This is a genomic window from Vreelandella malpeensis, assembly GCF_020622355.1.
Taxonomy (GTDB): Bacteria; Pseudomonadota; Gammaproteobacteria; order Pseudomonadales; family Halomonadaceae; genus Vreelandella; species Vreelandella malpeensis.
This window is the reverse complement of record NZ_WHVL01000003.1, coordinates 338,344-393,256: the sequence shown is the minus strand read 5'-3', so window position 1 is coordinate 393,256 and position 54,913 is coordinate 338,344. Positions and strand designations below refer to the sequence as shown.

56 protein-coding genes (2 of these 56 running past the window's edge) are annotated in these 54,913 nt (G+C 63.6%); 29 read left to right on the top strand and 27 right to left on the bottom strand.

What is annotated here, in order from left to right; genetic code table 11:
* The 4 genes from gmk to GEV37_RS10075 all read left to right on the top strand — a co-directional run.
* Positions 1-162, top strand: partial view of a guanylate kinase gene (gene gmk, locus GEV37_RS10090; protein ID WP_227390108.1) — the final stretch only. The gene continues 471 nt to the left of window position 1, outside the view; only the last 162 of its 633 coding nucleotides appear in the window; its start codon lies off the left edge, out of view; the stop codon is at positions 160-162.
* 88 nt (positions 163-250) lie between these two features.
* Complete coding sequence (rpoZ, locus tag GEV37_RS10085; protein ID WP_227390107.1) at positions 251-508, top strand: DNA-directed RNA polymerase subunit omega; 258 nt, start codon at positions 251-253, stop codon at positions 506-508.
* A gap of 30 nt (positions 509-538) precedes the next feature.
* Positions 539-2,671, top strand: a complete 2,133-nt coding sequence (spoT, locus tag GEV37_RS10080) for a bifunctional GTP diphosphokinase/guanosine-3',5'-bis pyrophosphate 3'-pyrophosphohydrolase (protein ID WP_227390106.1) — start codon at positions 539-541, stop codon at positions 2,669-2,671.
* 129 nt (positions 2,672-2,800) lie between these two features.
* A complete protein-coding gene (locus GEV37_RS10075; protein WP_227390105.1) occupies positions 2,801-3,190 on the top strand; it encodes a RidA family protein in 390 nt (129 codons plus the stop codon).
* Positions 3,191-3,288: 98 nt separating this feature from the next.
* Here the strand turns inward: GEV37_RS10075 and GEV37_RS10070 are convergent, their stop codons facing one another.
* Entirely contained in the window at positions 3,289-4,170 is an 882-nt protein-coding gene (locus tag GEV37_RS10070) for an SDR family oxidoreductase (protein ID WP_227390104.1), read from the bottom strand.
* A gap of 149 nt (positions 4,171-4,319) precedes the next feature.
* Between GEV37_RS10070 and GEV37_RS10065 the strand changes: the two genes are divergently transcribed.
* Both GEV37_RS10065 and recG read left to right on the top strand, forming a co-directional pair.
* A complete protein-coding gene (locus GEV37_RS10065) occupies positions 4,320-5,231 on the top strand; it encodes a hydrogen peroxide-inducible genes activator (protein WP_227390103.1) in 912 nt (303 codons plus the stop codon).
* On the top strand, positions 5,228-7,306 hold the full coding sequence (recG, locus tag GEV37_RS10060) for an ATP-dependent DNA helicase RecG (protein ID WP_264477741.1): 2,079 nt from the start codon (positions 5,228-5,230) through the stop codon (positions 7,304-7,306). The genes GEV37_RS10065 and recG overlap by 4 nt, the downstream gene beginning before the upstream one ends.
* A gap of 2 nt (positions 7,307-7,308) precedes the next feature.
* On the opposite strand, the gene yccS is transcribed toward recG, so the two are convergent.
* Positions 7,309-9,498: a YccS family putative transporter gene (yccS, locus tag GEV37_RS10055; RefSeq protein WP_227390101.1), complete on the bottom strand. Its 2,190-nt coding sequence runs from the start codon at positions 9,496-9,498 to the stop codon at positions 7,309-7,311.
* Between the two features lie 327 nt (positions 9,499-9,825).
* Here yccS and GEV37_RS10050 point away from each other — a divergent pair, with 327 nt between their 5' ends.
* From GEV37_RS10050 to GEV37_RS10030, 5 genes are all read left to right on the top strand, one after another.
* On the top strand, positions 9,826-10,644 hold the full coding sequence (locus GEV37_RS10050; protein WP_227390100.1) for a DUF3100 domain-containing protein: 819 nt from the start codon (positions 9,826-9,828) through the stop codon (positions 10,642-10,644).
* On the top strand, positions 10,634-11,128 hold the full coding sequence (locus GEV37_RS10045; RefSeq protein WP_227390099.1) for a hypothetical protein: 495 nt from the start codon (positions 10,634-10,636) through the stop codon (positions 11,126-11,128). Before GEV37_RS10050 ends, GEV37_RS10045 begins: the two co-directional genes overlap by 11 nt.
* 10 nt (positions 11,129-11,138) lie before the next feature.
* Entirely contained in the window at positions 11,139-12,293 is a 1,155-nt protein-coding gene (locus GEV37_RS10040) for a M20 aminoacylase family protein (protein WP_227390098.1), read from the top strand.
* A gap of 62 nt (positions 12,294-12,355) precedes the next feature.
* On the top strand, positions 12,356-13,261 hold the full coding sequence (locus GEV37_RS10035; protein ID WP_338035124.1) for an NAD(P)-dependent oxidoreductase: 906 nt from the start codon (positions 12,356-12,358) through the stop codon (positions 13,259-13,261).
* 13 nt (positions 13,262-13,274) lie between these two features.
* Complete coding sequence (locus tag GEV37_RS10030) at positions 13,275-14,828, top strand: aldehyde dehydrogenase family protein (RefSeq protein WP_227390096.1); 1,554 nt, start codon at positions 13,275-13,277, stop codon at positions 14,826-14,828.
* Here GEV37_RS10030 and GEV37_RS10025 read toward each other — a convergent pair.
* Genes GEV37_RS10025 through GEV37_RS10010 form a run of 4 tightly spaced genes read right to left on the bottom strand, consistent with a single transcriptional unit; the run spans position 14,807 to position 17,706 of the window.
* Positions 14,807-15,745, bottom strand: coding sequence for a LysR family transcriptional regulator (locus GEV37_RS10025; protein WP_227390095.1), 939 nt, complete (start codon positions 15,743-15,745; stop codon positions 14,807-14,809). The genes GEV37_RS10030 and GEV37_RS10025 overlap by 22 nt on opposite strands.
* A 48-nt stretch (positions 15,746-15,793) precedes the next feature.
* Positions 15,794-16,150 carry a hypothetical protein gene (locus GEV37_RS10020; protein ID WP_227390094.1) on the bottom strand — a complete coding sequence of 119 codons (357 nt, stop codon included), beginning with the start codon at positions 16,148-16,150 and terminating at the stop codon, positions 15,794-15,796.
* Positions 16,150-16,509, bottom strand: coding sequence for an HU family DNA-binding protein (locus tag GEV37_RS10015; protein ID WP_338035123.1), 360 nt, complete (start codon positions 16,507-16,509; stop codon positions 16,150-16,152). The genes GEV37_RS10020 and GEV37_RS10015 overlap by 1 nt, the downstream gene beginning before the upstream one ends.
* A gap of 6 nt (positions 16,510-16,515) precedes the next feature.
* The gene (locus tag GEV37_RS10010) at positions 16,516-17,706 is read right to left on the bottom strand and encodes an FAD-dependent oxidoreductase (protein WP_227390092.1); all 1,191 of its coding nucleotides are present in this window, start codon (positions 17,704-17,706) and stop codon (positions 16,516-16,518) included.
* Between the two features lie 93 nt (positions 17,707-17,799).
* On the opposite strand from GEV37_RS10010, the gene GEV37_RS10005 reads away from it, so the two are divergent.
* From GEV37_RS10005 to GEV37_RS09985, 5 genes are all read left to right on the top strand, one after another.
* The gene (locus GEV37_RS10005; protein ID WP_227390091.1) at positions 17,800-18,363 is read left to right on the top strand and encodes a chorismate--pyruvate lyase family protein; all 564 of its coding nucleotides are present in this window, start codon (positions 17,800-17,802) and stop codon (positions 18,361-18,363) included.
* Between the two features lie 33 nt (positions 18,364-18,396).
* Positions 18,397-19,287, top strand: coding sequence for a 4-hydroxybenzoate octaprenyltransferase (gene ubiA, locus GEV37_RS10000; RefSeq protein ID WP_227390090.1), 891 nt, complete (start codon positions 18,397-18,399; stop codon positions 19,285-19,287).
* A gap of 92 nt (positions 19,288-19,379) precedes the next feature.
* Positions 19,380-20,069 carry a phosphate regulon transcriptional regulator PhoB gene (gene phoB, locus GEV37_RS09995; RefSeq protein ID WP_227390089.1) on the top strand — a complete coding sequence of 230 codons (690 nt, stop codon included), beginning with the start codon at positions 19,380-19,382 and terminating at the stop codon, positions 20,067-20,069.
* A 3-nt stretch (positions 20,070-20,072) separates the two neighbouring features.
* The gene (gene phoR / locus GEV37_RS09990; protein ID WP_227390088.1) at positions 20,073-21,377 is read left to right on the top strand and encodes a phosphate regulon sensor histidine kinase PhoR; all 1,305 of its coding nucleotides are present in this window, start codon (positions 20,073-20,075) and stop codon (positions 21,375-21,377) included.
* 289 nt (positions 21,378-21,666) lie between these two features.
* A complete protein-coding gene (locus GEV37_RS09985; protein WP_227390141.1) occupies positions 21,667-21,996 on the top strand; it encodes a hypothetical protein in 330 nt (109 codons plus the stop codon).
* Positions 21,997-22,240: 244 nt separating this feature from the next.
* Here the strand turns inward: GEV37_RS09985 and cysZ are convergent, their stop codons facing one another.
* From cysZ to GEV37_RS09955, 6 genes are all read right to left on the bottom strand, one after another.
* Entirely contained in the window at positions 22,241-22,990 is a 750-nt protein-coding gene (gene cysZ / locus GEV37_RS09980; RefSeq protein ID WP_227390087.1) for a sulfate transporter CysZ, read from the bottom strand.
* 67 nt (positions 22,991-23,057) lie between these two features.
* Positions 23,058-23,783 carry a phosphate signaling complex protein PhoU gene (gene phoU / locus GEV37_RS09975; RefSeq protein ID WP_227390086.1) on the bottom strand — a complete coding sequence of 242 codons (726 nt, stop codon included), beginning with the start codon at positions 23,781-23,783 and terminating at the stop codon, positions 23,058-23,060.
* 31 nt (positions 23,784-23,814) lie between these two features.
* Positions 23,815-24,621, bottom strand: a complete 807-nt coding sequence (gene pstB / locus GEV37_RS09970; RefSeq protein WP_227390085.1) for a phosphate ABC transporter ATP-binding protein PstB — start codon at positions 24,619-24,621, stop codon at positions 23,815-23,817.
* Positions 24,606-26,018 (bottom strand): phosphate ABC transporter permease PstA, encoded by a 1,413-nt coding sequence (pstA, locus tag GEV37_RS09965; RefSeq protein WP_227390084.1) that lies wholly within the window; start codon positions 26,016-26,018, stop codon positions 24,606-24,608. Before pstA ends, pstB begins: the two co-directional genes overlap by 16 nt.
* Complete coding sequence (locus tag GEV37_RS09960; RefSeq protein ID WP_227390083.1) at positions 26,015-27,127, bottom strand: ABC transporter permease subunit; 1,113 nt, start codon at positions 27,125-27,127, stop codon at positions 26,015-26,017. The genes pstA and GEV37_RS09960 overlap by 4 nt, the downstream gene beginning before the upstream one ends.
* Positions 27,128-27,207: 80 nt before the next feature.
* The gene (locus tag GEV37_RS09955; protein ID WP_386111301.1) at positions 27,208-28,140 is read right to left on the bottom strand and encodes a PstS family phosphate ABC transporter substrate-binding protein; all 933 of its coding nucleotides are present in this window, start codon (positions 28,138-28,140) and stop codon (positions 27,208-27,210) included.
* Positions 28,141-28,241: 101 nt separating this feature from the next.
* Here GEV37_RS09955 and GEV37_RS09950 point away from each other — a divergent pair, with 101 nt between their 5' ends.
* A complete protein-coding gene (locus GEV37_RS09950) occupies positions 28,242-28,658 on the top strand; it encodes an acyl-CoA thioesterase (RefSeq protein ID WP_227390082.1) in 417 nt (138 codons plus the stop codon).
* A gap of 66 nt (positions 28,659-28,724) precedes the next feature.
* Here GEV37_RS09950 and GEV37_RS09945 read toward each other — a convergent pair whose 3' ends face one another.
* The 3 genes from GEV37_RS09945 to hexR all read right to left on the bottom strand — a co-directional run bounded on the left by GEV37_RS09945 (position 28,725) and on the right by hexR (position 33,041).
* Entirely contained in the window at positions 28,725-29,813 is a 1,089-nt protein-coding gene (locus tag GEV37_RS09945; RefSeq protein WP_227390081.1) for a TRAP transporter substrate-binding protein, read from the bottom strand.
* A gap of 99 nt (positions 29,814-29,912) precedes the next feature.
* Positions 29,913-32,111 (bottom strand): DNA helicase II, encoded by a 2,199-nt coding sequence (gene uvrD / locus GEV37_RS09940; protein ID WP_227390080.1) that lies wholly within the window; start codon positions 32,109-32,111, stop codon positions 29,913-29,915.
* Between the two features lie 75 nt (positions 32,112-32,186).
* Positions 32,187-33,041: a transcriptional regulator HexR gene (hexR, locus tag GEV37_RS09935; RefSeq protein WP_227390079.1), complete on the bottom strand. Its 855-nt coding sequence runs from the start codon at positions 33,039-33,041 to the stop codon at positions 32,187-32,189.
* Positions 33,042-33,303: 262 nt separating this feature from the next.
* Here hexR and GEV37_RS09930 point away from each other — a divergent pair, with 262 nt between their 5' ends.
* A complete protein-coding gene (locus GEV37_RS09930; RefSeq protein WP_227390078.1) occupies positions 33,304-33,522 on the top strand; it encodes a PA3496 family putative envelope integrity protein in 219 nt (72 codons plus the stop codon).
* Positions 33,523-33,578: 56 nt separating this feature from the next.
* Here the strand turns inward: GEV37_RS09930 and GEV37_RS09925 are convergent, their stop codons facing one another.
* A complete protein-coding gene (locus GEV37_RS09925; protein WP_227390077.1) occupies positions 33,579-34,922 on the bottom strand; it encodes a sodium-dependent transporter in 1,344 nt (447 codons plus the stop codon).
* A 163-nt stretch (positions 34,923-35,085) separates the two neighbouring features.
* Complete coding sequence (locus tag GEV37_RS09920; RefSeq protein ID WP_227390076.1) at positions 35,086-35,940, bottom strand: DUF72 domain-containing protein; 855 nt, start codon at positions 35,938-35,940, stop codon at positions 35,086-35,088.
* Positions 35,941-36,030: 90 nt separating this feature from the next.
* On the opposite strand from GEV37_RS09920, the gene aroQ reads away from it, so the two are divergent.
* Positions 36,031-36,477, top strand: a complete 447-nt coding sequence (gene aroQ, locus GEV37_RS09915; protein ID WP_227390075.1) for a type II 3-dehydroquinate dehydratase — start codon at positions 36,031-36,033, stop codon at positions 36,475-36,477.
* On the opposite strand, the gene GEV37_RS09910 is transcribed toward aroQ, so the two are convergent.
* Entirely contained in the window at positions 36,474-37,259 is a 786-nt protein-coding gene (locus GEV37_RS09910) for an IclR family transcriptional regulator domain-containing protein (protein ID WP_227390074.1), read from the bottom strand. The two genes, aroQ and GEV37_RS09910, sit on opposite strands and share 4 nt — an antisense overlap.
* Before the next feature lie 222 nt (positions 37,260-37,481).
* Between GEV37_RS09910 and GEV37_RS09905 the strand changes: the two genes are divergently transcribed.
* From GEV37_RS09905 to GEV37_RS09890, 4 genes are all read left to right on the top strand, one after another.
* Positions 37,482-38,465, top strand: a complete 984-nt coding sequence (locus tag GEV37_RS09905) for a Bug family tripartite tricarboxylate transporter substrate binding protein (protein WP_227390073.1) — start codon at positions 37,482-37,484, stop codon at positions 38,463-38,465.
* A gap of 85 nt (positions 38,466-38,550) precedes the next feature.
* Entirely contained in the window at positions 38,551-39,051 is a 501-nt protein-coding gene (locus tag GEV37_RS09900) for a tripartite tricarboxylate transporter TctB family protein (protein WP_227390072.1), read from the top strand.
* 26 nt (positions 39,052-39,077) lie between these two features.
* Positions 39,078-40,583 (top strand): tripartite tricarboxylate transporter permease, encoded by a 1,506-nt coding sequence (locus GEV37_RS09895; RefSeq protein WP_227390071.1) that lies wholly within the window; start codon positions 39,078-39,080, stop codon positions 40,581-40,583.
* Positions 40,584-40,640: 57 nt separating this feature from the next.
* Complete coding sequence (locus GEV37_RS09890; protein ID WP_227390070.1) at positions 40,641-41,861, top strand: CaiB/BaiF CoA transferase family protein; 1,221 nt, start codon at positions 40,641-40,643, stop codon at positions 41,859-41,861.
* 4 nt (positions 41,862-41,865) lie between these two features.
* Here GEV37_RS09890 and GEV37_RS09885 read toward each other — a convergent pair whose 3' ends face one another.
* The 4 genes from GEV37_RS09885 to GEV37_RS09870 are packed head-to-tail and all read right to left on the bottom strand — an operon-like array spanning position 41,866 to position 44,614.
* Positions 41,866-42,579, bottom strand: coding sequence for an SDR family NAD(P)-dependent oxidoreductase (locus tag GEV37_RS09885; protein ID WP_227390069.1), 714 nt, complete (start codon positions 42,577-42,579; stop codon positions 41,866-41,868).
* A 38-nt stretch (positions 42,580-42,617) separates the two neighbouring features.
* Positions 42,618-42,908 (bottom strand): muconolactone Delta-isomerase, encoded by a 291-nt coding sequence (catC, locus tag GEV37_RS09880; RefSeq protein WP_227390068.1) that lies wholly within the window; start codon positions 42,906-42,908, stop codon positions 42,618-42,620.
* A gap of 35 nt (positions 42,909-42,943) precedes the next feature.
* Complete coding sequence (locus GEV37_RS09875) at positions 42,944-43,240, bottom strand: YciI family protein (RefSeq protein WP_227390067.1); 297 nt, start codon at positions 43,238-43,240, stop codon at positions 42,944-42,946.
* 39 nt (positions 43,241-43,279) lie between these two features.
* Entirely contained in the window at positions 43,280-44,614 is a 1,335-nt protein-coding gene (locus tag GEV37_RS09870; RefSeq protein ID WP_227390066.1) for a short-chain fatty acid transporter, read from the bottom strand.
* A 150-nt stretch (positions 44,615-44,764) separates the two neighbouring features.
* Here GEV37_RS09870 and GEV37_RS09865 point away from each other — a divergent pair, with 150 nt between their 5' ends.
* From GEV37_RS09865 to GEV37_RS09840, 6 genes are all read left to right on the top strand, one after another.
* A complete protein-coding gene (locus GEV37_RS09865) occupies positions 44,765-45,718 on the top strand; it encodes a 3-hydroxyacyl-CoA dehydrogenase NAD-binding domain-containing protein (RefSeq protein WP_227390065.1) in 954 nt (317 codons plus the stop codon).
* Positions 45,702-46,742, top strand: coding sequence for a cyclase family protein (locus tag GEV37_RS09860; protein WP_227390064.1), 1,041 nt, complete (start codon positions 45,702-45,704; stop codon positions 46,740-46,742). The genes GEV37_RS09865 and GEV37_RS09860 overlap by 17 nt, the downstream gene beginning before the upstream one ends.
* Before the next feature lie 245 nt (positions 46,743-46,987).
* Positions 46,988-47,806 carry a CoA transferase subunit A gene (locus GEV37_RS09855; protein ID WP_227390063.1) on the top strand — a complete coding sequence of 273 codons (819 nt, stop codon included), beginning with the start codon at positions 46,988-46,990 and terminating at the stop codon, positions 47,804-47,806.
* Complete coding sequence (locus tag GEV37_RS09850) at positions 47,806-48,579, top strand: CoA-transferase subunit beta (RefSeq protein WP_227390062.1); 774 nt, start codon at positions 47,806-47,808, stop codon at positions 48,577-48,579. The genes GEV37_RS09855 and GEV37_RS09850 overlap by 1 nt, the downstream gene beginning before the upstream one ends.
* Positions 48,580-48,589: 10 nt before the next feature.
* Positions 48,590-49,792: a 3-oxoadipyl-CoA thiolase gene (pcaF, locus tag GEV37_RS09845; RefSeq protein WP_227390061.1), complete on the top strand. Its 1,203-nt coding sequence runs from the start codon at positions 48,590-48,592 to the stop codon at positions 49,790-49,792.
* 10 nt (positions 49,793-49,802) lie between these two features.
* Entirely contained in the window at positions 49,803-50,588 is a 786-nt protein-coding gene (locus tag GEV37_RS09840; protein WP_227390060.1) for an alpha/beta fold hydrolase, read from the top strand.
* A gap of 34 nt (positions 50,589-50,622) precedes the next feature.
* Here the strand turns inward: GEV37_RS09840 and GEV37_RS09835 are convergent, their stop codons facing one another.
* From GEV37_RS09835 to GEV37_RS09815, 5 genes are all read right to left on the bottom strand, one after another.
* Entirely contained in the window at positions 50,623-51,324 is a 702-nt protein-coding gene (locus tag GEV37_RS09835; RefSeq protein ID WP_227390059.1) for a protein kinase family protein, read from the bottom strand.
* Between the two features lie 231 nt (positions 51,325-51,555).
* On the bottom strand, positions 51,556-52,938 hold the full coding sequence (locus GEV37_RS09830) for an L-serine ammonia-lyase (RefSeq protein ID WP_227390058.1): 1,383 nt from the start codon (positions 52,936-52,938) through the stop codon (positions 51,556-51,558).
* 122 nt (positions 52,939-53,060) lie between these two features.
* A complete protein-coding gene (gene purU / locus GEV37_RS09825) occupies positions 53,061-53,927 on the bottom strand; it encodes a formyltetrahydrofolate deformylase (protein WP_227390057.1) in 867 nt (288 codons plus the stop codon).
* A gap of 83 nt (positions 53,928-54,010) precedes the next feature.
* Positions 54,011-54,646, bottom strand: coding sequence for a sarcosine oxidase subunit gamma (locus tag GEV37_RS09820; RefSeq protein WP_227390056.1), 636 nt, complete (start codon positions 54,644-54,646; stop codon positions 54,011-54,013).
* Positions 54,639-54,913 carry the end of a sarcosine oxidase subunit alpha family protein gene (locus GEV37_RS09815; RefSeq protein ID WP_227390055.1) on the bottom strand. 2,779 nt of this gene lie beyond the right edge of the window, so only the last 275 of its 3,054 coding nucleotides appear in the window; its start codon lies off the right edge, out of view; it ends in the stop codon at positions 54,639-54,641. The genes GEV37_RS09820 and GEV37_RS09815 overlap by 8 nt, the downstream gene beginning before the upstream one ends.

The following is a 54,913-nucleotide window of genomic DNA, read 5'->3' as shown; positions in this document are numbered from 1 at the left end:
TTCGACGAGTACGACTACCTGGTGGTGAACGACGATTTCACCACGGCACTGTCCGAGCTGCAGGCGCTGGTGATCAGCCGTCGCCTCACCCTCGAGGCGATGCAAAAGCGCCACGCGCCGCTGCTCGAGGCGCTCTTGTCACAGGCGCCCGGCGTCGAGTAATCTATCCGGTCCTATTACCCATTTTTCGCTCGGTCGGTAGCGGTCTTGCACACTACCGGCCCGGCGCCGTTCTCAAAGGAAAGCCCCCATGGCGCGCGTTACCGTCGAAGACTGTCTCGAAAACGTTGAAAACCGCTTCAAGCTGGTGATGATCTCCACCCAGCGTGCCCGCCAGCTCGCTCGCGGCTCTCGCGATGCTCAACTGCCCTGGGAGAACGACAAGCCCACGGTGATGGCGCTGCGCGAGATCGCCGCCGGCCTGGTCGACCATTCGGTGCTGGACGAGCCCGTCGAAGCGCCGGTGCGCGCGCGGCCCGTCGCGCCCAGCGCCCACCTCGACGACTGAGTCCAGGACTGCTGACGAGGGGCGCGGTACATGTTCACCATCGATGACCTGGCCGATCGGCTCGGCGGCTATCTACCCGCGGACGAGATCCAGCAGGTCAAACGCGCCTTCTACTACGCCGAGCAGGCCCACGACGGCCAGCGGCGCCGCTCCGGCGAGCCCTACGTCACCCATCCGCTGGCGGTAGCCAACATCCTGGCCAACATGCACATGGACCATCAGAGCCTGATGGCGGCCATGCTGCACGACGTCATCGAGGATACCGGCGTCTCCAAGCAGGCGTTGTCCGAGCAGTTCGGAAGCTCCGTGGCGGAACTGGTCGACGGCGTCTCGAAGCTGACCCAGATCACCTTCGAGGACAAGGCCGTCGCCCAGGCGGAGAACTTCCAGAAGATGGTGCTGGCGATGTCGCGCGACATCCGCGTGATCATCGTCAAGCTCGCCGACCGGCTGCACAACATGCGCACCCTCGGGGCGCTCAGACCGGACAAGAAGCGCCGCATCGCCCGGGAAACGCTCGAGATCTACGCTCGCGTAGCCGCGCGTCTGGGCATCAACACCATCCGTATCGAGCTCGAGGATCTGTCGTTCCAGGCGATCCACCCGATGCGCGCCGAGCGCATCAAGCGCGCGGTGGCCAGCGCCCGGGGCAACCGACGAAGCGCGATGCGCCAGATCCAGTCCTCGCTTCAGCAGAGCCTCGACGACGAGCAGCTCACGGGCACGGTGATCGGCCGCCAGAAGCATCTTCTGTCGATCTACAAGAAGATGCGCGACCAGCAAAAGCCGTTTGCCGAGATCATGGACGTGTTCGGGTTTCGCATCATCACCGAGGACGTGGCGAGCTGCTACCGGATTCTCGGCGTGGTGCACAACCTCTACAAGCCGGTGCCCGGGCGCTTCAAGGACTACATCGCGATTCCCAAGGCGAACGGCTACCAAAGCCTGCACACCACGCTCTTCGGCCAGCGCGGCATGCCCATCGAGGTGCAGATCCGCACCCGCGAGATGGAAGCGATGGCCAATAACGGCATCGCCGCCCACTGGCTCTACAAGGCGGGCCAGACCGCCCATCCGATCGCCGAGGGCAGCCACGCCCGGGCGCGGGCCTGGGTCAAGGGGCTTCTGGAGATGCAGCGCCACGCCGGTGATTCGCTGGAGTTCATCGAGCACGTCAAGAACGACCTGTTCCCGGACGACATCTACGTCTTCACGCCCAAGGGCGACATCATGGAGCTGCCCCAGGGCGCCACGGTGATCGACTTCGCCTACAGCGTGCATACCGACATCGGCAACAACTGCATCGCCTGCCGGATCGACCGCCACCTGGCGCCGCTCTCCACGCGCCTCGAAAGCGGCCAGACGCTGGAGATCATCACCGCCCCCGGCGCGCGTCCGAACCTCGCCTGGCTCAACTTCGTCTCCACCGCCAAGGCGCGCTCGGCGATCCGCCACGCGCTCAAGCACCAGCAGCAGTCCGAGGCGATCATGCTCGGCCGACGACTGCTCAACAAGGCGCTGGCGTCCTTCGAGACCAGCCTCGAGGAGCTCGACGAAAGCGTGTTCGAGCAAGCCTTCAAGGAGCTCGACGTGGCCTCCCTCGATGCGCTGCTGGAGTCGCTGGGCCTTGGCAATCGCATGGCCCATGTGGCCGCACGCCGCCTGGCGGACGTGGCCCAGGGCGCCCATCTCGACCAGGGCCGCCTGCAGAGCAGCGACAAGGCCGTGGTCATCAGCGGCAGCGAAGGCATGGTGCTGAGCTTCGCGCGCTGCTGCCACCCCTTGCCCGGCGACCCGGTGATGGGGCATCTCTCCGTCGGCAAGGGCCTGGTGGTGCATCGTAGCGAGTGCAGGAATCTGGCGGAGCTCAGAAACGATCCGGACAAGCTGTTCGCCCTGGAGTGGTCCGAGGAGATCGACGAGGACTTCCCGGTGGCGCTGCGCATCGAAATCGAGAGCCGTCGCGGGCTGGTAGCGGAGCTTGCGGGCCTCGTGACCGACGCCGACGCCAACATCGAGCGCATCGGCATCGAGGAGCGCGACGCCAGACTCTCCACCGTGAACCTGACCCTGTCGGTGAAAGGGCGCGTGCACCTGGCGCGCATCATGAAGCGCATTCGCAACCTGCCAAGCGTCAGCAAGATCACCCGAATAGCCAACTGATTCTTTTCGCCCGCGCACATCGAGCGCCGTTTCGACGCCGATGTGGGGCGGCATTTTTTTTTAAAATCGTTTCGACAAGATCGTTCAAAGCAAAAAGCGAAAGATACGCTTTAGTACAGGAGCAGCACCATGAGCAACAAAGCCGTCATCAATACCGACAAGGCGCCGGCCGCCATCGGTCCCTACTCCCAGGCCATCAAGGCGGGCAATACGGTGTATCTCTCCGGCCAGATCCCGCTGGACCCGGCGACCATGGCGCTGGTCGAAGGCGACATCGAAGCGCAGACCCGCCAGGTGTTCACCAACCTGCAGGCGGTGTGCGAGGAGGCGGCCGGCTCGCTTGCCGACATCGTCAAGCTCAACCTCTATCTGGTGGATCTGGACAACTTCGCCATCGTCAATCGCGTGATGGAGGAGTTCTTCAAGGCGCCTTTCCCGGCCCGCGCCGCCGTGGGCGTGCGTGCGCTGCCCAAGGGTAGTCAGGTGGAAGCCGAAGCCGTCATGGTGATCGGCGACTGAAGCGTATGACGCCGCGCTCAATGCAAAGAGCGAGCCTCGGGCTCGCTCTTTGCGTTTATGGCGCTTGAAGGATCAGGCGCGTGGTTCAGGTGCGTAGTTCAGGCGTTCTGAAGCTCGAGAAAGCCGCCCTCCTTGAGCATCTGGCGGTAGCCTTCGCGAAAGCTCGGGTAGCGGAACGCGTAGCCGGTCTCGCAGATACGGCTGTTGTCGCAGCGCTTGTTGGCACGGCGACGCAGCGGCGACTGCATGGTGCCGGTGGTTTCCGCCTTCAGCTCCTGGGCGAGCCAGCTCATGACGTTGTGCATGGTGGCGGGCTCACAGTCGCTGCCCAGGTAGAGATCGGCCAGGGATTTGCCGCTCTCCTGGCAGCGGATCAGGTGGGCGAGGATGCCGGTGCAGTCGTCGCGATGGATACGGTTGGAGTAGATCACCGGCGTCACTGCGGCCATGCGGCCCTCCTTGACCTGGTGGATCAGCCGGTCACGACCGGGGCCGTAAATACCTGAGAAACGCACCACGGTGCCGGGCAGCGGATGCTCGAGCAGCGCCTGCTCGGCTTCGCTCATCAGGGTGCCGGAGAAGCTGGTCGACTCCGTCGGGCTCAGTTCGTTGACCTCTTCGCCTTCCTGCTGGCCGTAGACGCTGGTCGAGGAGACGAAGAAGGTGCGCCGCGGCGGGGTTTCCTGCTGCTCGAGCACGCCGAGCACGCGCTTCAGGCCGTCCGGGTAGGCGCTCTTGTAGGCGCTCTCCTCGAAGCGGTCGGCGCTGACGGTATAGACAACGTAATCCGCCTGGGGCAGCGCGTCGGCGCCGGCACCTTCCAGGTCGTCGAGATCGAGCGCCAGGGGTTCGATGCCGGTGCCCTGTAGCCGATCGGCCTGGCGGCGCACGCCGATCACCCGGTGGCCCTCGTCGATGAGCTCGCGCCCCAGGGTGATGCCGATATCGCCACAGCCGATGATCAGTACAGTGAGTTTCACCTGCGCACTCCTCTTGATAAATATTCCCTATTAGATACAAAGTCCCGTTGAGATATGCCATCGTCATGGGGATTTGCTTGTCCTTGCCATCCCGTCCATCGTTTTGATGATGCGTCACGAGCCTACGAGAGGATGCCTGCCGGCACGGTATGACTTTAACAGAACTTCGCTACATCGTAACCCTTGCACAAGAGCGACACTTCGGTCGCGCCGCCGAACGCTGCCACGTTTCCCAGCCTACGCTATCGGTGGCGGTGAAAAAACTCGAGGACGAACTCGACACCCCCCTGTTCGAGCGCTCCAAGTCCACGGTACAGGTTACGCCGCTTGGCGAGAAGATCGTCATCCAGGCCCAGCGCGTGCTCGAGCAATCGAGCTTGATCTACGAGCTCGCCAGCGCCGGACGCGATCAGCTCGCCAATCCGCTGCGCATAGGCGCCATCTACACCATCGGCCCCTACCTCTTTCCGCACCTGATCCCGGCGCTGGCCAAGGTCGCCCCGCAAATGCCGCTCTACATCGAGGAGGGGCTGACCGGCACGCTCAGAAGCAAGCTTCGCAGCGGCGAGCTTGACGTGATCATCGTCGCGCTGCCGTTCACCGAGACCGACGTGGTGACCAAGGCGATCTACGACGAGGATTTCGAGGTACTGATTCCCAAGGGTCACGCCTGGGAAGCCAAGGCGGCGATCGACAAGGAGGACCTGCTCGAGGAGCGGCTCTTGCTGCTCGGCGAAGGCCACTGCTTTCGCGACCAGATCCTCGAGGCCTGCCCGGCGATCACCCAGAAGCTCAACAGCCCGAGCAATACCCTGATTGCCGAGGGCGGCTCGCTCGAGACCATCCGCCACATGGTCGCCTCCAAACTCGGCATCACGGTGCTGCCGCAGTCGGCGCTCGGCGCCGAGACCCACGAGCAGTCCCTGCTGGCGAGTCGCCCCTTCGCCGACCCCGCGCCCTCACGCACCGTGGCCATCGCCTGGCGAGCGAGCTTTCCCCGGCCCAAGGCGATCGACGCGCTGGTCGAGGCGATCGAGATGTGCAGGCGACCCGCCCCATGAACGAGCTCGACGCCCCGATCACCGAGCTCAAGGGCGTGGGCGAGGCGCTGGCGGGCAAGCTGGCCCGCCTGCAGATCGAGCGGGTGAGCGATCTGCTCTTTCATTTGCCGCTGCGCTACCAGGACCGCACCCGGCTGACGCCGATCGGCCTGTTGCGCGCCGGCAGCGAAGCGGTAGTCGAGGGCGAGGTGACCGCCTGCGATATCGTCAAGGGAAAACGGCGCAGCCTTCTGGTGCGCCTGCGCGATCAAAGCGGCATCCTGAGCCTGCGCTTTTTCCACTTCTCGCCGGCCCAGAGCCAGCAGCTGCGCCCGGGAGTCGTGCTGCGTGCCTTCGGCGAGGCGCGCGCCGGCGCCACAGGGCTCGAGATCTATCACCCGGAGTACCGCCCGGTGGGCGGGGCCGAAACCCCGGTCGAGGAGCACTACACGCCAATCTACCCGACCACCGAGGGTCTTCACCAGACCCGACTGCGGGCGCTGGCCCAGCAGGCGCTGGCGCGCCTCGAGGCTGCCCCGGAGGCACTGCCGGACATGATTCCGCCGGCGCTGGCCGAGCGTTTCCACCTGCCCGGGCTGCACGAGAGCCTGGCGCTTTTACACCAGCCGCCGCCGGAGGTGGATCTCGAACTGCTCGCCCAGGGCCGTCACCCGGCCACCCGGCGCTTGGCGCTCGAGGAGCTTCTGGCCCACCAACTGAGCCTGCGCGAGGTGCGCCTGCGCATCCAGGCCGACGGCGCCCCGCGCCTGCCCTCTGGGCGCGGCCTGCAGACCCGCTTTCTCGCCCAGCTGCCCTTCGCGCTGACCGGCGCCCAGCGCCGGGTACTCGAGGAGATCGAGCTGGATCTCGCCGAGTCCGCCCCGATGCTGCGCCTGGTGCAGGGCGACGTCGGCTCCGGCAAGACCGTGGTCGCCGCCATGGCGGCCCTCGCGGCACTGGCCGGCGGCTGTCAGGCGGCGATCATGGCGCCCACCGAGATTCTCGCCGAGCAGCACTACCGCTCCTTCAAGGCATGGTTCGAGCCGCTGGGCATCGAGGTCGCCTGGCTCGCCGGCAAGCTCAAGGGCAAGAGCCGCCTCGATGCCAAGGCGGCGATCAGCGACGGCCGGGCGCGCATGGTGGTCGGCACCCACGCGCTGTTTCAGGACGACGTTCATTTCCAGTGCCTGGGGCTTGCGATCATCGACGAGCAGCATCGCTTCGGCGTTCACCAGCGTCTGGCACTGCGCGAGAAGGGCGAGGCGGGCGGGCTGACCCCGCACCAGCTGATCATGACCGCCACACCCATTCCCCGGACGCTGGCCATGAGCGCCTACGCCGATCTCGACGTCTCGGTCATCGATGAGCTGCCGCCAGGGCGCACGCCGGTGAAGACCGTGGTGGTGTCTGACGAGCGCCGACCGGAAGTGGTCGAGCGCATCCGCCGCGCCTGCAGCGATGGTCGCCAGGCCTATTGGGTGTGTACGCTGATCGAGGAGTCCGAGGTGCTGCAGTGCCAGGCCGCCGAGGTCACTCGGGAAGAGCTGACCGAGGCACTGCCGGAGCTCGCCATCGGCCTCGTTCACGGCCGCATGAAGGCGGCGGAAAAGGCCGAGGTGATGGCGGCGTTCAAGGCGGGCGAGCTCGACCTGCTGGTCGCCACCACGGTGATCGAGGTCGGCGTGGACGTCCCCAACGCGAGTCTCATGATCATCGAAAACCCGGAGCGCCTCGGGCTTTCACAGCTGCACCAGCTGCGCGGGCGCGTGGGGCGGGGAAGCACCGAGAGCTTCTGCGTGCTGCTCTACCACCCGCCGCTCTCCAAAAGCTCGAAGGAGCGCCTGGGCGTGATGCGCGAAACCACCGACGGCTTTCGCATCGCCGAGAAGGACCTGGAAATCCGCGGCCCCGGCGAAGTCCTCGGCACCCGCCAGACCGGCCTTGCCCAGATGAAGATCGCCGATCTCGAGCGCGACAGCGACCTGCTGGAGCGCGTCACCGCACTCGCCCAGTCGCTGCAGACGGACAAGGCCGCCACCGCCGTGCTGGTACGCCGCTGGCTGGGCGAAGCCGCCGGGCGCTACGGGCAGGTGTAGGCTCAGGCGTCGGCGGGTTTTTTCTCGATCAGGCGCTGGGCACTCTCGGAAAGCGGCACCAGCTGCTCGGCGATCAGCTTGAGCTGGCTCTGGATCGGGCGGTAGAGCGTCACGGCGTTCTGCTCCTCGTCGGGGTTGGCCGGCTCGTCCAGCGCGGCCAGAAGCTCGTTCACCGGCTCGACGACAGGGGTGATCGAGCGGCGCCCGTGAAGCTCTCCAGCCATCGTCCCGAGCAGGTCGCTGATATGCCGGGCCTGGGGCATCAGAGTGGCGTCGTCCTCGCCTTCCACCAGGTGATGGCGGTGGGCGCCCAGCGCCGAAAGGTGGCTCAGCAGCGTGTTGGAGAGCACCAGAAAGCGCAGGCCGCTGTCGGCATCCTGCTTACGGTAGTGGCCCGGTTCGTGGAGGATGTTGGTCAAGAGCGTCGAGAGCGCCGCATCGGCGTTGTGGGCGTTGCGCCGCGCCAGGCGGTAGGCCAGATCATCCTGCTTGCCCTGCTCGTACTGGTGAACGATCTCGTCCAGGTAGCCGCGATGGCTCGCCAGCACCTTGGCCGCCTCACGGTATAGCCTGCGCCCCTGCCAGTCCGGCAGGATGAAGAACACCGCAAGCCCGGCGATCAGCGCGCCGATCAAGGTATCGAACAGCCGAGGCCAGATCAGATCGAAGCCGTCGCCTACCTGGTTGAAACTGCACAGCACCAGCAGCGTGATCGACGCGGTGGCGATCACGTAGTGGCGTTCACGGTTGGCGAAGAAGCACACCCCGGCGGCCACCGCGATCAGGCTCTGGATGCCGGGCTGGGGAAACAGGCTGATCGACGCCCAGCCCGCCGTGAGCCCCAGCACCGTGCCGAGGATGCGCTGGGAGAGAAAGCGTCGGGTGGTGGCGAAGTTGGGGCGGCACACGAACAGCGTGGTCAAGAGAATCCAGAACCCCTGCTCCGGGTCCAGCCACTGCAACAGCGCATAGCCTGCCATCAGCGCGGTGGAAAGGCGCACCGCGTGACGGAACGTGGGTGAGCTCAGAGTCAGGTTCAGGCGCACCCGGTTCCAGGCTTCCTTGAGGCTGCCCGGCGAACGATCGAACAGGGCGTTGTCGCGGCGATCGTCGCTGACGTCCGGGTTGTGGGCGCTGGCGATCTGACCTTCGAGCGTGGCGAGGTTGTCCGCCAGCGCGTTGAGCGGGCGAATCAGCGCGCGCCACTCCGGGCGGCCGCGATCACGCAGGTTGTCGATCGAAGCGCGCAGGTCGACCAGCGCCTGCTCGCTGAGTTCGTGATCGAAGGGTCGGTTGAGCAGAAGCGATTTCGCCAGCTGGCGGCACGCTCGGCCCTGCTGGTCCAGAAGCCGCTGGCAGCGAAACAGCACGTCGTGATGGAAGAACGCCTCGGTCAGCGCGCTGTAGGGGTAGTGGGTGGAGCTTGCCCGCTCGTGGATGTCCTGGGCGATGAAGTAGATGCGCAGGTAGCGGTTGAGCTTTGCGCTTCCGCGCTGGCCCTCCAGGCGGCGAAAGATCATCTCCTTGGCCTGGTTGAGCGCGGCCACCACCTGGCCGTTCTGGCGCGCCAGTGCCACCCGGCGCGCCTCCACGTCCACCCCGCGCACCGGCTCGAACAGCGCGGATTTCAGGATCAGGAACTCGCCCAGCGTCTTGTAGACCCGCGCCATGCTCTGCTTGACCGGCTGACGGGAGAACAGCGCGCACCAGATCACCGAGATCAGCCCGTACCAGGCCGCACCGCCCAGCAGCAGAAGCTGGCGCGAGGCGACGTCCGCGTCCACGCCGCCGTGCTGCTCGATATTGATCATCGAGTAGATTGAGAGAATCAGCGTACCCGAGGCGATGGTGGCGTAGCGCTGGCCGATGGCGCCGAGCATGATCAGCGTGAAGGCGGAAACCCCGAGGCCGAGTGCGAACAGCCACGGCCAGGGAAACAGCCACTGCACGATGAAGGAGGCCGAGGCAAAGCACGCAAGCGTCACGGCGAGCGCCTGAAGACGGCCCTGCCAGCTGTCGTCGGTTTCCGACAGCGCGCAGGCGATGATGCCCAGAAAGAGTGGAATGACCAGCCCTACGTCGCCTTCAAACGCGCTCAGCGCCAGCGCCCCGCTGAAGGCGATGAACACGCGCAGGCTGTAGGCGAATTTATCCAGGGTCCACAGGCGACGCAGCGGCAGGGCGATGGGCATAGTGTCTCTTCGTTGGAATTTTAGACTTTAGTATAACAACGTTGGCGCGCAGCTGACCACGGCGGTCGGCGTCGCGATCGCATGATCGATGCCTGGCGCGCATGCAGGCGCCAGTCTAGCCGATTCTTCATCATTGACGCGGCTAGGTGGGTCGGGCGAAGCGCTCGCACTGTTCCTGCCATTGACGCATTTTGACGCTATTGGTGATTTTGTTATTAATAATCAGTTGCTTGTTTTGTGTTCTAAAATTCAGGCCACTAAATCTCTATGATTGAAACGAGCAACTTTTGATACTCGACGAGATTCCAAAAAAAACAGGAACACCCGATGAACTTACAACTATTGCTCAACTGGCGTCTTCACCTGGCGGTGATCCTTACGTCAATGTTGTCGGAATATATCGGCATCATACGCATCCCGATGGGGCCGGGAACCCTTCTGCTGCTGCCGCTTCTCTATGCCTTCGTGATCGGCGTGCTGTTCAACCCACATCTTTTCAAGGTCATGGGCAAGGTCATTCCCCAGCCGGTCAGCCAGGCGGCAGGTCCGCTGATTCTTATTGCCATTCTTCCTTTCATTGCCAAGTTCGGTTCCACCATCGGCCCGGCCATCGAACAGATCGTGGCTGCCGGGCCCGCGCTGATTCTCCAGGAGCTGGGCAATCTCGGCACGATGATCATCGCACTTCCCTTCGCGGTACTGGTACTCAAGATGGGCCGCGAGGCGATCGGAGCGACCTACTCCATCGCCCGGGAGCCCAACATCGCGATCATCTCCGACCGTTATGGCCTGCGAAGCCCGGAAGGCATCGGCATCATGGGCGTCTATGTCGTGGGGACCATGTTCGGCACCCTCTATTTCGCGCTCATGGCGGGCTACATCGCCTCGCTGGACATTCTGGACGTGCGAGCGCTCGCCATGGCCTGCGGCGTGGGAAGCGGCAGCATGGTGGCCGCCTGCTCCGCAGCGCTGGCGGAAGCGGTCCCCAGCGCGCGTGACGAGCTGCTCGCCTTCGCCGGGGCGAGCAATCTGCTGACCTATGCGACCGGACTCTATATCTCGCTGTTCGTTGCATTGCCGGTCACCGAATGGATGTACAAGCGGCTGGCCCGCCGTTCTTCACCGGAGGTGCGTCATGAAGGCTAACGAAACGACGGTAGATCATTTCGATACCGACTCCCTCAAGGAGCTGCGCCCCGAGAATCAACTGCCCAAGACGGTGTTGATCCTGGCGGTGGTGTGCGTGGCGGCCTGGTTCAGCAACACGGTCAACGGCGCGCCGCTGCTGGAGGCGCTGCCGGGCATGCTGATTCTCTACGTGATGGTAGTGATCGGTCTGGTGGTCGGGCGCCTGTGCCCCTTCTATCTGCCCAGCGTGGCCTGGGTATCGCTGATCAGCATCATCGCGACGCTGCCCTCCTTTCCTGGCAGTGAGTGGATCGTCGCCCAGCTTGCCGAGGTAAACTTTCTCGCGGTGGTCACGCCGGTACTGGCCTATGCAGGTCTGGCGCTGACCGGGCGAGAGTTCACCATGTTCCGCCAGACCGGCTGGAAGCTGGTGCTGGTGGCGCTGCTGGTCTTCACCGGCACCTTCGTTGGCTCGGCCATCGTCGCTCACCTGCTGCTGTGAGGAAACACACATGAATTCACCCTTCAAACTCCCCGAAGACTCGTGGCTCAAGGCGTGGCGTCAGGATTTTCATCAGCATCCCGAAACGGCCTTCGAGGAGCACCGAACCTCCGCGCGCATCGTCTCGCTGCTGGAGGAGTGGGGGTACGAGACCACGCGCATGGCAGGCACCGGCGTGGTCGCGTATCTCGACGGAGCGCTCGGCGAGGGTAAAACGATCGGCCTGCGGGCGGATATCGACGCCTTGGACGTAAGCGAGCAGACCCGGCTCGACTATGCCTCGTCTACGCCGGGCAAGATGCACGCTTGCGGCCACGATGGCCATACCACCATGCTGCTGGGTGCCGCCTGGACCCTCAAGCAGCAGCCGGACTTCACGGGGCGGGTGGTGTTCATCTTCCAACCTGCGGAAGAAAACGAAGGCGGCGGCCGTGTCATGGTGGAGGAGGGCCTGTTCGAGCGCTTCCCCATGGACGCGGTGTACGGCCTGCACAACTGGCCGGGGCTCCCGGTCGGCGAGGCGGCGGTGCACGACACCGCCGTGATGGCGGCATTCGACATCTTCACCCTGACCCTGACCGGCAAGGGGTGCCATGCAGCGATGCCGCACCTGGGAACCGATGCGGTGCTGGCGAGCTGCCAGCTTGTGAGCCAGCTTCAGGGGCTCGTCAGTCGGGAAACGCCGCCGGACAAGTCGGCGGTGCTGAGCGTGACCAGCATCCACGGCGGGGATACCTTCAACGTGATTCCGGAGCAAGTGGAGCTGCGCGGTACCCTGCGCTGCTTCGACATGGCGCTTAAGGCGCATCTCGAGGCGCGCTTCAAGCAGGCGATCGACGCGCTGGCGGAGTTTCATGGTTTGACCGTGGCGCTGGATTACCGGCGCTGCTATCCCGCCACGATCAACACGCCGGCGCACGCCCAGCGCTGCGCCGCCACGCTCGAGGATCTTCTGGGCGCGGAGCGTGTGCATCGCGATCTGGCCCCGAGCATGGCCTCGGAAGATTTCTCGTTTCTGCTTGAGCAGCGCCCCGGTGCCTACATCTGGATGGGGAACGGCATGCAATCCGCCGCGCTGCACAGCCCGCATTACGATTTTAACGACGACCTGCTGCCGTTGGGCGTTCGTTATTGGGTCACGCTCGTTCGCGGACTGCTCGACTAAACCACGTCAATCCATGCGTTCGTTTTCACGATGCCCCCTGGGTAGGGGGGCATCTACGCCGAATATCACGTATCACGCTTGAAGGAGTATCGATTATGTCACTGACCATTACCGTCATCGGCTTGGGACAGATGGGGGGCAACATGGCGCTGACGCTGAAGGCCGCAGGCTTTGCCGTGACCGGAAGCGACGTGTTCGAGCAGGCCCGGGACCGGCTCGCCTCCCAAGGGCTCGAGGTCGCCGCCCCTGAAGCGCTTCCCGAGACCGACGTGTACCTGCTGTCGCTGCCGACCTCTGCCCACGTTCGCGAGGTGCTGGAAAGCTCCCCGGGGCTGCTGGCGATCGCCCCTAAAGGCAGCGTGATCATCGATACCTCCACCAGTGACCCGAGCGTGAGTCGAATGTTGGCCCAAAAAGTCGCCGAGGCGGGACTGGCATGGCTCGACGCACCGGTCAGTGGTGGCCCCAAGGGCGCAGCGAGCGGCAAGTTGGGCATGCTTCTCGGCGGCGATGAAGTGGTCATCGAGCGGGTCCGGCCGATACTCGAGGCGATGTCCGCCAAGCGCACCCACGTAGGCGGGCCGGGCAGCGGTCACGTGGTGAAGCTGGCCAACAACTATCTGTGCGCCGCGCATCTTGTGACCACCGCCGAGGCCGTGGCCATGGCCGCCAAGGCGGGCGTCGCCCCCGAGGCTTGCCTGGCGGGGCTCAACAGCGGCTCCGGTCGCAGCGCCGTGAGCGAAGTGAACTTTCCCGAGTGGATCGTCAGCGGCCGCTTCGATTCCGGGTTCACTACGGGGTTGATGCGCAAGGACTTGCGCCTGGCGCGCGATGCGGCCCAGGCACTCGACCTGCCCTTGCCACTTCTTCAGATGGTGGTCGATCTTTGGCACGAAAACGCCGACCGCCCTCACGACCGCGACGACTTCAACCATATCGCCTCCCCCATTCTGGACAACGCCCACTAAGGAATTGCCGCGCATGAACGCACTCACTCAACGCGCCCGAGCGCAACTCGACGACCTGCTCGCCCACTTCGGGCTGGCGGGGGACGAGGTCCCTGCGAGCAACTGGGTCGACGGCCGACTGCTCGCCGGCGACGCCGAGGTCATCGAACTCATCGACCCCGTCACGGGCGAGGCGCTGCTACGTTACCGCGACGCCGGCGCTGAAATGGTCGAGCGCGCCGCCGAGGCGGCAGCCAAGGCCCAGCCGCAGTGGATGGCCCTGACCGCTAGCGAGCGTGGGCGCCGCATGAACCAGGCCATCAGCGGGCTGGCGGGCCAGGAAGAGCCGCTGGCGCGCCTCGAGAGCATCGTGGCCGGCAAGCCGATTCGCGACTGCCGCGCCGAGGTAGGCAAGGTGCGCGAGATGTTCGAATACTACGCCGGCTGGTGCGACAAGCAGCACGGCGAAGTGATCCCAGTGGCCACCTCGCACTTGAACTACGTCCGCTACGTGCCTTATGGCGTCGTCGGCCAGATCACGCCCTGGAACGCGCCCATGTTCACCTGCGCCTGGCAGCTCGCCCCCGCTCTGGCAGCGGGCAACGGGGTCGTGCTCAAGCCCTCGGAGCTCACGCCGTTCACCTCCATCGTCATCGCCAGGCTGCTGGAGCAGGCGGGGCTGCCGCGCGGTCTGATCAACATCGTCAACGGTCTCGGAACGAGCACCGGGGCCGCGCTGACCGATCATCCCCGCATTGGCAAGCTGGTGTTCGTCGGCTCGCCCCAGAGCGGGCGGCTGATCGCCGAGGCGGGGGCTCGTCGCCTGGTGCCCAGCGTGCTGGAGCTTGGGGGCAAGTCCGCCAACATCGTCTTCGCCGACGCCCGGCTCGATGACGCCGTGGCCGGAGCACAAGCGGCGATCTACGCCGCTGCCGGTCAGAGCTGCGTGGCTGGCTCACGGCTGCTGGTAGAGCGGTCGGTCTTCGAGGAGGTGACCACGCGGCTGGCGCGGGCGGCGGAGCAGATCCCGGTGGGGCTTCCGGAGGACGAGGCCACGCGCATGGGCCCGCTGCAGAACCGTCGTCAGTTCGAGCACGTGATGCGCATGATCGACGATGCGGTGGCGGCAGGCGCCCGGCTGCTGACCGGTGGCGGGCGTCCTGACGATCTTCCAGAGGAGGCGGCCGGGTATTTCATCGCGCCGACGGTACTGGTCGATGTCACCTCCGACATGGCGATCGCCCAGCAGGAGGTGTTCGGACCGGTACTGATCGCCATGGCCTTCGACGACGAGGCCGATGCCGTGCGGCTGGCCAACGAGACCCGTTTCGGCCTCGCCGGCGCGGTATGGTGCCAGGACGTGGCGCGCGCCCACCGGGTGGCGGGCCAGCTGCGCGCCGGTACCGTCTGGATCAACAGCTACAAGGCGATCAGCGTCATGTCGCCCTTCGGCGGCTTCGGCGAGAGCGGCTTCGGGCGCTCGAGCGGGCTGGATGGGCTGCGTGAGTACAGCGTGCCCCAGAGCGTCTGGGTCGAGACCGCACCTGAGGCGAGCGTAGCCTTCGGCTACGGCAGCGGCGTGGGCTGATTCGCCAGAGGGTCGCGAAAGGCGTGCATCCAGCGCTGCAGGTGACGCAGCAGCAGGATGGTGGCCTTGGACTGCTGGCGGCCCACCTTGGTGACCATGTGCGCGCAGGAGCGTTGAAAGAGCGGATCGTCGACAGGCCGGGCAATCAGCGTGCCGGCCTGGAGGTCGCTCGCGACGGCAAAGCTTGGCAGCAAGGTGATGCCCATGCTACTGCGCACGTACTGGGCCAGCACCACCATCGAGTTGGTGTTCATCGCCATGCGGGGCGATATTCTGGCCTCTCGGAAGGCCTGGTCGATCATCCGTCGAACGCTGTGCTGGGCATCCCACATGGCCAGCGGTTGGGTGCTGAGCTGCTCCAGAGTCAATGGCGTTGTTTCCTGGGCAAACGGATGATCCGGCGGCAGAATCGCCATCAAGGGCTGCGGCCTGGATACCCAGAAGCGTAGCTGCGGATGGGTATGTTCGTTGAACATCAGGCCAATATGGCTCTGGTTCTCGACGATGGCGTTGATGATGCCGGTGGTGCCTGCGGTATGAATATCCAGATGAATACCGGCGTAGCGCTCGGTGAATTCGTGCAACGGGGAGGCCACCAGGTCGCTGACGAACCCCTCGCCGACGGTCAGCGAGATAGTGCCGGTCTCGAGACGTTGATAGGCCTCGAGCGCTTCGACGAGCCCTTCGTCCAGGGCGTGGCGGCGGTCGCAGTATTCGAGCAGCATCTCGCCTTCGGGGGTAGGGCGAATGCCGTCGCGATGACGCTCCATCAGCCTCGTCCCCAATGCGGTTTCAAGCAGTGTAATCTGCCGGCTGACCGCGGAGGGGGCGATGTTCAGGCGCGCGGCCGCGCGCCGTACGGAGCCGGACTCGAGAGTGACGCGAAAGTAAGCCAAACGCTGATGAGGAATATCCATCGCTCTAGCCGTTTCCCTCGTGCTTCGAGTCCCGTTTACCTGGAGCCCCTACAGATGCTTCAACAGCTTCTGCAGTTTGGTCATGTCGCTGGAGTCGCCGACCAGGCGCACATCGCCTTCCATCATTCCGTGCAGGAAGGCCTGCCGGGTCGGTTTCTTGAGTATCTTGAGCGCGGCGTCCTGATCGCGAAAGCGCAGCTCCAGATCCAGGTCGATGGGCAGGCCTTTACCGGTGTCGATGCCTTGCGGCGTCATCCGGTAGTAGCGGGCAGTGCCGAGGTCTTCCGTGGCAATGCCCCAGTTCAAGCCGCGCATGCGCTCCAGCTGCTCCTTGAAGCGCGGCCTGCGACGCAGGGCGCGCTTGAGCATCAGCCCGAGCAGCCATAGCGTCAGGCGAAGTTTCATCAGGAAACGGCGTCCTTGAGTGCCTTGCCGGGCTTGAACGCGACGTTCTTGCTGGCCGGAATGTTCAGCGGCGCGCCGGTCTGCGGGTTCTTGCCGGTGCGAGCGGCGCGTTCACGCACGGTGAAGGTGCCGAAGCCGATCAGGGCCACGTCTTCGCCCTTGGCGACACTGTTGGTGATCTCGTCGAGAATGACGTTGAGAACCTGGCCAGCCTTGTCCTTGGAAAGGTCGGCGCTCTCAGCAATCGCGGCGGCGAGTTCAGGTTTGCGCATGGTGAAATCTCCCTGATGAAAAAAAGCATAACGCTTGAGTGTTGTTGGACCCTGGGGGTCGGAACGTTCTGGCCTTGCCGTGAACAGCGAGCATCAGCCTAGCAGCGCAGGCACTGCTCTGGAAAGCTCCACTTTCCGTCTGACGCACGCGCCTGTCAACGCAAAGCCGACCAAACGACCATCTTTATCTTCGCCAAGGGCACACAGCGCATCGCCTTCGCCCTCGAGGCGCCACTGCGTAACCGGCGCGACCGGCGGGTAGGCCACCACCGGCAGCAGTGGCGTTTTCACCACCACCGGCCAGGCGCCGAGGCTGACCGGCGTCGGCTGGTCGCCGAGCGTGGCGGCCAGCGCCTTGATGCTGGCCTGAAGCGGCTGGACGTACATGGCGTTGACGCCGTCGATGCAGGCGACATCGCCCAGGGCGTAGATATGCGGGTGCGAAGTGCGCAGGGTGCGATCCACGTGGATGCCGCTGTCGTTGGCCGAAAGCCCCGCTGCCTGGGCGAGCTCAAAGCGCGGGGCGAGGCCGGTGGCCAGCAGGACCACGTCCACCGTGCGCGATTCGCCGTCGTCGAGCGTCAGGGCGAGGGCGTCGTGGTCGTCGCGCTGAATGGCGTCCACCCGGCGGCCCAGGGCCAGGGTGATGCCGCCGGTCGCGAAGGCGCTGCCCAGCGCCTCGCCCAGGGGCGCGGGCAGAAGGCGCGGCAGCGGCGTCGACTCGGGGGCGATCAGCGTGACGGCGTGGCCACCGGCGCGCAAATCGTCGGCAAACTCGCAGCCTACCAGGCCCGCGCCGATTACCGCGACGCGCGTCGAGGCCTTGGCCAGCGCAGCGCGAAAGCGGCGGTAGTCGTCGAGATCGTTGACGCTGAAAAAGCGCTCGGCAAGCGGTTCCGGGATGCTCATCGCGCGGCGTGGCGCGGCGCCGGTGGCCAGCACGAGGTCCTTGAAGTACAGGGTGCTTCCATCGTCGAGGTCGATGCGCTGTTGCTCGGCGTCCAGCGCGACGACCCGGGTGTTCGCCAGTACGGTGGCATCGAGCTCCTCGGCCAGTGCCGTAGCGTCTTGTCTGACCAGCGCCTCGGGGGCGAGGCGCTTGGCGAAGCCGGTGGAGAGCAAAGGCTTGGTGTAGTCGTCTGCGCTGTCCGCGCTCACCAGGGTGATCGAGCGGGTATCGCCCTGGCGGCGAAGCGCGCGGGCCAGACCGATGCCGGCCATGCCGGTGCCGACGATGATCATGTCCACCGTGATTGCGCGGCGGTCGTCAGAGGAGGGGGCCATACCATCACCCGGGTAGTTGTCTGCGTTTCGAGAAAAGCGAATCCGGCCGCCATGTTACACTAGCCGACAAGACTTCACCGCCTTGGAGATCGTGTGACGCCCTCTACCTTGCAGGCTCGTTCCTTCCTTCGCTGGCAGCCGGTGGCCGCGCTGCGCCCGGCCATGACGGCCCCCTGGTGGCAGTGGGTCGCTTCGCTGGATTCGCTCACCGCGCGGCTGGTGGCAGCGGGCGGCTCGCGCCCGTTCCGGGTACGCCTGCTGCAGCAGGGCGTGGGGGTGCCTCGGCGCGACGAGGCGCGAGCACTGGGGCTTGCACCGCGCCGGCTCGCCTGGCTGCGCGAGGTGGCGCTGTGCGTGGACGAACGGCCTTGGGTCGTGGCGCGCTCGGTGGCGGCGCTTACCGATCTTCAGGGCCAGCACCTGGAGCGGCTGGGCGAGCGTTCGCTGGGCAGCTGGCTGTTTCGCCAGCCGGATCTGGTGCGCGGGCCGATGTTCGCCACCGCCCAGACGCCGGCCTTCGTCTCTCGGCTATGCGCGCCGGATGCCACGGGCTTGTGGGCGCGACGCTCGGTTCTGTCCCACGGCGGGCTTTCGCTGCTGGTGCAGGAGGGGTTTTTATCCACCATGGCGGATGATCTCGGCCTGGCGACACGCTAGGCTTGAACCGCGTTTTGTCTTGACGAGGTAAGCATGGACCGTTCTCTGCTGCGCCCGACCGGGTGGTCCCGGGCGGCTGACTTCATCACCCTGATGCGCCTGGATCGGCCCATCGGCACCTGGCTTCTGATGTGGCCGACCCTCTGGGCGCTGTGGGTCGCCGCCGAGGGGCTGCCGGGACGCGGGCTGCTCTTGATCTTCGTCGCCGGGGTCTACGCCATGCGCGCGGCGGGCTGCGTGGTCAACGACTACGCCGATCGCCACTTCGACGGCCACGTCAAGCGCACCAAACACCGGCCACTGGCGACCGGGCGAATCAGCGAGGCCGAGGCCAAGGCGCTATTCATCGTGCTGGTGGCGGTGTCGTTCATCCTGGTGCTGTTGACCAATGCCTTCACCGTGATGCTGTCGGTGGGCGGGCTTTTGCTTGCCGCCGCTTACCCGTTCATGAAGCGCTACACCCACTTCCCCCAGGTGGTGCTGGGGGCGGCGTTCTCCTGGGCGATTCCCATGGCTTTCGGTGCCACGCTCGGCCATGTACCGCTGGAGGCGTGGGTGCTGTTTCTGGCCAACGTGCTGTGGACCGTGGCTTACGACACCCAGTACGCCATGGTCGACCGCGACGATGACCTGAAGATCGGCATCAAGTCCACCGCCGTATTGTTCGGCGATGCCGACCGGCTCATCATCGGGCTGTTGCAGCTGGCCACGCTCGCGCTTCTGGCCTGGGTAGGCTTTCGCGTGGGCCTGGGCGGCTTCTTCTGGCTGGGTCTTGCGGCGATGGCCGCTACCTTCGTGCATCAGCAGCGCTTGATCGTTCACCGCGAGCGTGATGCCTGTTTCCAGGCGTTTCTGAACAACCACTGGTCGGGGCTTGTGCTCTTTGCCGGACTCGCCTTGAGCTATTGGCCGGTGGCGAGCTAATGTAACGTTTGTCATAAAAATGTCACCCGGCCATGGTGTGATTGTCACCGCTATGTCATCGACCCCCTTTGCCGGAACCCCGAGGCCCGCCCATGACCGCCAAGACCGTTTTGATCGTCGACGATGAGGCGCCGATTCGCGAGATGATCGCCGTGGCGCTGGAAATGGCGGACTACCGCGTGCTGGAAGCGGACAACGCCCAGGATGCCCACGCCCTGGTGGTCGATCACCAACCGGATCTTCTGCTGCTCGACTGGATGATGCCCGGCACCAGCGGCATCGAGCTTGCCCGTCGCCTCAAGCGTGAAGAGGCGACCGCAGAGTTGCCCATCATCATGCTCACCGCCAAGGGTGAGGAGGACAACAAGATCCAGGGGCTCGAAGCCGGTGCCGACGACTACATCACCAAGCCCTTCTCGCCGCGCGAGCTGGTGGCGCGGCTGAAGGCCGTGCTGCGCCGCACCACGCCGCGCGGCATGGAAGACCCGGTCGAGATCAACGGCCTTTTGCTCGACCCGGTGAGCCACCGGGTGAGCGCGCATGGCAAGGCCCTCGAGATGGGCCCGACCGAGTATCGTCTTCTGCAGTTCTTCATGACCCACCAGGAGCGCGCCTACACGCGCAGCCAACTGCTGGACCAGGTGTGGGGTGGCAACGTCTACGTGGAGGAGCGCACCGTCGACGTGCATATCCGTCGGCTGCGCAAGGCGCTCGGCGAGGCGCACCAGAACCTGATCCAGACGGTACGCGGCACGGGGTATCGCTTCTCCGCCCGGGTGTAACGCATGCACCTGTGGAGCCGGGAGCTTTGGCGCATCGCGTGGCTGGGCACGCTCGGCGTCGTGCTGGGCTGGCTCTTCGGCGCCCCGGGCTTCGGGCTCGCCCTCGGTTTGGCGGCGTGCCTTTTCCACCACCTGCGCCAGCTGCGCGCGCTCTACCAGTGGCTCACTCTCGAGCCCAGCGAAGAGCCGCCCGCCGCCAAGGGGCTGTGGGGCGATCTGCTCGATCGCCTGTATCGCTACCAGAAAAGCCAGCGCATCACCCAAGGGCGCCTGCGGGCCATGCTTGCACGCATTCAGGAGTCTTCCGAGGCGATGCGCGACAGCGTGGTGATGCTCGACCGCCACGGTGATCTCGAGTGGTGGAACAGCGCCGCCACCGAGATGCTCGGACTGAAGACCGCTCATGATCGGGGCCAGCACATCACCAACCTGCTGCGCGACCCGGGGTTCGTGCGCTACTTCGCCTCACGCGAGTACAGGGAGCCCTTGACGTTGACCTCGCCCATCGACGAGCGGCGCATTCTCCAGTACCAGATCACCCTCTACGGCGATGACGAACGCCTGCTCATGGCGCGCGACATCACTCGCCTGCATCGCCTCGAGCAGATGCGCCAGGACTTCGTCGCCAACGTCTCCCACGAGCTACGCACGCCCTTGACGGTGCTGTCGGGGTATCTCGAAACCTACGGCGACCTGAGCGATCAGCTGCCGCCGCGCCTCGGGCGAGGCATCCTGCAGATGCAGTCGCAGACCCGTCGGATGGAGAACCTGGTCAACGATCTGCTGCTGCTTTCTCGGTTGGAGATCGACCAGGGCGGGAAGGACCATCAATCATTGTCATTGGCGCCGCTTCTCGACAGCATCTGCCAGGACGCCCGCGCGCTCTCCGCCCAGCAGCACAAGACGCCCCAGCGCATCGAACTCGACCTCGAAGGCGATCTTCGCCTGATGGGCAGCGAGCAGGAGCTGCGCAGCGCCATTTCCAATCTAGTCTTCAATGCCGTGCGCTATGCGCCCGCCGGCAGTCACATCATCTTGCGGTGCGGCGTGCTGCCGACCGGCGAGGGGTATGTCGAAGTCCAGGATAACGGTCATGGCATTGACCCTATTCACATTCCCCGCCTTACCGAGCGCTTCTATCGCGTGGACAAGGGCCGCAGTACCGCCACCGGTGGAACCGGACTCGGACTTGCCATCGTCAAGCACGTTCTACTGCGTCACGACGCTCGACTCGTGATCGATTCCCTCCCGGAGCAGGGAGCGCGCTTTCGCTGCGTCTTTCCTGCAACTCGTCTGCATCCGACCTGACATCTTGTTAGCATTACGGTGTGTCGAGTTGACAAGGTAGGCGGGTTAATCTGTGCGCATGTGTCATTTTTAGCCACTTGATACCGCCAATCTGACTCAGTCAGATACTTGCTGTACAACTTGTGTATTAATTTAAGCACTTGATTTTATGAAAATATCTATTTTTTTATAAATATTGGCATGAGCGCTGCAAAGGTTTTAACAAGAAAGAAACCGCAGGAAGTGGTATGCCGCAAGGCAATCTTTCTTGAATGAGCGGTAACCACAGCGATCTAGGAGGTGGAATATGATGTCCAAGGAATTACTCAAGAAAGCTGGCATTTTAGGCGTTTCATTTGGTCTGCTGGCAAGCCCTCTTGCCTTTGCCAACACGACCGATCATCCGTCTATCGATGAGAACCAGGACAGCATGGTCGAACAGGACGGTACACAGGACCAAGGCGTCAACATGAACACCAATGACAGTGCGAACTATACTCAGGAAGAGTTGACCACTGATCATCACACCCAAGGCCCGAACTCCGAAACCATCGGTGAGCCGGATTCCATGGGTACTACTGCAGGATCGGGTTCCGAGACTTCACCGGAAGAAGTCGTCGAGAAAAATTCCGATTCGTAATTAACGTTTAGTTGCAATTTTGCAACAAAGTATTACGCTTATGGAATGAGCATTATAAGGGACAAGGATGTCCTACTGCATGGATGCTCAGCGATTCAAGGATTGGATCTAGCGACGATCAAGAACGTGAGTCAGGGTAAATTCCAAGGTTGGAGTCCCGCAAAAGGATAGGAAGCTTTCGTTACGTATCGCACGCACCGAGCAAGATGAAGACCCCGCACAAGCGGGGTCTAGTTTTTTGTACCTATCGGTTTTCTTGAACCGCGGGCGCGGGCAGGCGCTTCAGGTCTCGGTAGTGTGCTTCCCACATCAGTACTGCCCCTGCCACTGCTCCTGGCAGAAGGAAGAGATTAGCCAGTGGTATCCAGGTGATCAGCGTGACCAGCCCTCCGTAGCTCAGGCTCGGCCACCAGCGATTGGCCAGCCGCCAGCGCATCTCCTTGAAGCTCACCTTGTTGTTGTCCATGGGGTAGTCCAGGTAGGTGATGGCCATCACCCAGGCGGAAAACAGCGCCCACAGGAAGGGAGCGAACAGGTTGAGCCCCGGTATCCAGCTCATTACCAGCAGCAGCGCCGCGCGCGGCAGGATGTAGCGAAGTTTGACCAGCTCGCGGCCCACGGCATCGACGGCGGTCTTGGCTAGGCCCCGGTCGTCGAGCGGCTCGACGCCGGTGGCGCTGCGCTCGACGCGGGCAGCGAGAAACCCGTAGAACGGCGCGGCGATCAGGTGGGTCACCAGGGTGAAGGTGAAAAAGATCGCCACCAGCAGACTCATGACGAACAGCGGCCAGATCAACCATGACAGCCAGTCGAGCCAACTCGGGATGCTCGCCATGGCGTGATCGACCCAGCCGGAAAAGCGCCGGGCGGTGAACGTGATCAGACCGGCATAGACGCCGAGGTTGATCAGGATGGGCACAAAGATATAGCGCTTGAGCCCTTTGCGATACACCAGGCGAATGCCTCGACTCAGGGCGGAAACTGCAGTCAGCATCGGTACTCCTCGAAAAGACGCCCAGGCGATATGCCTGGGCGTATTGCAAGGGGCCCGCCTTCCAAGGTCAAGGCTTTTTCTGTACCTGCTCGCTGATGCGCTCCGGCGCGCTGTGGCGAATGTCCAGCCCCTTGACCAGGTAGACCACGTACTCCGCCAGATTGTTGGCGTGATCGCCGACACGCTCGAGAGCGCGCAGTATCCACATGATGCTCAGCACCGAGGTGATCGAGCGCGAGTCCTCCATCATGAAGGTCATCAGCGAGCGCATGGCGCTGCCGTACTCGTCGTCGACGGATTCGTCCTCGCGCACCACCTGCATGGCAAGCTCGGTATCGAAGCGGGCGAAGGCGGTCAGCGCATCGCGCAGCATCTTGCGCACGTGCTCGCTGATATGGCGCACCTCCACCAGTCCGCGCACCGTGCCGCTGCTGTCGGAGAGCGACAGCGCGTTGCGGGCGATCTTGCTGGCCTCGTCACCGATACGCTCGAGATCCGAGGTAGCGCGGATCACCGCCAGCACCAGTCGCAAGTCCGAGGCGGCGGGCTGGCGCCTGGCCAGCACTCGGGTACACTCCTCGTCGATCTGCAGCTGCAGGTCGTTGACCTGGCGGTCGTTGTCACGCACCTGCTCGGCCAGGCGGCTGTCGTTTTCGAGCAGCGCATGCACGGCGTTCTGGACCTGCTTCTCCACCAGGCCGCCCATGGCCATCAGGTGGGTCTTGAGCTCCTCCAGCTCCTGGTTGAACTGGCGCGAGATATGCTGGCTGTGGGTATCGCTGGTAATGTCCATCGAACGCTCCTGCAAGGCGTCGGGGGCGGGGCTAGATGACCCGGCCGGTGATGTAGTTTTCGGTACGCTGTCGTTTGGGGTTGGTGAAGACCTGGTCGGTCGGGCCGTACTCGACGAGCTCGCCTTGCTGAAGAAAGGCGGTGTAGTCGGAAACCCGCGCGGCCTGCTGCATGTTGTGGGTGACGAGCACCAGGGTCAGTTCGTTCTTCAGGTTGCGGATCAGCTCCTCGATCTTGAGCGTGGAGATCGGGTCCAGGGCCGAGGCCGGCTCGTCGAGCAGCAGCACGTCGGGCTTGACCGCCAGCGTACGGGCGATCACCAGCCGCTGTTGCTGGCCGCCCGAGAGCTGCCAGGCCGAGCGGTGCAGACGATCCTTGACCTCGTCCCAGAGCGCTGCGGATCTCAGCGCCCACTCGATGATGTCGTCGCGCTTGCGCTTGGGGAGCCGGCGCTCCAGGCGCAGCCCGAACGCCACGTTCTCATAGATCGACATCGGGAAGGGGTTGGGGCTCTGGAACACCATGCCCACCCGACGCCGCAGCTCGCTGACGTTGAGATCCCGGGCGAAGATATCGCGCCCTTCGAGCTCGATGCGCCCCTGGTGCACGGCGGACTCGTTCAGATCGTGCAGCCGGTTGAACGAGCGCAAGAGCGTCGACTTGCCGCAACCCGAAGGGCCGATGAAGGCGGTCACCCGATGACGCGGCACCTCGAGGGTCAGCGCCTTGAGCGCCGGCTTGTCGCCGTAGGCCAGGCTGAAATCGCGAACGCTCAGGCAGCGCTCTCCGGCGGGAAACGTCATCACCGGTGCCGGTTCGTCGTTCAGGAACGCGACCATGAGCCTCCTTGTTGGCGCCTTAGATGATGACGCAGAAATATGGCAGTTAGGTTAAGCACCAGCACGATCAGCACCAGCAAAAGCGCCGTGGCGTAGACCAGCGGAATCGCCGCCTCGACGTCGTCGCCGTGAAAGGCGGTATCGAACAGATGATAGCCAAGGTGCATGAACTTGCGCTCGAGATGCAGGTAGGGAAACTCCCCGTCCAGCGGCATCTGCGGCGCAAGCTTGGCCACGCCCACCAGCATCAGCGGCGCCACTTCGCCGGCGGCCCGGGCAACGGCCAGGATCACCCCGGTCAGCATGGCCGGGGTCGCCATGGGCAGCACCACCCGGGTGAGCATTTCCAGGCGTGTCGCGCCGAGCGCCAGCGCCCCTTCGCGCTGGGCATCGGGAATGCGCGCCAGTCCCTCTTCGGTAGCCACGATCACCACCGGCAGGGTCAGCAGTGCCAGCGTCAGCGAGGCCCACAGAAGCCCCCCGGTGCCGAAGGTGGGCGAGGGTAGCGCCTCATCGAAAAACCAGGTGTCGATCGAGCCGCCGATGCCGTAGACGAACACCCCCAGCCCGAACACGCCGTAGACGATCGACGGGACGCCGGCGAGGTTGCGCACGCCGATGCGCACCAGCCGCGTCAGCCGGTTCTGGTGGGCGATCTCGTTGAGATAGATCGCCGCCAGCACGCCAAAGGGCGTGACGATCACCGACATCACGATCACCATCAACAGCGTGCCGAAGATCGCCGGCCACACCCCGCCGCCGGTATTGGCCGCCCGCGGCCCTTCGCTGAGAAAACGCCACACCCCCTGGCCCCACACCCCCGCCTTCTCCAGCGTCGAGAGCGCATTGGGGGCCTGGAAAGCGGTGATCGTCGCAAGCGGCTGGACCAGGGGGGACCCTTGGGCGGTGGTCAGTACCAGTTCACCCCTTGGGCGCTGCCCGGCCGGTAGCGCCAACAGGCTCTGAAGGCGCGCGCGCGCTGGCGCGCCGGTCAGGCGCTCACCTTCCACCTCCAGGGCGGCCAGGCGGCCCGTGACGTCGCCCCAGGGGCTTCGCTCCAGACGGATCGCATCCTCGGGCTCGTTGACGGCGGCGATATCGTCGAGCGCCACCCAGCGCCAGTCGGCGCCATTGAGCTCGCGGTTGCCGGTGAAGTAGAGCCGCTCGCTCCCTGCGCCGTGCGGCAGGGGCGCCTCGCGCACGGGCTGGCCGATCACCTGCTCGCCGGAGTGCAGGGTGAGCGCTTCGAGCGGCGCCGGCCAGAAGTGGCCGAGCCCCCGGGCCACCAGCAGTGTGAGCAGCGTGATCAGCATGAACAGCGACAGCGCCACGCACCCGGCACACAGCCAGGTCCACAGCGCATCGCCGGGCCAGCGGCGGCGGTCGAGACGCTTCATCGGCCGCCTCCCGACCGGTAGCGACGCCGCAAACGCTGACGCACCGTTTCGGCCAGGGTGTTGACCAGGAAGGTAAACAGGAAAAGCACCAGCGCCGCGAGGATCAAGAGATGATAGGTCAGCCCGCCCGGCGGGGCCTCGGGCAGCTCGATAGCGATGGCCGCCGAGAACGAGCGCAGCCCCTCGAAAGGGCTCAGGCTGATCAGGGCGGCGTTGCTGCTGGCCATCAGCACGATCATGGTCTCGCCCACGGCGCGCCCGGCGCCGATCATCGCCGCCGAGAAGATGCCCGGGCCCGCCATGGGCAGCGCCACCTTCCACAACGCCTGCCAGCGGCTGGCGCCGAGCGCCTGAGCGCCTTCCATCAATGAGCGGGGAACGTCATGCAGCGCATCCTCGGCGAGCGAATAGACGCCGGGAATCACGGCGAAGCCCATGGCGAGCCCGACGATCAGCGTGTTGCGCGTGGTGTAGTCGAGGCCGAAGCGTCGATCGAGCAGCGTCACCAGGTCGTCCCCCAGCCACCGCTGTTCGATCATCGGCGCGGCCCACAGCGCCAGGACGGCCATCGCCGCCATCCACGGCAGCAGCCACAGGCCGGCGCGGCCCAGCGGCAGCCAGCCGCGAAGCCGAGCCGGGGTAGCGTGCCAGAGAAGCCCGGCCAGCACGGCGCACAGCGGTAGCCACACGACCAGTGCCAGGGCGCTCGCCAGGTGGCGCTCGACCCAGGGGGCCAACACCAGGCCGGCGACGAACCCCACCACCACGCCGGGCACCGCCTCCATCAGTTCCAGGATCGGCTTGATGCGCGCGCGCAGCCGCTCGGACATGAACAGCGCTGAATAGATCGCCCCGCCCAGCGCCAGCGGCAGCGCCACCACCAGCGCGGCGATGGCCGCCTTGAGTGTGCCCCAGGCAAGCGGCGAGAGCCTTTCCAGCGACAGCGTCTCGAACCGGGTCAGCAGCGGCAGCGTCTCCCAGAACAAAAAGACGCCGATGGCGAGAATGGCGAGCAGCACGCCGATGCCTGCGGCGGTGATCAGCCCGGTGGCGATGCGGTCTTGAAGCTGGCGCCAGGGCGTCCGGGCGGGCAGGGCGGGTCGCGTCATATCGACATCAAGAGAGGGAGCGTTGGATCACGGCGAAGGCGCATGGTATCTCCTCACGTTACGTCAGTTTCGTGTCATTTTCATGACAGCGGCTCGAGCTCGTCGGCAGGCAGCGGCACGAACCCCGCCGCGCGCACGATTCGCTGGCCCTGCTCGGACATGATCAGCTCGATGAAGGCACGCTCCGCCGGCGGCAGCGCCTCACCGGGCGCCACGTTCACGTAGAGATAGAGATAGCGCGACAGCGGGTACTCGCCGTTCTGAATCGTTTCCGGCGTGGGCATGATGGTCTCGCCGGCGGCATCGATCAGTCCGAGCGGCTGCACCATCGGCGTCAGGTGATGATAGCCAGTGTAGCCCATCGCCCGGGGTGATTCGCCGACGGCGGCGACCACGGCGGCGGAGCCGGGGTATTCGCTGATGTCGTCGCGAAAGTGCCCCCCGCAAAGCGCCCGCTGGCGAAAGAGATCATGAGTACCGGAGGCCAGATTGCGCCCGTGCAGCGCGATTCGACCGTAAGGCCAGTCGCCAGTCGGCAGAAGCTCCTCCCAGCGGCTCACGGGGGCCGGCGCGCCGCAGGCCCGGGTGGTGGAGAAGATCGCGTCGAGTGTCGAAAGCGTCAGCGCCTTCAGCGGATTATGGCGATGGACCACCACCACCAGGGCGTCGCGAGCGACGCGCAGCTCCACGGGCGCGTAACCGTAGCGGCGCTGAAACTGCTCGCGCTCCTCCGGGCTCATGGGGCGCGACATGGGCGCCAGGCGCGTGGTGCCTGCCACCAGCGCCGAGGGCGCGATCGACGAGCCGCCGGCCTGGAACTGCACGTTGATGCCGGGATGGCGAGCGGTCAGCGCCTCGCCCCAACGCAGCACCAGGCTCGCCATGGTGTCCGAGCCGGTCGCGCCCAGCGTGCCGCTGACCGGAGCGGCTGCCCAGGCGGGCGCGGCGAGCCATAAAAGCAGCCAGAGTGCCAGGTGGGCGCAGGGGCGATCGGGCCTAATGCAACGCTTCAAACGCTATTCCTCTTGTGGTTAACTGGCGCCCGCTCGACGGCGCTGGCGACGCGCCACCGCCGGGTTCGTGTACAACAACAACCCAATGAAGTGACTATCTCATGACACCGCTCGACAACGACCTGGACGACGTGCCCGCCCCGCAGGGGCAGCTCACGCTCAAATTACTGGCTTCGCGTCAGGATACCAACCTTTACGGCGACATTCCCGGCGGCTGGCTGGTGAATCGCATGGACCAGGCGGCGGAGCTGGCCGCCGGGCGCGAGGCGGGCGGGCGCACCGCGACGGTGGCGATCGAGTCGATGGACTTTCTGAGCCCGGTGCGGGTCGGGTCGGTGGTGAGCGTCTATACCCAGGTGCGTGAAATCGGTCACAGCTCGATCAAGCTCGATGTCGAGGTGTGGGTGCGCCCGCCGCTGGGGCGCCATTTCGAAGAGCGCCAGAAAGTGACCGAGGCGCGCTTCGTGGTGGTGGCCCTCGACGACAACGGGCGCATTCGCGCGGTGCACGGCGACTGATTCGCCGGGCAAAAAAAGGGCGTAAAAAAAGGGCGCTTGCGCGCCCTTGTCGATCCCTGGGTCTTGTCAGGCGCCGATGGCGTCGCGGCCCTTGAAGTAGGCGTACTCGCCGATGTCGCTGAACGGACGCATCAACTGCTGGAACGACGAGTAGGACTCGTAGACCCGGCGCGACTCTTCGTCGTTCTCGGTCTGGGTCTGGATCACCTGCTGAGAAGCCTCGAACAGCGCCTGCATGACGTCGTCCGGGAAGGTGCGAAGCTGTACGCCGTGCTCGTCGACCAGGGTTTCCAGCGCCTGGGCGTTATGGAAGGCGAACTCGGTGAACATGGCCAGATTCGAGGCCCGCGCTGCCTCGCGGATCACCGCCTGCAGGTCTTCCGGCAGCTCGTTCCAGACATCCAGGTTGATCATGGTCTCGACCAGCGCGCAGGGCTCGTTCCACACCGAGGTGTAGTAGTAGTCCGCCACCTGATGCAGGCCGAAGGCCATGTCGTTGTAGGGACCGACCCAGTCCGCGGCGTCGAGCACGCCGGTCTGAAGGGAGGTGAAGATCTCGGAACCCGGCAGGTTCACGGTGCTCACGCCGATGGCGTTCATTGCCTCGCCGGCAAGACCCGGCAGGCGCAGGCGCAGGCCCTGCATATCGGCCAGCGAGTTGATCTCCTTCTTGAACCAGCCGGCCATCTGCGGGCCGGTGTTGCCCACCGCGAAGGGCTTGAGGTTGTGGTTGGCGTAGACCTCGTCCCACAGCTCCTGGCCGCCGCCGTGGTAGATCCAGGCGTTCATCTCGGTGGTGGTCATGCCAAACGGCACGGCAGAGAAGAACTGCGACGCCGCGACCTTGCCGCGCCAGTAGTAGGGCGTGGAGTGACCCATTTCGGCGGTACCGGCGGCGACCGCGTCGAACACCTCGAGGGCCGGCACCAGCTCGCCGGCGCCGTGCACGCGGATGCGCATGCGACCGTTGGAAAGCTCCTCGACCCGGCGAGCGAAGTCGTTGGCACCGGTACCGAGCGCCGGGAAGTTCTTCGGCCAGGAGGTGACCATGTCCCAGGTGTAGGTTTCCTGGGCGTGGGCCGTGGCGACGAAGGGCGCGGCGGCGACACCGGCGGCGCCGAAGCCGGCGGTTTTCAGAAATTGGCGGCGTTGCATGGCGGGTTCTACTCCAGCAGGAAGTTTTTTATAGAAGTGTGCGTGGTTCAGCGTCCGCCGAGCAGTATGCGTCAGTTGGGTTTTATTGGGCAAGCTGGCCTAAAGTGGAGTGAGCTTGGCAAACCCGAGTACCAGCCACTTCACGCCTTCGCCTTCGAAGCTGACCTGTACCCGGGCGCGTGCGCCCTCGCCCTCGGCGTTGAGGATCATGCCCTCGCCGAACACCGGATGGCTGACGCGCTGGCCCACGTGCAGGGCGGGAAGGTCGTCATGCGCCTCGACGGAGGTTTGCGCGTAGCTTGGCCGCGAAGCGGTCACCGGGCGCGAGACGTGGCCGCGCAGGCGCACCTCTTCCAGCAGGTGCGCCGGCAGTTCGCGCAGAAAGCGCGACGGGCGCGGAAACACCTCCTTGCCGTGCAGCCGCCGGGTTTCGGCGTGGGTGAGGTAGAGCTTCTGCATGGCGCGGGTCACGCCGACGTAGCAGAGCCTGCGCTCCTCCTCGAGCCGGCCCGGCTCCTCCACCGACATCTTGTGCGGAAAAAGACCCTCTTCCACGCCGGCGATGAACACCACCGGGAACTCGAGGCCCTTGGCGGAGTGCAGGGTCATCAGCTGCACGCTGTCCTCGAACTCCTCGGCCTCGTGGTCGCCGGCGTTGAGCGCGGCTTCCGACAAGAACGCCTCGAGCGCCACCATGCCCTCGCCGGCCTCCGGGGTCTCGAACGCGTCGCCCTGGGTGAAGGCCCGCGCCGCGGTGACCAGCTCCTCCAGGTTCTCGACCCGCGCCTGGCCCTTCTCGCCGCGCTCGCTCTTGTGGTGCTCGATCAGTCCGGTGTGTTCGATGACGTGATCGATGATCTCGTGCAGCGCCAAGCCCGCTGCGTCGTTGTCGAGCTGCTCGATCAGGTTGGTGAATGCCTGTACCGCGTTGCCCGCCCGGCCCTTGAGCGTGCCGTCACCGAGGGCATCGTGCAGCGCCTGCCAGAGCGATATGCTTTCCAGGCGCGCGCGGTGGCGCACGATCTCGACGGTGCGCGTGCCGATGCCCCGGGTGGGCACGTTGATCACCCGCTCCAGTGAGGCGTCGTCGTCGCGGTTGAGCAGAAGCCGCAGGTAGGCCAGCGCGTTCTTGATCTCCAGACGCTCGTAGAAGCGGTGGCCGCCATAGATACGGTACGGCATGCCCTGGCGAATCAGCGTCTCCTCGATCAGCCGCGACTGGGCGTTGGAGCGGTACAGAATCGCCACGTCTCGGCGGTTGATGCCCTCGTCGACCTTCTCCTTGATGGTATCGACGATGTAGCGCGCCTCTTCGAGATCGTTGAAGCCGGCGTAGACCGAGATCGGTTCGCCTTCGGCGCCGTCGGTCCAGAGATTCTTGCCCATGCGCTCGCTGTTGTGGCTGATCAGGGCGTTGGCGGCGTCGAGAATCGCGCTGGTGGAGCGGTAGTTCTGTTCCAGGCGCACGGTTCTGGTGTTCGGGAACTCCTCTTCGAAGCGGCGGATATTCTCGATCTTCGCTCCGCGCCAGCCGTAGATCGACTGGTCGTCGTCGCCCACGGCGGTCATCGGGGTTTCAAGGCCGGTCAGAAGCTTCAGCCAGGCGTACTGCAGGGTGTTGGTGTCCTGAAACTCGTCCACCAGCACATGGCCGAAGCGCTCGCGGTAGTGCTTCAAAAGCGCCGGGGTGTCGCGCAGAAGCTCGAGACTCCTGAGCAGCAGCTCGCCGAAATCAACCAGGCCGCCGCGCTCGCAGGTGAACTGGTAGCGCTCGTAGAGCTCGACCATCTGGGCGAGATAGCCGTCGCCATCGACGTTGACCTGGTGCGGGCGTAGTCCCTCTTCCTTGCAGCCGGAGATGAAACCCTGCACCTGGCGCGGCGGGTAGCGCTCGTCGTCGACGTTGTAATCCTTGATCAGGCGCTTGATCAGGCGGAGCTGGTCGTCGGAGTCGATGATCTGGAAGTTCTGGGGAAGTTTGGCGTCCTGCCAGTGAGTGCGCAAAAGCCGATGGGCGATGGAGTGAAAGGTGCCCACCCAGACATGGCGCATCGAGATGCCCAGCAGTGCCTCCAGGCGGGTGCGCATTTCGCGCGCGGCCTTGTTGGTGAAGGTGACGGCGAGCAGTGCGTAGGGCGACAGGCCTTCGGCCTGCATCAGCCAGGCGATGCGGTGCACCAGCACCCGGGTTTTGCCCGAGCCCGCCCCGGCGAGCACCAGAAGGTTGCCTTGGGGGGCGCTGACCGCCTCGCGCTGGGCGGTATTGAGCTGGTCGAGAATCGCCGTTACGTCATCCATGGTCGCCGCTGCCGGTTTGCAAAGGGGCCGACAGTCTAGCACACGCCCGCCACTGGACGACCATACAGGGGCGGTTCAGCGCTCGTCGGGGTAGCGCAGCGTGTTGAGGCTCTTCTTGACGGCCTTCAACTGTTCGGCGAGCTTCGGCCCGCGCGTCTTGGCCACGCCCACCGCCAGCACGTCGATCAGCACCAGATGCGCGATGCGCGAGCTCAAGGGCGTGTAGATTTCGGTGTCCTCGTGCACGTCGATGTAGAGCGGCAGGCTCACCTCGTCGGCCAGCGGCGACTCGCTCGGACAGAGCCCGATCACCGTGGCACCGGCTTCTCGCGCCAGGCGCACGCTCGCCACCAGCGCCCGGGTGCGCCCGGTCTGGGAGATCGCCACCACCACGTCGCCCTCCTGGAGTGTGACCGCCGACATGTTCTGCATGTGTGGGTCGGCGTAGGCGGAAGTCGAGATCTGCAGACGAAAGAACTTGTGCTGGGCATCAAAGGCCACCGCCCCGGAGGCGCCGAAACCGTAGAACTCGACCCGGTTGGCCATCGCCAGGGCGTTGACCGCGCGCCCCAGCGCATCGTTGTCGAGCCGGTCGCGCACCGACAGCAGAGTGCCCACGGTGGAGTCGAAGATGCTGTGAGAGAACTCGGCGACCGAGTCGCTATCGTTCATCGAGAACTGGGCGAACTGGCTGCCCGAGGCCAGCATCTGGGCAAGCTGCAGCTTGAAGTCCTGAAAGCCGTTGCAGCCCAGTGCCCGGCAAAAGCGCACCACCGTAGGCTCGCTGACGCCGGCTTCGGTGGCGAGATCGACGATGCGCATGTGGATCACTTCGTCCGGGTTTCGCAGCACGAAGCGGGCGACTTTTTGCTCGGAGCGGCGAAAGTGCTCCATGCGGCGTCTCATTTCATCGAACAGGGCGCGACTCACGGTGAGCTCCTTCGAATGGGGTGCGGGGTCATGCACGCAGCGTTTTGAACCAGTATGCCTGAGTGACGGGCGTATTGCGCCGCCGATCAACGGATGATATGCCGCGCGGCACCAGCGTTTAAACGCCGTTTAGGTTTTCACGGCCGGGCCGTCATCATTTTGTCAAGTAGGTTATAGTAAGAAATGACGTGCCGCACTGCATCATATGACAGGCGTCATGGCTGCAGGCGGGGTCAACCTGCCACCTGGAGGGGCGTCGATCATGAAAAACGTCGAACGATTGACTTCGGTTAAAAGCGAGCTGCTCGATATCCTCATGGGCATCGAGGTCACCGAACACTCCCAGCGCCAGCGCAGCGCCGCCCAGCGTAGCCTGCGAGCGCGGCGCGGTATCGAGCGCCACCGCGAGTCCCTGAAGCTTTCCCGGGACATCGCCTGGCTCGCGGAGGACGAGGAGACGCCGGAAGGCGAACTCCACTAGCCCTTGAACGAAAAAGCCCTGCACATAGGCAGGGCCAGGGTCTGAGAGGCGACGGCTTACAGGAAGCCGGCCAGGAAGACGACGATCACACCCAGCGGTGCCACGTACTTGGTGAGCAGGTTCCACAGGCTGTAGTCGTAGACGTCCATGGCGAGCTCGCGACGCGCCTCTTCTTTTTCCAGGCAGCGCGAGTAGAAGACGATGGCGCCCAGGCCGGTCAGCGGCAGCAGTACCTTGCCGGTGAAGGTGTCCAGGAAGTCGAAGATGTTCAGGCCGAGGATCGAGACGTCCGCCCAGACGTTGAACGATAGAAGAGCTGCGATACCGACCAGCCACACCGCCACAGCGCCCACCAGCGTCGAGCCCAGACGGCTCAGCGGCGTACGCTCTTCCAGGGTTTCCACCACCGGCTCCAGCAGCGAGATCGCCGAGGTGAGCGCGGCGAAGGTCAGCAGCAGGAAGAACGCCAGGCCCAGCAGGCTTCCGCCGACCATGTTGCCGAAGGCGATCGGCAGCGTCACGAAGATCAGCCCCGGACCACTGGACGCATCGAGCCCGTTGGCGAAGACGATCGGGAAGATCGCCAGCCCCGCCAGCAGCGCGATGACGGTATCCAGCACGATGACCGTGCGCGCGGTGCTCAAGAGGTTCACGTCCTCGCCCAGGTACGAGCCGTAGGCCATCATGATGCCCATGCCGAGCGACAGCGTGAAGAAGGCCTGCCCCATGGCGGCCAGCATGACACCACCGTCGAGCGCGCCCCAGTCCGGGCTGAACATGAAGGAGAACGCCTCGCCGAAGAAGCCGCTCGTCGCGCCGTAGCCCACCAGTATCAGCAGCAGCACGACCAGCAGCGGCATCAGCACGCGTGCGGCGGCTTCGAGCCCCTTGGTCACCCCGCGCGCGACGATGCCCACGACCAGCACCATGAACAGCGTGTGCCAGATCAGAAGCGTCTCGGGATCGCCCAGCAGGCCCTCGAAGGCGGCGCCGCTGGCGTCGGCGTCCTGAGCGGTGAACGAACCCATCACCGAGCCCAGGGTATAGTTGAGCGACCAGCCGCCGATCACGCTATAGAAGGAGAGAATCAAGAACGCCGCCAGTACGCCGCTGATGCCCACCAGCGCCCAGCTGCGGCTGCGGCCATGGCGCGTGGCGAGGTCCGCCATGGTATTGATCGGGTTCTTCTGGCCGCGCCGGCCGATCATCCACTCGGCGACCAGAATCGGCAGGCCCACCAGCGCCACGCACGCCAGGTAGACCAGCACGAAGGCGGCGCCGCCGCTCTCGCCGGTCAGATAGGAAAAGCGCCAGATATTGCCCAGGCCGACCGCCGAGCCCGCTGCCGCCAGCACGAAGCCCATACGCGAGGACCACTGTGCGTGTGCCAGTTTTGCCATACATCACCTAAAGTTTTCGGATTGTCATGCGCCGTACGCCGCTGCACGCCCTTCGCTACAAGACGCGGCGGCGAAAGTACGCGCAATTTATATGAACGCTCCACGCCTTGCCAGTGACACTTTGGCTAGGTCGAGTGAGGTTGAGCGTAAAAGCCGAGACGTATCAAAAGAGCGACGCCTGGCTTTCCCCGGGGAAATCGTCAAGCGGGGGCAGGACGACACGCTCACGCAGCGCCTCGTAAAGTAGTCTCGCCATCAGCGGGGATTCACGATTGTCGGCGGTATGCACAAATAAGAAAGGGGTTTTCCCCTGACTTATCCACAAGGCGAGCCGCTTGATCCAGGGTTCGAAATAGCCGCTGTTGATGGCCTTGTCAATATGCCCGATGAAGCGCACGATCGGCCGATTCGCCGTCGAGAGCACGTGCAGCGGGAGTCTCGGCTTTTCGCCCTGCGCCTTGATGAGCCCTTCATGATGGCCGGCCGGGGTCGAGAACACCGGGCGAACGTCGAGCATGACCCGGTCTACGCCGTGAGTTATCAACAATTGGTTGAGCGCCTTCTCGGCCGCGTCCTTGGCAAAGAATGTCGGGTGGCGCACCTCGACCGCGCACGGGAGCTCGTTCGGCCACTGGCGCAGCAGCGCCTCTAACCGAGGCAGCTCATCCGGCCCGAAGTCCCGCGGCAGTTGCACCATGGTCGGCCCCATCCGGTTGTGAAGCGGCGCGAACGCCTCCAGAAACGCCCACGCTTCATCCAGCCGGGCCAGGCGCTGCTCGTGAGTGACCCGGGCGGGAAGCTTCAGACAAAACCGGAAATCCCGTGGCGTTTGACGCGCCCAGGCGGCGATGGTCGCAGGCTTCGGCGCGCCGCTGTAGAAAGTGGTATTGCCCTCGACGCTCGAGAACACCGTGGCGTAGTCGCTGAGCAGATCGGTCTTCGCATGGGGCGGATAGAGCGTGCCCTGCCAGTCCGGATTGGCCCACATGGGTAGGCCCAGGTAGAGAGGGAGGGTCATGAGGGCACTTGATGGGTTCGAAAGGCGTAATAAGGTAGCATCACCTCTTTCGAGGTGTCGACAACTCCTGGCGAACCAAGGCGCTCAATCATGACCATTTCCCGCGTACTGCTTCTCAACGGCCCGAATCTCAATCTGCTGGGGGGGCGGCAACCGGATATCTACGGCAAGGAAACGCTCGACGACATCGTGAGCCGACTACGTACCCAGGCAGTAAAAGCGCAGTGGGAGCTCAAGGATTTTCAAAGCAACCACGAAGGCGATCTCATCGACGCAGTGCAAGCCGCAAGATTGGATGGAACGCGGGCGATCATTGTCAATCCTGCCGCCTATTCGCATACCTCGGTTGCACTGCTCGATGCCCTCAATGCCTACGAGGGCATGGTGATAGAAGTTCATCTTTCCAATATTCACAAGCGAGAAGCGTTTCGCCACCACTCCTACGTATCGCAGCGCGCTGATGGCATTATTGCCGGGTTGGGCAGCCAGGGGTATATCGCAGCGCTGGATGCGGTGATCGCCCGGTTTGCGGCTTAGCCGCTGACCGTCGTTCTGATCAAGCGTGCCATTTCCTGCAGAAGCGGTAAGTGCTCTTTCAGGAGCGTATCGAGATCGACGCGTGCCACGTTGGTACTGATGTTGATGGCGCCCAAGAGCTTGCCCTGTGCATCGAAGGCGGGGACTGCCAGTGAACGAAGTCCTGGGTCGAGCTCTTGATCCACGATGGCATAACCCTGCTGGCGCGCTTGTATGATCTCGTCCTTGAGTCTGCTGACCGTGACGATCGTCTTGTCCGTATGGCGGTGCAAGTCGACCTGATCGAGATAGGCATCAAGATCGCTCACGGTCTTCTGAGCAAGCAGGATGCGGCCCATGGAGGTGTAGGCCGCAGGCAGGCGCGTGCCCACCGAAAGAGTAATGGCCATGAGTCGGTGGCGTGCCGCCGAACGGGCAACGTAGATGACGTCGTTCCCTTCGAGCAAGCCAAGCGACGATGATTCGCCGGTCTGTGCCGTGATGGCCTCGAGGCATTGCTGTATGACACCTCGGTAGTTGTTGGCGGATAGAAAGGCGTAACCGAGATTGAGCACCGGCGGAGCAAGCTCGAAATAGCGCTGCTGTTTACGAATGTAGCCCAGCGCGTGCAGCGTCAATAGAAAGCGCCTTGCCTTGGCGCGGTTCATGCCGGTGCGTTGAGCGACCTCGCTCAACGTCATGCGCGGATGTTCTTGATCGAATGCCCGGATGACTTCCAATCCACTGGCCAGAGCAGTCACGAAATCGCGGCTATCCGGGCTAAGGGTTTCTTCCTCGAGCATTGCCACTCCTGATTCGAATTTCAATGTGCACTCGAATTTAATGCATATTAGTTCGTTATGCGAACTAATATTTGTTTTTGATAAGTGTAATCGCCTACCTTTCTTCTATCAGACTAAAGTTGTGTTGGGAATGATTCAAGAGAACAGTAATCTTTATGTATGTATCGCGAATAATTGTTCGTAAGGCGAACAAAAAATACGACATATATAAGGAAAAATAAAATGAACAAGCTTTTAAGCACTGCCTGTCTAGCCTTGGGTGGCACCGCTGTGTTTCTCTCTGTCGGCGTTACCACGGCTTCTGCCGACTGGCCAACCAAGGACGTCCATCTGGTCGTTCCCTACGCACCCGGTGGCACGACCGATGTCCTGTCTCGACGCGTTGCCGATCTGCTGCAAGACGCCTTGGGCGCCAACGTGATCGTCGAGAACCGCCCTGGCGCCGGGTCGACGGTAGGTACCGGTCGTCTGGCTCGGGGTGGTCGCGATGCCGACCATACGCTGCTGATGGCATCTCCGGGACATACCATCGGTGCGGCGATCTATCCAGACCTGCCTTACGATCCGGTCGAAGACTTCGTCTTCATTCAGAACGTCATCGATATCCCCAACGTCATGGTGGTACCTACCAGTAGCCCCTATCAGTCCGTCGAGGAGTTCATCGAAGCCGCTCGAGAAGAAAACATGGCGTTCAGTCATAGCGGTGTCGGCAGCTCCATTCACATGTCGGGCGAACTGTTCAAGACGCTGACCGGATCGAACATGACGGCGGTGCCTTTCGCGGGTAGCGGTGCGGCCTTGCCGGCGCTGCTTGGAGGCGATGTCGACGTCTCGTTTGAAAACATGCCGACGGTGTATTCGCATATTCAGTCGGGTGACTTGCGCGCTCTGGCGGTGACCTCTCAGGAACGCTCGCCGTACCTGCCCGACGTACCCACGCTCTCCGAAATCGGCGTCGACAATCTCGATCAGTTCGTGACGACCGCCTGGTTCGGTCTCATCGCTCATAACTCTTTCCCCGAAGAAGGGTATGACGCCATGCAAGCTGCGCTGGATGAAGTGATGGAGCGCGAGGAGTTCCTGGATTTTGCCGAACAGCTCGGTGCGGAGCCAGGCCAGGTGGAGGGGGAAGCCTTCAAGCAGTTCGTGATCGATGATCTCGCTCGCTGGCAGGAAGTGGCCGAGCAGGCGGGTATTCGTCAGTAAACGACGAATAACGATGAAGACGAAGGTTGGAGACAACCTTCGTCTTTTCACGATTTTAAGAGCGAGTCCTCGCGGAGAGGCACCTATGTCCCTTTCAAGATCCAGCGCAGCGAACAGCGCCAAAGACACGATCGATATCGTGACCGGCCTCGTGCTATTGGTCCTGTCGTTAGTGCTCGCGTTCTATTTGATACCCAACTATATCGGCGAACCACCGATACTTCAGAACCCGATGATGTCCCCTCGGTGGCTGCCCAACATCGTCAGCTGGTTGATGCTGGCGTTTGCACTGCTGCTCGTGGCGCAAGGAGTACTCACTAAAACCGCTAAGGAAGGCGATGAACGAAAACTGGTAAAGGGCCCTGTCCGGCGCTTTCTCGTCATGATCGCGGGCATCCTGGTCTACGTTTTCTTCTTCGAGATGCTGGGGGCCATCCTGTCTGGCGTCTTGGCAACGGTGCTGCTCTTTTTGGCTCATCCCGTCAGGACCTGGTGGGCCTACGGGTTCGCAATCGCTCTCCCTGTCGGGGTCACCTTATTGTTCGTCAATGTCATGAACGTCCCTCTGCCGTTGATGCCGTTTTAAACATTATCCTCTTGATAAGGTGATATATGGATAATCTTGCAGAAGTGCTCCAGCTGTTCTTGAGCATCGACAATTTCATCGCGATCGCTCTGGGAGTGGTCATCGGCGTCACCGTCGGCTCCATTCCCGGCTTGACCGCGACCATGGCGGTTGCTCTGGCCCTTCCCTTCACCTTTTCCATGCAGCCCGTCGCGGCCATTCTGCTGCTGGTCGGTATCTACAAAGGGGGCATGTACGGTGGCTCGATAACCGCCATTCTGATCCGCACTCCCGGATCGCCTGCCTCTGCCTGTACCTTGCTCGACGGCTATCCGATGGCGCAGCAAGGACATGCCAAGAAGGCGCTCAAGACTGCCCTGTTCTCCTCGGTCATCGCGGACTTCATCTCGAACATCGCGCTGATCTTCTTCGCCGCCTACCTGGCCAAGATCGCGCTGAATTTCGGGGCGCCGGAGTTCTTCTGGCTGATCTGCTTTTCACTGACCATCATCATTTCCCTTTCCAGTGGTTCGATGGTGAAAGGGCTGCTGGCCGCCTTCATGGGCATCATGCTATCGCTGGTGGGGCTGGACTCGGTTTTCGGCTCCCAGCGCTTCACCTTCGGCAACTACAACCTGATGGACTCGATTTCCTTCATTCCGTTGCTGATCGGGCTGTTCGCCATACCGGAAATCATGGAGTTCTATCGCAAGAAAGCCATGCCCCACCTGAAGGCAAAGGCCAGCGGTGTCGGCATGACCCTCGTCGAGTTGAAACGCTGCATGAAGAGTATCGTGCGCGGAAGCCTGATCGGCGTCATCATCGGCGCCATTCCCGGCACCGGCGCCACGGCTGCCGCCTTCATTTCATACAGCGAGGCGCGTCGGCGTTCGCCCAACAAGGAGAATTTCGGCAAGGGTGAGGTCGAGGGGGTCGCTGCGGCGGAGGCCGGTAACAACGGGGTGGCCGGTGCAACCTTGATCCCGCTTCTATCCCTGGGGATTCCCGGCGATGTCATCACGGCCATCATTCTGGGGGCCTTCATGGTTCATGGCCTAACCCCGGGCCCCATCATGTTCCAGGAAAATCTATCGCTCATCTATGCGCTTTTCCTGGGTATCATGCTCAGCTCGGTCATCCTGCTGGTGGTCGGCAATGCCGCCATCAAGTATTTCTCGCTGATTGCGGACATTCCCAAGTCCATTCTGTTTCCCATCGTCTTGATGTTCTGCGTCTACGGCGCCTACGCCGTCAACAACACGACCTTCGATATCTGGGTGATGCTCGCTTTCGGCGTGGTGGGCTACGTGTTCAATCGCACCGGCATTCCGGCAGCCCCGTTTCTCATTGGTTTCATTCTGGGGCCGATGTTCGAGGACAATCTGAGGCGCTCCTTGCTGATCGGCAATGGCGATCTCTCGATCTTCGTGCGGGGTCCGATTACGTGGTTCTTCATCGTCATTACCTTTGGCTCCATTGCGCTCGCGCTGTATCGGTTCTTCCAGTCCCGCAAGGAGAAGACCGGGTCCAGCCCCGATAATCAGAGTGCTTGATCGCCGAGGGACCTTGATACGACAACCATCGTTGATGACGAATAAAGGAGAGTGACCATGCCGGGACCCTTGCAAGGATTGCGTGTACTTGACTTGAGCAGGGTAATGGCAGGCCCGTGGTGCACCCAGATGCTGGCGGACATGGGGGCGGAGGTGATCAAGATAGAGCGGCCGGGCCTGGGTGACGACACGCGTCATTGGGGGCCACCCTGGTGGCAGGGAGAGAGCTCCCAGGTGCCACAGTCGGCGTATTTCCTATCGGCGAATCGCGGCAAGCACTCGGTCACCGTCGATATCGCCCATCCCGATGGGCAGGCGTTGATCCATGAGCTGGCTGCCCAAAGCGATATCGTGGTCGAGAATTTCAAGACCGGCGGTCTGGCCGAGAAGCGCCTGGACTATGCCACTCTGTCTACGATCAACCCCGCCCTCATCTATTGCTCGATCACCGGATTTGGTCAAACCGGGCCCATGGCGGCGATGGCGGGGTACGACTATCTCGTCCAGGCCCAGGCCGGGCTCATGAGCATCACCGGTGTACCCGACGGCTTGCCCGGTGAAGGGCCTCAGCGCGTCGGCATGGCCGTGGCCGATCTGACCACGGGGATGAATGCGGTCGTGGCCATTCTCGGCGCCTTGCACCACCGACACCGGACAGGCGAAGGTCAGCATATCGACATGGCACTGCTCGATGTTCAGGTAAGCTGGCTTGCCAACCAGGCGCTCAATTACTTCTGCAGCGGCACGGCGCCGACGCGTACCGGTGAGTATCATCCCAATCTGGTGCCTTACCAGCCTTTCGTGACGGCCAGCGGCGAGAAGGTGATCATTGCCATCGGCAACGATGGTCAGTTTCGTCGTTTCTGCAGCGCCGTCGGCATGGAGAACGTGGCGAGTGACGCGCGCTTTGTCACCAACCCGCAACGCGTCAAGCACCGGGTCGCGCTGGTGGCGCTGATCAACGATGTGACACGCGGTTATGAAAGCGGCGCCCTGATGGCGCTGTTGCAATCGATCGGCGTGCCGTGTGGCCCGATTCAGAACATCGCTCAGGTCTTCGAGGACGAACAGGTCAAGGCGCGCGGCATGAAGATCGAGATGCCGGGAGCGTCGGGCAGGGTGCCTGGGGTGGCCAATCCCATCAAGTATTCCAGGACCGCGATCGAGTATGCCAAGGCGCCACCGGTGCTGGGAGAGGATACTCAGGACGTGCTTGCACGGCTGCTGGGCAAGGACGAAGAGGAGATTGCCCGCCTGCAGGCGGCGGGCGTCGTCTAAGGGCTCATCCGACGGTGACGCCACCACATACGAACAGGGTCTGGCCGGTCACGAAGCCGCTGCGTCGATCACAGAAAAAACTGACCGCATGGGCCACTTCGTCCGGCTGGCCCATGCGCTGTACCGGGATGTTGTCGATGATGCGCCGCGCCCGCTCGGAGTCCGGCGGATTGTTTTCCCAGAAGGCCGTCGTGGCGATAGGACCCGGCGCAACGCAGTTGACGGTAATGCCGTCCTTGGCAAGCTCCAGCGCCCAGGTACGCGACATGGCCTGCACCGCGCCCTTGGTGGCGCTGTAAAGCGTCCTTGCCTCCTTGCCCAGCACCACGCGACTGGCGTTGAAAACGATGCGCCCGTGCTTGCTTTCACGCAGCTTGGGCAGCAAGGCCTGAGTGCAGACCAGCGCCGCGCGCACGTTAAGATGCATCAGGGTATCGAAGTCAGCGATATCGGTGTCGTCGAGCAGTGCGGGGGCGACGATACCGACGTTATTGACCAGACAGCTGACGTCAAGATCGCGGGTGATTTCCTCGAGTCGTTGCCGCGTGGCCTCCACGTCCGAGAGATCCACCCGGTAGGCGTGGCCCTTGAGCGATTCGGCTTCCGGTTCGACGATGTCGAGAACGATGACACGGTAACCGTCTTGCTGTAGACGCAAGGCGATGGCCTGGCCGATGTTGCGGGCACCGCCGGTCACGACGGCATAGGAAGTGGTCATGAAGCGCTCCTGAAAAGAGGGGTCGCCGAGCGGGCGACTCAGCGGTCGTCGTCTCGGATGGAGGAGGGGTGGCGACAAAGGGGTGTCACCGAGATCGCCATGTAGGGAAACAGGGGGAGCCCGGAGAGAATTTCGTGCAGCTCGGCATTGTCTTCGACATCGAAGATGCTGACATTGGCGTAGCTGCCGGCAATACGCCACAAGTGGCGCCACGTGCCCCGTTGTTGCAGCGCCTGGGCGTACTCGCGCTCGCGTGTCTTGATGTCGTCGGCAACCTCGCTAGGCATATCCTGGGGCAGATTGACGACCATTTTCACATGAAAAAGCATCTCGTATCTCCAGCGTTGAAAAGGGTCGGAGGACGTTACAGATGGCAGGCGCCGTCCAGGTACGCCTTGCGCCAGCGACAGATCACGACGCGCTCGAACAGCGCGACCCGGCTGAAGGGGTCACCATCGATGAATGCCTGGGCTTCTTCGCGCGTCTCGTAGTCGACCAGATAGACCCCGCCGGACGCGCGTTGGCCGTCTTCCGACAGCTTGGCACCACAGGCCAGCAGTCGCTTCTTGTGGGCCTCCAGATAAGCCAGATGCTCGTCGCGCGTTGCAAGGCGCAGGTCGTGCTCACCGGGCTTGTCGAAGGTCTCGATCATGTAAGGCATCGTACTCTCCAGAATGGGTGACATGAAAAGAAACAGGCATCAGACGGCCAGGTAACCCCAGAGCCAGACAGCGGCACCGAAGACAAGCCCGAGATACATCAAGATCAGCACCATGTAGCCCATCACATCGCGCAGCTTCAGCCCCGAGATGGCGAGCACGGGTAGAATCCAGAAGGGCTGGACCATGTTGGTCCACTGATCGCCGATCTGAACCGCCAGGGCGGTAGCGGCATGGGAAGCCCCGAGGGCATTGGCCGCTTCGATCATCACCGGGCCCTGTACCGCCCATTGCCCGCCGCCGGAAGGCGCGAGAATGTTGATCACACCGCCACTGATGAACGACCAGATAGGCAGCGTACTGGCGCTCGAGATATCCACGAACAGCCCGGCAAAGCTCACCATCAGCCCCGATCCGACGAGTATGCCCATAATGCCGGCATAGAAGGGGTACTGGATGATGATGCCGGAAACGATGCGTACGCCATCGTTCAGCGCGGCGAGGTACTGAGCAGGAGAGGCGAACAGCAGTATGCCGAGGAACACGAAGGTAAAGTTGACCGTGTTGAGGTTCAGCGACCCGCCATCGAGGCTGTAGAGGGCGACGTACAGCATGCCCAGCAACCCGATGCCGATACCGATGATACGGCTATGGTTAAGTCGTTCGGCCAGGGTGGCGTTTCTGGCATCGACCAGCGGCGGCGCAACGGGCTTGACCACGGTGGCGGGATCGAGCTCGATGATGTCCTCGGAGCGCCTGGGATGCAGCCACGCATTGAACAGCGGCAGTGTCACGATGATGAAGAGGCTGGTCGCCAGCATGATGGGGGAAAAGATCGTTTCGGACAGCGGAACCAGGCCCATCGTCTGCTCGAGAAAGTGGCCTGGTGTCGCGATCAACAGCGGCACGCTTCCAGAAAGCCCGATCCCGTAGAGTGCAAAGCCCGAGTAGGCGGCCGCGATGACCAGAGGATAGTGCAGACCCCGCACGTTGAGCGCCAGCTTCTGGGCAACGATGCCGCCGATCACGAGACCAAAACCCCAGTTGAGCCAGCTGCCGATGCCGCCGACCAGCGTGGCGACCACGATGGCCATGAACGGTGTCTTGACGCGGCTGGCGATTCGGTCGAGAAGGCGGTCGACCAACGGCGTCTTTGCCAGGATGTAGCCGGCCAGCAAGATGACGGTCATCTGCATGCTGAACGCCAGTAGTCCCCAGAAGCCGTCTCCCCAGAAGCGCGTGGCCGCCAGCGGCGACGTGCCCTCGACCAGCATGGCGAGCAGAATCGTCAAGGCGGTCAGGAGGATCGCGATGACCAGTGGGTCCGGCATGTAACGATTGACCAGCCGGGTAAAGAAATTGGCCATAGCCTGCATGGCGATTCTCCAGAAGTTGAGATACTTTGTTCGTACGCATGGCGCACTAATGTTCGCTATATGGTCAATGATTGAGCGTATTGAGCTGGCTAACAATGCGACGTTGGTCGCAGCGATATTGAAAGTTCAAAAGCAACGAGGAAAGCGGGTATGGAAATGACACCCCCTATCGAGCGCGCCGTGGTCATCGGTGCAGGCACCATGGGCACCACCCTCGCCAAGCTGATGCTGGCCAATCGCCTGTCGGTATGCGTCATCGATAGCCGTGCAGCGGCTCTGGAAACCTGCCGACAGAAGATGGATCAGGCGTTTGCCGGCACGGATGTCGATACGACGCGGCTCGCCCTGCAAACGCACTGGTCCCGGGAAGACGAGAGCAGCATCGTCATCGAGAGCGTGCCGGAGAATCTGGAGATCAAGCGTGCCGTGATGTCCCGAGCCGAGGCGTATTGTGATCCGGCCACTCTAATCGTCACCAATACGTCCGGACTCTCGATCGATGCCATCGGCCGGGATATGCGCCATCCCGAACGTCTTGCGGGAGCGCATTTCTTCAACCCGGCGGATCTCATCCCGGCCGTGGAAGTCATCCCGGGCGCGGTCACGACGAAGGCCGCCCTTCATCGGACCTGCACCTTTCTCGAACGCCTCGGCAAGCGCCCGGCAGTATTGAAGCAGGCGGTACCCGGTTTCGTCGCCAACCGTATACAGCACGCCATCATGCGCGAATGTCTGTCGCTGCTGGAGAAGGGCGTCGTCGATATCGAGGCTCTGGACGATATCGTTCAGTTTTCCATCGGCGTGCGTCTGGCCTTGAGTGGACCGCTGCTGCAGCGTGATCTCAATGGCCTCGATACGCATCTCAACATCGCTCGCTACCTGTACGAGGATCTCGAGCGTACACGTGAACCGTCGCGGCTTCTCGAAGAACGCGTGGCCCAGGGTTGGCTGGGGGCGAAGTCAGGGCAAGGGTTCTATCGCTGGGATGATCAGCGTATCGAGGGCAGGCAACGCCGCACCCGAGAAGGTCTGGAGCGCGTCATCGCCGTGGCGATGCAGCACACCCACGAGGAAAAGGGCAGCGATCATGACGCATCAAAGTGACAACAAGCGTTGGCAACAACGGCCCGAGGGCGCCAACTGGGGTGATTTCGGAACGGACGATCAGTTGGGCAGGGTCAATCTGCTCACGGCAGAACAGGTACTCAAAGGAGCCCGGGAGGTATTGACCGGAAACGTGTTCAGCCTTTCGCTACCGCTGGATCTGCCTGGAGGCAACGCGCTCAATCCAAGGCGCTTCCCGCCCCGCCTCTCGCCGACGCGCCTGGACGGTAACGACTATGTCAATTTTCCGCTTTCCAGGGTGCATGAAGGGCTTCTCGATGTCATCAGCGACGATGAGGTGGTGCTCTCGCTTCAGTACTCGTCCCAGTGGGATTCGCTCGCCCATGTCGGTGCCCTCTTCGACGCCGATGGCGACGGGCATGCCGAGCGTTGTTACTACAACGGCTATCGGGCCAAGGCGGATATTCAGCACCTGAGCGCCGTCGATGGTGAAGCCAGCGCCTCTCGCGCACGTCGACTCGGGATCGAGCACATGGCCGTACACGGCATGCAGGGGCGCGGCGTCCTCGTCGACCTGGCGCGCGTGTTCGGGACCGGTCGAACCCTCGTCGGGTACGCAGAGCTGATGCACGCCATGAAAACGCTCGACGTCACGGTCGAGGCAGGCGACATGCTGGTGCTGCGCACCGGGTTCGCCGAGGAGGTGATGCGCATGGGAGGCCGGCCCGATACGACCCTTCTCAAGCGCACCGGCGCAGTCCTGGACGGGCGGGACGATGCACTGCTCGAGTGGATCGGAGATAGCCAGATCGCAACGCTGTGCGCGGACAACTACGCCGTCGAGAACGCCGATCACGAACTCGATGGGACCGAGTGCTGCAAGCTGCCGCTTCACCATCACTGCCTTTTCAAGCTTGGTTTGCCCTTGGCCGAGCTTTGGTATCTAGGACCTCTGGCGAACTGGTTAGCCGCTCATGGACGATCACGTTTCATGCTCACGGCACCTCCCTTGCGCCTGCCGGGCGCGATCGGCTCTCCCGTTACGCCGGTCGCGACGGTCTAACTGCTAGCAGCGCTCGTCATACTTTTGTCGTGATTTTTGCTCGCCTGGCGTTTCTGCCCGATGCCTTTTTACGACCTATGAGGTTGATAAGTCAGTTATTTACAAAGACGCCGAATCTAGGGTGACGTCCACCCTACCGTCTCCGGCATTTGACGCAAACGACTAACCTCATTATTTTGTTCGTATAACAAATCAGTGTTCGTATTGCGAACAACAGTGTCGGTGATCAGTCAAGAGGCAATCAAATGGCCGAGTTCCTTAGCCTGCATGACGCGGTAGCCCGTTTCGTCGAAGACGGCGCGACCGTGGCCATGGAAGGCTTTACCCATCTCATCCCGTTCGCGGCGGGCCACGAAGTGATTCGTCAGCAAAAGCGTGATCTCACCCTGATCCGCATGACGCCGGACATCATCTATGATCAGTTGATCGGCGCCGGCTGCGCGAAAAAGGTGATCTTTTCCTGGGGCGGCAACCCGGGCGTGGGCTCGCTTCACCGCCTGCGCGACGCCGTCGAGAAGGGCTGGCCGCACAAGGTCGAGATTCTCGAGCACAGCCACGCCGCCATGGCCTGCGCGTTCGAGGCGGGAGCGGCGGGCCTACCGCTGGCGGTGCTGCGCGGCTACGTGGGAAGCGAATTGCCCAGCGTCAACGACCAGATCAAGTTCATCGAGTGCCCGTTCACCGGCGAGCGGCTGGCGGCGGTGCCGTCGGTGCGTCCGGACGTCTCGATCATTCACGCCCAGCGGGCAGACCGCCAGGGTAACGTGCTGGTCGAAGGCATCGTCGGCGTACAGAAAGAGGCCGTATTGGCCGCCAGGCACAGCATCGTCACGGTCGAGGAGGTTGTCGACGATCTGGACACCCACCCCAATGCCTGCGTGATTCCCGGCTGGGCGATCAGCGCCATCGCCGTCGCCGAGAAAGGCGCGCTGCCGTCCTACACCCACGGCTACTACGGGCGCAGCAACCGTTTCTACAAGGAGTGGGACGCCATCGCCCGCGATCGCGATACCTTCACCCAGTGGCTTGACAACAACGTGCATCAAACAGGGGAGAGCGCCTGATGAGTCTCGAATACACCTCTTCCGAAATGATGACCGTCACCGCCGCCCGGGCGCTGGAGAACGGCTCGACCTGCTTCGTGGGCATCGGCTTGCCCTCGGAAGCCGCCAACCTGGCGCGGCTGACCTACGCCCCGGACGTGGTGCTGATCTACGAGTCCGGCACGCTGCAGACCAAGCCCAATGTGCTGCCGCTTTCCATCGGCGACGGGGAGCTTGCCGAAACCGCGCTGACCACCGTGGCGGTGCCGGAGATGTTTCGCTACTGGCTGCAGGGCGGCAAGATCGATGTCGGCTTTCTGGGCACCGCTCAGATCGACAAGTACTGCAACCTCAACACCACGCTGATCGGCGACTACCGCTCACCAAAAGTGCGCCTGCCCGGCGGCGGCGGGGCGCCCGAGATCGCCACCAACGCCGGCGAAGTGTTCATTACCCTGAAGCACTCCAGCCGTGCGTTCGTGGAGAAGGTCGACTTCGTCACCACTCTCGGCTTTGGCCGGGACGGCAAGGGCCGCGATAACGTGCCCAACATCGGCAAGGGGCCGACCCGGGTGATTACCGACCTGTGCGTTATGAAGCCGGACCCGGAGACCAGGGAGCTGGTCGTCGTCTCGCTGCACCCGGGTGTTTCCCGCGAGCAGGTGCAGGAGGCCACCGGCTGGGAGATCCGTTTCGCCGAGCAGCTGGAGATCACGCCCGAGCCCGGCGAGAACGAGCTGACCATTCTGCGCGAGCTGAAAGCGCGCACCGATCGCGCCCACGCCGGCCAGTAAGGAGTCCACCATGAGTGATGTCTATCTTTGTCACCCCCGCCGTACGGCGATCGGCCGCTTCGGCGGAACGCTCGCCCCGATACGTCCGGACGATATGGCCGCGACGATCTTCAAGGCGGTGCTCGCCGAGGTGCCGCAGCTCGACCCGGCAGCCATCGAGGAAGTTTTCATGGGCTGCGCCAACCAGGCCGGCGAGGACAACCGCAACGTGGCGCGCATGTCGTCGCTGCTGGCGGGTATTCCCTCCAGCGTGCCTGGCACCACCATGAACCGCTTGTGCGGCTCGGGCATGGATGCCGTGGGCACCGCGTTTCGCGCCATCAAGGCGGGTGAGATGGCGCTAGCCCTGGCCGGCGGCGTGGAGTCGATGTCCCGCGCGCCTTACGTGATGGGCAAGGCCGACAGCGCCTTCTCTCGTGGCCAAGCCATCGAGGACACCACCATCGGCTGGCGTTTCGTCAATCCGCTGATGAAAAAGTCCTTCGGCATCGACTCCATGCCGGAAACGGCGGAAAACGTCGCCGAGCAGTTCGGTATTTCCCGGGAGGATCAGGACGCCTTCGCGCTACGTTCCCAGCAGAAGGCCGCCGCTGCGCAAAAGGCCGGCCGCTTCTCCTGCGAGATCACCGCCATCGAGATTCCCCGGCGCAAGCAGGAGCCGCTGGTGTTCGATACCGACGAGCATCTGCGGGAAACCACCCTCGAGAAGCTCGCAGCGCTTCCCACGCCGTTTCGTGACGGCGGAAGCGTCACCGCCGGCAACGCTTCGGGCGTCAACGACGGCGCCGCCGCCATGCTGGTGGCAAGCGAAGAGGCGGTGAAGCAGCACGGCCTTGAGCCGATGGCGAAGATCATCGGTATGGCCACCGCGGGTGTCGAGCCGCGCATCATGGGCTACGGGCCTGTTCCCGCGGTCAAGAAACTGCTGGCGCGCACCGGCGTGTCGCTTGATGAGATCGACGTGTTCGAGTTCAACGAGGCGTTTGCTGCCCAGGCGTTGGCCTGCATGCGCGACCTGGGCCTCGAAGATGACGACCCGCGGATCAACCCCAACGGTGGTGCGATCGCACTCGGCCACCCGCTCGGCATGTCCGGCGCGCGGCTGCTGCTCACCGCCGCCCATGAGCTCCATCAAAGCGGCAAGCGCTATGCGCTGTGCACCATGTGCGTCGGTGTCGGTCAGGGCATCGCTACGCTGATCGAACGCGCCTGAGGGAGGTTGCATGGCATATCTGGAGTTCAACGGCCGCAGCGTCGCCTACCGGTTGCTCGGCGCCCAGACCAACCCGCTGGTGGTCCTGGCGCATCCGCTGGGCATGAGCCAGGCCGTCTGGGACGACATGCTGCCGGCGTTGTTGCCGCGCTATCGTGTGCTGACCTGGGACCTGCCCGGCCACGGTGCAAGCGAAAGCGTGAACGGTGAGCGCGTCACGCCGGCGGATCTCGCCGACGAAGCGCTCGCGCTGATAGCTCAGGCTGGCGACGCACGTTTTCACTTCGTGGGTACGTCCATCGGCGGGGTGATCGGGCAGCGGCTGATCGAAGCCCACAGCGACCGGCTACTATCGGCCACGCTGACCAATACCGGCGCGGTCATCGGCAATCCCGATCTCTGGAACACCCGTGCCGCGCGGGTGCGTGACGAAGGACTCGAGGCGATGGCCGGGGAGATCGTGCCGCGCTGGTTTGGGCCGAAAGCGCTCGAGGCGAGCCCCGGGCTTAAAGCGGGCTGGTGTGTGCAGATGGGCCGCAGCGACGATGAGTCCTATGCTCAGCTCTGCGAGATGCTGGGCCGCGCTACCTTCACCGGTAAGCTTTCCGGCAAGAGAGTAAAGGTTCAGCTGCTTGGCGGTAGCGACGATCTGGCCACGCCGCCGGACACTCTTGCAGCGCTGGCCAAGGAGCTCGACGGTGCGCCGCTGACGATCTTCAACGACGTGGGGCACGTGCCGTCCATCGAAGCTCCCGAAAAGCTGCTGTACAAGGTTCACGAGATGTCGAAGCAGTAACGGCGGACGAGATTCAAGCGAGAGTACAGGAAGGTCAGAAACAAGGTGCCAGCTTGACCCGTAACCGGGTGCGATAGGCAGCGTCGTTGATACGACTGTTGGCCAACATGCGGTCCAGCAGCGCGCCACGCTTTTTTGCCGAGCTCGGTAGCGCTTTGACGTGCGTATCGATCCAGACAAGGTGACCTTGAGCGTCGATCAGCAGGTTGTCCAGGTGCAGGTCACGGTGGTAGTAGCCCGCCTGGGCGAGTTCGATCACTTGATTTGCCAGAGTGTCGATGAATGCCGTACGGCCCGGCTCGTCGAGCGCCTCGAAGTGGGCGCTACCCGTCACGCAGCCGTCCAGCCGCTCCATGGCGTAGAGCGAGCCGAGCGGGTTCAGAAAGTTGAGCGCCACGCCATAGCAGCGCACATCGACGGTGTTCTGCCCCACTTTCTGCAGAATGCGGCGGCTGGTGAACTCCTTGTAGGCGTCGTAAGAGCCGGTCAGGCGCTTGGAGATGATGTCGCGTCCCAGCCAGCGCCAGAAGTGCTCCTTGGGGGAGTACTTATCCCGAACCAACTTGAACAAGGTGCTCGAACGCGCTTGGAAATAGAAGTGGCTACTACTCCGAAGGTCCAGTTCGGGCAGTGACGTCAGCGGCTCCGTGTCCAGGCGAGTCCTCGACTGGGGCGACTTGACCCAATACCAGCTTGCCCCATGAACGAAGCGAAAGCGCTGCAACCTTTTGCGCATGAGAAAACCTAATAAGCCACGCCAGGACGAGGCCTGGATCGTGATGGACGAGAATGGTCAAAGCGTGGCTCCAAGCATTGCGGGAGCAGCGAGAAAGGCGAGAATAGCCGAACCGTTACGAGACCAAACCCTAAGCCTAGTCGTTACACTGCTAATCTCAAGGACTTTCGCGTTTTACGGCGCCCTGCCTTGAAAAAGCCCGGCGCCATTGCTTGGCAGGAGGTGCGTCGATCAACATTCGATGGCATTCACCGCGAGCCCGCCTTTTGACGTCTCCTTGTACTTGTCGAGCATGTCGCGGCCGGTGTCGCGCATGGTGCGGATCACTTTATCCAGCGAGATGAAGTGGGTGCCGTCGCCGTGCAGTGCCATTTGCGCTGCATTGATCGCCTTGATCGTGGCGATGGCGTTGCGCTCGATGCAGGGCACCTGAACGAGGCCGCCGACTGGGTCGCAGGTCAGCCCCAGGTTGTGCTCCAGGCCGATTTCCGCAGCGTGTTCGACCTGCTCCGGCGTTGCGCCCATCACCTCGGCCAGCCCCGCGGCGGCCATGGCGCAGGCGGAGCCGACCTCGCCCTGGCAGCCCACCTCGGCCCCAGAAATGGAGGCGTTTTTCTTGCACAGGATGCCGATGGCGCCTGCGGCGAGCAGGAAGTCGACCACGTTACGCTCGCTGGAACCGGCCTGGAACTTCATGTAGTAGTGCAGCACCGCCGGGATGATGCCCGCCGCGCCGTTGGTCGGTGCGGTGACCATGCGCCCGCCGGCGGCGTTCTCCTCGTTGACGGCGAGTGCGAAGATGTTGACCCACTCCATGGCCGAAAACGTGGTCGCGATCAGGCACGGGTTTTTTTCTGCGGCCTGCAGGCGTTGGTGCAGCAATTTGGCGCGCCGTTTGACGTTGAGCCCGCCAGGCAGCACGCCTTCGTGGGTGAGGCCGTTGTCGACGCACTCGCACATCACCCGCCAGATGCGCCACAGCTCGTCACGCACTTCCTGCTCGGGCCGCCAGGTCGTCTCGTTGGCCATCATCAGCTGGCTGACGCTCATCTTCTCGCGCCGGCAAAGCTGCAAGAGCTCCTCGGCGGAGTTGAAGTCGAAGGGGATCTCGGCGCTGTCCATGTCCTCGAGCTTCGCGTCCACCTGGTGCTGGTCGACGACGAAGCCGCCACCGACCGAGTAGTAGGTGTTGGCCAGCAGCGTCTGGCCGGCCTCGTCAAAAGCGCAGAGCTTCATGGCGTTGGGGTGGTGGGGGAGGCTTTCATCGTGAAAGCGCATGTCGCGCTCCCAGACGAAGGTGACATCCTGCTGGCGACCCAGTGACAGCGCCTGGGTCTGCTTGAGCGCTGCGATCGCGGGGCCGATGATCGACGGATCGATCCGGTCCGGGCGCTCGCCGAGCAGGCCCATGATGATGGCGTGGTCGGTGCCGTGGCCCACGCCGGTGGCAGAGAGCGAGCCGTAAAGGTGCACCTCCACCCGGCTGGTCCGGTCGAGTACGCCGGCGTCCTCCACCGCCGCGGCGAACTTGAAGGCCGCCATCATGGGGCCGACCGTGTGCGAGCTGGAGGGCCCGACGCCGATCTTGAAAAGGTCGAAGACACTGATAGGCATGGAAGACCTCTGATGAGAATGCCGCGCCGGCTCACCGGCAGCGGGCAAGGTCGCAAGCAGGTGAGTCGACGTCGTTTATTGTACTTACTGTAGCCAAGGCCTGCGGGGGTAATGCAAGGCGGTCAGTTGCCGAACACGACCGTGCGTCCGCCGTGCAGGAACACTCGCCGCTCCAGGTGGTAGCCGATGGCCCGGGCCAGCGTCAGGCACTCGATGTCGCGCCCCTTGGCCACCAGATCCTCGGGATAATGGGCATGATCTACCGGCTCGACGCCCTGGGCAATGATCGGACCTTCGTCCAGGTCGTTGTTGATGTAGTGGGCGGTGGCACCCACCAGCTTCACACCCTTGTCGTAGGCCTGGTGGTAGGGTTTGGCGCCCTTGAAGCCGGGCAGCAACGAGTGATGGATATTGATTGCCCGCCCGTCCAGCAGCTCGCACATGCGCGGTGAGAGCACCTGCATGTAGCGCGCCAGGATGACCAGCTCCGCGCCTGTCTGCTCGATGATCTCGAGCACCTGCGCTTCCTGCTCGACCTTGGTGTCCGGGGTGATCGGCAGATGATGGTAGGGCAGGTCGTGCCAGCGCGCCAAGGGTTCCAGGTCCGGGTGGTTGGAGACGATCGCCTTGATATCAAGCGCCAGCTGCCCGGTACGGTAGCGGTAGAGCATATCGTTCAGGCAGTGGTCTGCCTTGGAGACCAGAATGACCGCGCCGGTGCGCTTGGCCGGCGGCGTCAGCTCGAAGCTCATGTCGAAGTCCGCAGCCCGTGGCAGAAAGCTTTCCTCGAACGCCTTCTGGTCGAACGCGTCGCGCTCCGGGCGAAACTCCGCACGAATGAAGAAGCGTTCCCCCAGCCGGTCATCGAAGGAGCTGAGCTCGGTGATATAGCAGTGCTGCTCTTTTAAAAACCGGGTGACGACATCGACCGTGCCCAGAATGCTGGGGCACTGGGCGGTGATGATCCAGGTATCCGTTAGTCGGCTCATGGCGCTTCTCATTCATCAAGTTCAGTTCATCAAGGTCAGTTCATCGCGGTCAGGACGGTCGGGGAAGTCCGGCCGCCCTGCTTTTATTGTGTATCGATACCGTATTCTTTCGATGCATCGAGCAGCCAGCGGTAGCAGTAGTCGGCAAAGCTGCGCCGCACCACCAGCTCCCACTCGGTCTCGCTTGCGCGGCGCAGCACCACGGTCGCCTTGGCGAACACGGTGGTCACGCCCTTGCCGACCGGAAACGCCTGGGGATGCACGTCGAAGGCGACCGTCTTCATCAGCACCTCGCGCGCGTTTTCGCCGGCAAGCGTCAGCACGGTCTGGCCGCCGCTGACGTTGACGATGCTGACGTGCGCATCGCCCAGCGCCTCGCGAAGGCGTCGCTCAAGATCGCACTCCTCGCCGCCGGGCACGATCACGAGCCACTCGTCCGGCGAGATCCACTGAATCGAGCGCTCGCCGGCCTCGTCACGGGTGACGGTGTTGGGCTTGGCCGGCAGGCTCATGCCCAGTACCTGGCGCACCGCTTCATCCATCACGATGGCGCCGCCGCGCAGCACCACGTGACCCAGCAGCGCTTTCTCGCGCAGCACTACGCCGGCATTGGCGCTGGGGGTGCTCTTTTGCTGCTGGTAGCTCCAGTGAAGCGGCGACTCGACCGCCGGATTACCGGCGGGCACGGTGTTGAACTGCTTGGCGCTCACGTTAGACATTCTGGCGCTCTCCTTTCGGATCGATGAAGACGGGACTGACGATCTCGGCCTCGTGCACCGTGCCGTCGGCCATCGGCAGGTAGACGGTCTGACCCATGCGATCGCGGCCTTCGACCACCACCGCGAGGGCGAAGCCGTGGCCAAGCGACGGGCTGTAGTAGCTCGAGGTCACGTGGCCCTTCATGTCCATCGGGATGCTCTGCTCCTTGTCGAAGACGATCTGCGCGCCCTCTTCCAGCACGACGCTCGGGTCCTTCGGCTTGAGGC

Excerpts from the sequence above, each read along its gene's own strand:
- rpoZ (WP_227390107.1), top strand. The coding sequence starts at position 251 with ATGGCGCGCGTTACCGTCGAAGACTGTCTCGAAAACGTTGAAAACCGC.
- spoT (WP_227390106.1), top strand. The coding sequence starts at position 539 with ATGTTCACCATCGATGACCTGGCCGATCGGCTCGGCGGCTATCTACCC.
- GEV37_RS10075 (WP_227390105.1), top strand. The coding sequence starts at position 2,801 with ATGAGCAACAAAGCCGTCATCAATACCGACAAGGCGCCGGCCGCCATC.
- GEV37_RS10065 (WP_227390103.1), top strand. The coding sequence starts at position 4,320 with ATGACTTTAACAGAACTTCGCTACATCGTAACCCTTGCACAAGAGCGA.
- recG (WP_264477741.1), top strand. The coding sequence starts at position 5,228 with ATGAACGAGCTCGACGCCCCGATCACCGAGCTCAAGGGCGTGGGCGAG.
- yccS (WP_227390101.1), bottom strand. The coding sequence starts at position 9,498 with ATGCCCATCGCCCTGCCGCTGCGTCGCCTGTGGACCCTGGATAAATTC.
- GEV37_RS10050 (WP_227390100.1), top strand. The coding sequence starts at position 9,826 with ATGAACTTACAACTATTGCTCAACTGGCGTCTTCACCTGGCGGTGATC.
- GEV37_RS10045 (WP_227390099.1), top strand. The coding sequence starts at position 10,634 with ATGAAGGCTAACGAAACGACGGTAGATCATTTCGATACCGACTCCCTC.
- GEV37_RS10040 (WP_227390098.1), top strand. The coding sequence starts at position 11,139 with ATGAATTCACCCTTCAAACTCCCCGAAGACTCGTGGCTCAAGGCGTGG.
- GEV37_RS10030 (WP_227390096.1), top strand. The coding sequence starts at position 13,275 with ATGAACGCACTCACTCAACGCGCCCGAGCGCAACTCGACGACCTGCTC.
- GEV37_RS10025 (WP_227390095.1), bottom strand. The coding sequence starts at position 15,745 with ATGGATATTCCTCATCAGCGTTTGGCTTACTTTCGCGTCACTCTCGAG.
- GEV37_RS10020 (WP_227390094.1), bottom strand. The coding sequence starts at position 16,150 with ATGAAACTTCGCCTGACGCTATGGCTGCTCGGGCTGATGCTCAAGCGC.
- GEV37_RS10010 (WP_227390092.1), bottom strand. The coding sequence starts at position 17,706 with ATGGCCCCCTCCTCTGACGACCGCCGCGCAATCACGGTGGACATGATC.
- ubiA (WP_227390090.1), top strand. The coding sequence starts at position 18,397 with ATGGACCGTTCTCTGCTGCGCCCGACCGGGTGGTCCCGGGCGGCTGAC.
- phoB (WP_227390089.1), top strand. The coding sequence starts at position 19,380 with ATGACCGCCAAGACCGTTTTGATCGTCGACGATGAGGCGCCGATTCGC.
- phoR (WP_227390088.1), top strand. The coding sequence starts at position 20,073 with ATGCACCTGTGGAGCCGGGAGCTTTGGCGCATCGCGTGGCTGGGCACG.
- GEV37_RS09985 (WP_227390141.1), top strand. The coding sequence starts at position 21,667 with ATGTCCAAGGAATTACTCAAGAAAGCTGGCATTTTAGGCGTTTCATTT.
- cysZ (WP_227390087.1), bottom strand. The coding sequence starts at position 22,990 with ATGCTGACTGCAGTTTCCGCCCTGAGTCGAGGCATTCGCCTGGTGTAT.
- phoU (WP_227390086.1), bottom strand. The coding sequence starts at position 23,783 with ATGGACATTACCAGCGATACCCACAGCCAGCATATCTCGCGCCAGTTC.
- pstB (WP_227390085.1), bottom strand. The coding sequence starts at position 24,621 with ATGGTCGCGTTCCTGAACGACGAACCGGCACCGGTGATGACGTTTCCC.
- pstA (WP_227390084.1), bottom strand. The coding sequence starts at position 26,018 with ATGAAGCGTCTCGACCGCCGCCGCTGGCCCGGCGATGCGCTGTGGACC.
- GEV37_RS09960 (WP_227390083.1), bottom strand. The coding sequence starts at position 27,127 with ATGACGCGACCCGCCCTGCCCGCCCGGACGCCCTGGCGCCAGCTTCAA.
- GEV37_RS09950 (WP_227390082.1), top strand. The coding sequence starts at position 28,242 with ATGACACCGCTCGACAACGACCTGGACGACGTGCCCGCCCCGCAGGGG.
- GEV37_RS09945 (WP_227390081.1), bottom strand. The coding sequence starts at position 29,813 with ATGCAACGCCGCCAATTTCTGAAAACCGCCGGCTTCGGCGCCGCCGGT.
- uvrD (WP_227390080.1), bottom strand. The coding sequence starts at position 32,111 with ATGGATGACGTAACGGCGATTCTCGACCAGCTCAATACCGCCCAGCGC.
- GEV37_RS09930 (WP_227390078.1), top strand. The coding sequence starts at position 33,304 with ATGAAAAACGTCGAACGATTGACTTCGGTTAAAAGCGAGCTGCTCGAT.
- GEV37_RS09925 (WP_227390077.1), bottom strand. The coding sequence starts at position 34,922 with ATGGCAAAACTGGCACACGCACAGTGGTCCTCGCGTATGGGCTTCGTG.
- GEV37_RS09920 (WP_227390076.1), bottom strand. The coding sequence starts at position 35,940 with ATGACCCTCCCTCTCTACCTGGGCCTACCCATGTGGGCCAATCCGGAC.
- aroQ (WP_227390075.1), top strand. The coding sequence starts at position 36,031 with ATGACCATTTCCCGCGTACTGCTTCTCAACGGCCCGAATCTCAATCTG.
- GEV37_RS09910 (WP_227390074.1), bottom strand. The coding sequence starts at position 37,259 with ATGCTCGAGGAAGAAACCCTTAGCCCGGATAGCCGCGATTTCGTGACT.
- GEV37_RS09905 (WP_227390073.1), top strand. The coding sequence starts at position 37,482 with ATGAACAAGCTTTTAAGCACTGCCTGTCTAGCCTTGGGTGGCACCGCT.
- GEV37_RS09900 (WP_227390072.1), top strand. The coding sequence starts at position 38,551 with ATGTCCCTTTCAAGATCCAGCGCAGCGAACAGCGCCAAAGACACGATC.
- GEV37_RS09895 (WP_227390071.1), top strand. The coding sequence starts at position 39,078 with ATGGATAATCTTGCAGAAGTGCTCCAGCTGTTCTTGAGCATCGACAAT.
- GEV37_RS09890 (WP_227390070.1), top strand. The coding sequence starts at position 40,641 with ATGCCGGGACCCTTGCAAGGATTGCGTGTACTTGACTTGAGCAGGGTA.
- GEV37_RS09885 (WP_227390069.1), bottom strand. The coding sequence starts at position 42,579 with ATGACCACTTCCTATGCCGTCGTGACCGGCGGTGCCCGCAACATCGGC.
- catC (WP_227390068.1), bottom strand. The coding sequence starts at position 42,908 with ATGCTTTTTCATGTGAAAATGGTCGTCAATCTGCCCCAGGATATGCCT.
- GEV37_RS09875 (WP_227390067.1), bottom strand. The coding sequence starts at position 43,240 with ATGCCTTACATGATCGAGACCTTCGACAAGCCCGGTGAGCACGACCTG.
- GEV37_RS09870 (WP_227390066.1), bottom strand. The coding sequence starts at position 44,614 with ATGCAGGCTATGGCCAATTTCTTTACCCGGCTGGTCAATCGTTACATG.
- GEV37_RS09865 (WP_227390065.1), top strand. The coding sequence starts at position 44,765 with ATGGAAATGACACCCCCTATCGAGCGCGCCGTGGTCATCGGTGCAGGC.
- GEV37_RS09860 (WP_227390064.1), top strand. The coding sequence starts at position 45,702 with ATGACGCATCAAAGTGACAACAAGCGTTGGCAACAACGGCCCGAGGGC.
- GEV37_RS09855 (WP_227390063.1), top strand. The coding sequence starts at position 46,988 with ATGGCCGAGTTCCTTAGCCTGCATGACGCGGTAGCCCGTTTCGTCGAA.
- GEV37_RS09850 (WP_227390062.1), top strand. The coding sequence starts at position 47,806 with ATGAGTCTCGAATACACCTCTTCCGAAATGATGACCGTCACCGCCGCC.
- pcaF (WP_227390061.1), top strand. The coding sequence starts at position 48,590 with ATGAGTGATGTCTATCTTTGTCACCCCCGCCGTACGGCGATCGGCCGC.
- GEV37_RS09840 (WP_227390060.1), top strand. The coding sequence starts at position 49,803 with ATGGCATATCTGGAGTTCAACGGCCGCAGCGTCGCCTACCGGTTGCTC.
- GEV37_RS09835 (WP_227390059.1), bottom strand. The coding sequence starts at position 51,324 with ATGCGCAAAAGGTTGCAGCGCTTTCGCTTCGTTCATGGGGCAAGCTGG.
- GEV37_RS09830 (WP_227390058.1), bottom strand. The coding sequence starts at position 52,938 with ATGCCTATCAGTGTCTTCGACCTTTTCAAGATCGGCGTCGGGCCCTCC.
- purU (WP_227390057.1), bottom strand. The coding sequence starts at position 53,927 with ATGAGCCGACTAACGGATACCTGGATCATCACCGCCCAGTGCCCCAGC.
- GEV37_RS09820 (WP_227390056.1), bottom strand. The coding sequence starts at position 54,646 with ATGTCTAACGTGAGCGCCAAGCAGTTCAACACCGTGCCCGCCGGTAAT.